This is a genomic window from Mesorhizobium sp. BE184, assembly GCF_031457045.1.
Classification (GTDB): Bacteria; Pseudomonadota; Alphaproteobacteria; order Rhizobiales; family Rhizobiaceae; genus Mesorhizobium.
This window is the reverse complement of record NZ_JAVDVU010000002.1, coordinates 1,088,208-1,133,144: the sequence shown is the minus strand read 5'-3', so window position 1 is coordinate 1,133,144 and position 44,937 is coordinate 1,088,208. Positions and strand designations below refer to the sequence as shown.

General features: G+C 63.1%; 44 protein-coding genes (1 of these 44 cut by a window edge). 24 read left to right on the top strand and 20 right to left on the bottom strand.

Annotation, left to right across the window (positions count from 1 at the left end):
• The coding region (locus J2X35_RS13585) for a hypothetical protein (protein ID WP_310186067.1) at positions 1-753 on the top strand (753 nt) is incomplete at its 5' end.
• A 123-nt stretch (positions 754-876) separates the two neighbouring features.
• Here J2X35_RS13585 and J2X35_RS13580 read toward each other — a convergent pair.
• Positions 877-1,758 (bottom strand): LysR family transcriptional regulator, encoded by an 882-nt coding sequence (locus tag J2X35_RS13580; protein WP_310186066.1) that lies wholly within the window; start codon positions 1,756-1,758, stop codon positions 877-879.
• A gap of 175 nt (positions 1,759-1,933) precedes the next feature.
• On the opposite strand from J2X35_RS13580, the gene J2X35_RS13575 reads away from it, so the two are divergent.
• Positions 1,934-3,430, top strand: a complete 1,497-nt coding sequence (locus J2X35_RS13575; protein ID WP_310186064.1) for a CoA-acylating methylmalonate-semialdehyde dehydrogenase — start codon at positions 1,934-1,936, stop codon at positions 3,428-3,430.
• Between the two features lie 62 nt (positions 3,431-3,492).
• On the opposite strand, the gene J2X35_RS13570 is transcribed toward J2X35_RS13575, so the two are convergent.
• The 3 genes from J2X35_RS13570 to J2X35_RS13560 form a co-directional block, all read right to left on the bottom strand.
• Positions 3,493-3,900: a DoxX family protein gene (locus J2X35_RS13570; protein WP_310186062.1), complete on the bottom strand. Its 408-nt coding sequence runs from the start codon at positions 3,898-3,900 to the stop codon at positions 3,493-3,495.
• Positions 3,901-3,926: 26 nt separating this feature from the next.
• Positions 3,927-4,316: a DoxX family protein gene (locus tag J2X35_RS13565; RefSeq protein WP_310186060.1), complete on the bottom strand. Its 390-nt coding sequence runs from the start codon at positions 4,314-4,316 to the stop codon at positions 3,927-3,929.
• 113 nt (positions 4,317-4,429) lie between these two features.
• Positions 4,430-5,089 carry a GntR family transcriptional regulator gene (locus tag J2X35_RS13560; RefSeq protein ID WP_310186172.1) on the bottom strand — a complete coding sequence of 220 codons (660 nt, stop codon included), beginning with the start codon at positions 5,087-5,089 and terminating at the stop codon, positions 4,430-4,432.
• Positions 5,090-5,193: 104 nt separating this feature from the next.
• On the opposite strand from J2X35_RS13560, the gene J2X35_RS13555 reads away from it, so the two are divergent.
• From J2X35_RS13555 to J2X35_RS13505, 11 genes are all read left to right on the top strand, one after another.
• Positions 5,194-6,105, top strand: coding sequence for a dihydrodipicolinate synthase family protein (locus tag J2X35_RS13555; protein WP_310186058.1), 912 nt, complete (start codon positions 5,194-5,196; stop codon positions 6,103-6,105).
• A gap of 66 nt (positions 6,106-6,171) precedes the next feature.
• Positions 6,172-7,500 (top strand): NAD(P)/FAD-dependent oxidoreductase, encoded by a 1,329-nt coding sequence (locus J2X35_RS13550; protein WP_405023214.1) that lies wholly within the window; start codon positions 6,172-6,174, stop codon positions 7,498-7,500.
• 10 nt (positions 7,501-7,510) lie between these two features.
• Positions 7,511-8,512 (top strand): 4-hydroxyproline epimerase, encoded by a 1,002-nt coding sequence (locus J2X35_RS13545; protein WP_310186057.1) that lies wholly within the window; start codon positions 7,511-7,513, stop codon positions 8,510-8,512.
• A 333-nt stretch (positions 8,513-8,845) separates the two neighbouring features.
• Positions 8,846-9,748, top strand: a complete 903-nt coding sequence (locus J2X35_RS13540) for a branched-chain amino acid ABC transporter permease (protein WP_056112760.1) — start codon at positions 8,846-8,848, stop codon at positions 9,746-9,748.
• A 3-nt stretch (positions 9,749-9,751) separates the two neighbouring features.
• Positions 9,752-11,143, top strand: coding sequence for a high-affinity branched-chain amino acid ABC transporter permease LivM (gene livM, locus J2X35_RS13535; RefSeq protein WP_056112763.1), 1,392 nt, complete (start codon positions 9,752-9,754; stop codon positions 11,141-11,143).
• Positions 11,143-12,993 carry an ATP-binding cassette domain-containing protein gene (locus tag J2X35_RS13530; protein ID WP_310186055.1) on the top strand — a complete coding sequence of 617 codons (1,851 nt, stop codon included), beginning with the start codon at positions 11,143-11,145 and terminating at the stop codon, positions 12,991-12,993. The genes livM and J2X35_RS13530 overlap by 1 nt, the downstream gene beginning before the upstream one ends.
• The gene (locus tag J2X35_RS13525) at positions 12,993-13,721 is read left to right on the top strand and encodes an ABC transporter ATP-binding protein (protein WP_056112765.1); all 729 of its coding nucleotides are present in this window, start codon (positions 12,993-12,995) and stop codon (positions 13,719-13,721) included. The genes J2X35_RS13530 and J2X35_RS13525 overlap by 1 nt, the downstream gene beginning before the upstream one ends.
• A 27-nt stretch (positions 13,722-13,748) precedes the next feature.
• Complete coding sequence (locus tag J2X35_RS13520; protein ID WP_310186053.1) at positions 13,749-14,096, top strand: DUF6867 family protein; 348 nt, start codon at positions 13,749-13,751, stop codon at positions 14,094-14,096.
• A 137-nt stretch (positions 14,097-14,233) separates the two neighbouring features.
• Positions 14,234-15,352, top strand: coding sequence for a branched-chain amino acid ABC transporter substrate-binding protein (locus tag J2X35_RS13515; protein WP_056112772.1), 1,119 nt, complete (start codon positions 14,234-14,236; stop codon positions 15,350-15,352).
• A gap of 334 nt (positions 15,353-15,686) precedes the next feature.
• A complete protein-coding gene (pyc, locus tag J2X35_RS13510; RefSeq protein ID WP_310186052.1) occupies positions 15,687-19,145 on the top strand; it encodes a pyruvate carboxylase in 3,459 nt (1,152 codons plus the stop codon).
• Positions 19,146-19,267: 122 nt separating this feature from the next.
• Complete coding sequence (locus J2X35_RS13505) at positions 19,268-19,528, top strand: DUF2312 domain-containing protein (protein WP_056116153.1); 261 nt, start codon at positions 19,268-19,270, stop codon at positions 19,526-19,528.
• Positions 19,529-19,602: 74 nt separating this feature from the next.
• Here the strand turns inward: J2X35_RS13505 and araD1 are convergent, their stop codons facing one another.
• From araD1 to chvE, 4 genes are all read right to left on the bottom strand, one after another.
• On the bottom strand, positions 19,603-20,595 hold the full coding sequence (gene araD1 / locus J2X35_RS13500) for an AraD1 family protein (RefSeq protein WP_310186050.1): 993 nt from the start codon (positions 20,593-20,595) through the stop codon (positions 19,603-19,605).
• Positions 20,596-20,771: 176 nt separating this feature from the next.
• Positions 20,772-22,061, bottom strand: a complete 1,290-nt coding sequence (gene mmsB / locus J2X35_RS13495) for a multiple monosaccharide ABC transporter permease (RefSeq protein ID WP_056112783.1) — start codon at positions 22,059-22,061, stop codon at positions 20,772-20,774.
• Complete coding sequence (gene mmsA, locus J2X35_RS13490) at positions 22,058-23,590, bottom strand: multiple monosaccharide ABC transporter ATP-binding protein (protein WP_056112785.1); 1,533 nt, start codon at positions 23,588-23,590, stop codon at positions 22,058-22,060. Before mmsA ends, mmsB begins: the two co-directional genes overlap by 4 nt.
• A 195-nt stretch (positions 23,591-23,785) precedes the next feature.
• The gene (gene chvE, locus J2X35_RS13485; protein ID WP_056112789.1) at positions 23,786-24,856 is read right to left on the bottom strand and encodes a multiple monosaccharide ABC transporter substrate-binding protein; all 1,071 of its coding nucleotides are present in this window, start codon (positions 24,854-24,856) and stop codon (positions 23,786-23,788) included.
• Between the two features lie 275 nt (positions 24,857-25,131).
• Here chvE and J2X35_RS13480 point away from each other — a divergent pair, with 275 nt between their 5' ends.
• Together J2X35_RS13480 and J2X35_RS13475 are read left to right on the top strand one after the other, a co-directional pair.
• Entirely contained in the window at positions 25,132-26,106 is a 975-nt protein-coding gene (locus J2X35_RS13480; protein ID WP_310186047.1) for a LysR family transcriptional regulator, read from the top strand.
• 87 nt (positions 26,107-26,193) lie between these two features.
• Complete coding sequence (locus J2X35_RS13475) at positions 26,194-27,600, top strand: amidase (RefSeq protein WP_310186046.1); 1,407 nt, start codon at positions 26,194-26,196, stop codon at positions 27,598-27,600.
• A gap of 27 nt (positions 27,601-27,627) precedes the next feature.
• Here J2X35_RS13475 and J2X35_RS13470 read toward each other — a convergent pair whose 3' ends face one another.
• The 3 genes from J2X35_RS13470 to J2X35_RS13460 are packed head-to-tail and all read right to left on the bottom strand — an operon-like array spanning position 27,628 to position 30,378.
• Positions 27,628-28,851 (bottom strand): MFS transporter, encoded by a 1,224-nt coding sequence (locus J2X35_RS13470; protein ID WP_310186044.1) that lies wholly within the window; start codon positions 28,849-28,851, stop codon positions 27,628-27,630.
• Positions 28,852-28,899: 48 nt separating this feature from the next.
• On the bottom strand, positions 28,900-29,619 hold the full coding sequence (locus tag J2X35_RS13465) for a DUF6065 family protein (RefSeq protein ID WP_310186042.1): 720 nt from the start codon (positions 29,617-29,619) through the stop codon (positions 28,900-28,902).
• 27 nt (positions 29,620-29,646) lie between these two features.
• Positions 29,647-30,378 carry a hypothetical protein gene (locus tag J2X35_RS13460; RefSeq protein WP_310186040.1) on the bottom strand — a complete coding sequence of 244 codons (732 nt, stop codon included), beginning with the start codon at positions 30,376-30,378 and terminating at the stop codon, positions 29,647-29,649.
• On the opposite strand from J2X35_RS13460, the gene J2X35_RS13455 reads away from it, so the two are divergent.
• On the top strand, positions 30,340-30,636 hold the full coding sequence (locus J2X35_RS13455; protein ID WP_310186038.1) for a hypothetical protein: 297 nt from the start codon (positions 30,340-30,342) through the stop codon (positions 30,634-30,636). The two genes, J2X35_RS13460 and J2X35_RS13455, sit on opposite strands and share 39 nt — an antisense overlap.
• A gap of 63 nt (positions 30,637-30,699) precedes the next feature.
• Here the strand turns inward: J2X35_RS13455 and J2X35_RS13450 are convergent, their stop codons facing one another.
• Positions 30,700-30,867 carry a hypothetical protein gene (locus J2X35_RS13450; RefSeq protein ID WP_156459849.1) on the bottom strand — a complete coding sequence of 56 codons (168 nt, stop codon included), beginning with the start codon at positions 30,865-30,867 and terminating at the stop codon, positions 30,700-30,702.
• Positions 30,868-31,305: 438 nt separating this feature from the next.
• On the opposite strand from J2X35_RS13450, the gene J2X35_RS13445 reads away from it, so the two are divergent.
• Positions 31,306-32,547: an MFS transporter gene (locus J2X35_RS13445; RefSeq protein WP_310186036.1), complete on the top strand. Its 1,242-nt coding sequence runs from the start codon at positions 31,306-31,308 to the stop codon at positions 32,545-32,547.
• 11 nt (positions 32,548-32,558) lie between these two features.
• Here J2X35_RS13445 and J2X35_RS13440 read toward each other — a convergent pair whose 3' ends face one another.
• The 6 genes from J2X35_RS13440 to hemC all read right to left on the bottom strand — a co-directional run bounded on the left by J2X35_RS13440 (position 32,559) and on the right by hemC (position 38,592).
• The gene (locus J2X35_RS13440) at positions 32,559-33,278 is read right to left on the bottom strand and encodes a glutamine amidotransferase (RefSeq protein WP_310186034.1); all 720 of its coding nucleotides are present in this window, start codon (positions 33,276-33,278) and stop codon (positions 32,559-32,561) included.
• 19 nt (positions 33,279-33,297) lie between these two features.
• Positions 33,298-33,768: a TerB family tellurite resistance protein gene (locus J2X35_RS13435; protein ID WP_056112808.1), complete on the bottom strand. Its 471-nt coding sequence runs from the start codon at positions 33,766-33,768 to the stop codon at positions 33,298-33,300.
• A 45-nt stretch (positions 33,769-33,813) separates the two neighbouring features.
• Positions 33,814-35,433, bottom strand: coding sequence for a heme biosynthesis protein HemY (locus J2X35_RS13430; protein WP_056112811.1), 1,620 nt, complete (start codon positions 35,431-35,433; stop codon positions 33,814-33,816).
• Positions 35,434-35,438: 5 nt separating this feature from the next.
• A complete protein-coding gene (locus tag J2X35_RS13425; RefSeq protein ID WP_310186031.1) occupies positions 35,439-36,848 on the bottom strand; it encodes a phage tail protein in 1,410 nt (469 codons plus the stop codon).
• Positions 36,849-36,915: 67 nt separating this feature from the next.
• A complete protein-coding gene (locus J2X35_RS13420; RefSeq protein WP_310186029.1) occupies positions 36,916-37,665 on the bottom strand; it encodes a uroporphyrinogen-III synthase in 750 nt (249 codons plus the stop codon).
• Positions 37,666-38,592, bottom strand: coding sequence for a hydroxymethylbilane synthase (gene hemC, locus J2X35_RS13415; protein ID WP_310186028.1), 927 nt, complete (start codon positions 38,590-38,592; stop codon positions 37,666-37,668).
• A gap of 99 nt (positions 38,593-38,691) precedes the next feature.
• On the opposite strand from hemC, the gene tsaD reads away from it, so the two are divergent.
• From tsaD to J2X35_RS13390, 5 genes are read left to right on the top strand one after another with little or no spacing between them, the layout of a single operon-like run.
• Positions 38,692-39,777: a tRNA (adenosine(37)-N6)-threonylcarbamoyltransferase complex transferase subunit TsaD gene (gene tsaD, locus J2X35_RS13410; protein WP_310186167.1), complete on the top strand. Its 1,086-nt coding sequence runs from the start codon at positions 38,692-38,694 to the stop codon at positions 39,775-39,777.
• On the top strand, positions 39,774-40,775 hold the full coding sequence (locus tag J2X35_RS13405) for an NAD(P)H-dependent glycerol-3-phosphate dehydrogenase (protein WP_310186026.1): 1,002 nt from the start codon (positions 39,774-39,776) through the stop codon (positions 40,773-40,775). Before tsaD ends, J2X35_RS13405 begins: the two co-directional genes overlap by 4 nt.
• A 10-nt stretch (positions 40,776-40,785) precedes the next feature.
• On the top strand, positions 40,786-41,082 hold the full coding sequence (locus J2X35_RS13400; RefSeq protein ID WP_056112827.1) for a YciI-like protein: 297 nt from the start codon (positions 40,786-40,788) through the stop codon (positions 41,080-41,082).
• A gap of 21 nt (positions 41,083-41,103) precedes the next feature.
• Positions 41,104-41,529 (top strand): EVE domain-containing protein, encoded by a 426-nt coding sequence (locus J2X35_RS13395; protein ID WP_056112830.1) that lies wholly within the window; start codon positions 41,104-41,106, stop codon positions 41,527-41,529.
• A gap of 6 nt (positions 41,530-41,535) precedes the next feature.
• A complete protein-coding gene (locus J2X35_RS13390; protein ID WP_310186024.1) occupies positions 41,536-42,192 on the top strand; it encodes a methyltransferase in 657 nt (218 codons plus the stop codon).
• A 9-nt stretch (positions 42,193-42,201) separates the two neighbouring features.
• Here the strand turns inward: J2X35_RS13390 and J2X35_RS13385 are convergent, their stop codons facing one another.
• On the bottom strand, positions 42,202-42,732 hold the full coding sequence (locus J2X35_RS13385; protein WP_310186022.1) for a L,D-transpeptidase: 531 nt from the start codon (positions 42,730-42,732) through the stop codon (positions 42,202-42,204).
• A gap of 146 nt (positions 42,733-42,878) precedes the next feature.
• On the opposite strand from J2X35_RS13385, the gene J2X35_RS13380 reads away from it, so the two are divergent.
• Both J2X35_RS13380 and J2X35_RS13375 read left to right on the top strand, forming a co-directional pair.
• Complete coding sequence (locus tag J2X35_RS13380) at positions 42,879-43,562, top strand: response regulator transcription factor (protein ID WP_056112839.1); 684 nt, start codon at positions 42,879-42,881, stop codon at positions 43,560-43,562.
• Positions 43,563-43,687: 125 nt separating this feature from the next.
• On the top strand, positions 43,688-44,143 hold the full coding sequence (locus tag J2X35_RS13375; protein ID WP_056112843.1) for a cyclic nucleotide-binding domain-containing protein: 456 nt from the start codon (positions 43,688-43,690) through the stop codon (positions 44,141-44,143).
• 96 nt (positions 44,144-44,239) lie between these two features.
• Here the strand turns inward: J2X35_RS13375 and J2X35_RS13370 are convergent, their stop codons facing one another.
• Positions 44,240-44,937: the 3' portion of an exodeoxyribonuclease III gene (locus J2X35_RS13370; protein WP_056112846.1), read on the bottom strand. 109 nt of this gene lie beyond the right edge of the window; only the last 698 of its 807 coding nucleotides appear in the window; the start codon falls outside the window, past its right edge — the gene reads right to left on this strand; its stop codon occupies positions 44,240-44,242.

The window sequence follows — 44,937 nt, the reverse complement described above, 5'->3', positions numbered from 1 at the left end:
GACGACGACGCAAAGGGCCTGAGCATGGCCGAGTGCAGCGCCAAGTATCAGGCGGCCAAGGACGCCGGCTCGCTCGGCGACACCAAGTGGAACGACTTCCGCAAGACCGAATGCGCCGCCGGCGCCACCACGGCTGCTGAGACGAAGCCCGCCAAGAAGGCGGCCAAGGCAGCCGCCAACGACGACGACGCAAAGGGCCTGAGCATGGCCGAGTGCAGCGCCAAGTATCAGGCGGCCAAGGACGCCGGCTCGCTCGGCGACACCAAGTGGAACGATTTCCGCAAGACCGAATGCGCCGCCGGCGCAACCACGGCCGCGGAGACGAAGCCCGCCAAGAAGACAACCAAGGCAGCCGCCAACGACGACGCAAAGGGCCTGAGCATGGCCGAGTGCAGCGCCAGGTATCAGAGCGCCAAGGCCGGCGGTTCGCTGAACGGCATGAAGTGGAATGACTTCCGCAAAGCCCAGTGCGGCGCCGGAGCATCCGACGACGACACCGTGCCGAGCGCCGACGAGGCCAGCTACAGCGGCGAACCTGAAACGCCAACCGTGCGGGCGCCGCGCGGCGTCAAGTTCCCGGCCACGATCGCTCGCAAGTTCGCCGACGAAACGCCCGGCAAGGGACGCATGCACACCTGCCTCGAGCAATACTACGCCAACAAGGACGCCGACGCGCTCGGCGGCCTGCGCTGGATCCAGAAGGGCGGCGGCTACTACAGCCTCTGCAATTCCAGGCTCAAGGGCAATGTCTGATCATTGCCTTCCGGCGCATTGTCGCCAGCGTGAAAATGCAAAACCCGCGGATCGCTCCGCGGGTTTTTGTTAGATAGCCTTCCGTTTCAGGCCTCGTCGAACCCGGCTGGCGAACCGGCATGGTCATGCAAACAGACTGCGTTCCTTCTCCACTGTCCGGCTTATAAAGCTCGCCACCGCTTGGACCCGGCGCAGCGGCCGAACCGATTCATGATAGACCAGCCAGTAGGCACGGCGGATAGGCGCGGCGATCTCGACCGGCACAAGGTCCGGCATCGAGCGGGCGACGAAGGTGTGCAATATGCCGATGCCAGCCCCCGAACGCACGGCTTCCGCCTGCCCCAGCGCCGAGGATATGGCGAAGGACGAGCGCCATTCCGGGCTGAACTCGGCAGCGTAATCGAGTGAACGGCTGACAATGAGATCGGGCACGTAGCCGATCAGCGTATGGTTCGCCAGCTCCGCCGCCGATGCAGGCAGACCGTGCGCCTCGACATAGCCGCGCGAGGCGAACAGGCTGAGCGTATAGTCCACCAGCTTGCCCGCCACCAGACGGCCCTCGGTCGGCCGCTCCACCGTGATGGCGATATCGGCCTCGCGACGCGACAGCGAGAAGGACTGCGGCACCGGCACCAGATGGATGGTGAGATCGCGGTGCAGGGAGGTCAGCGCACCAAGCCGCCGCGCCAGATAGGCGACGCCGAATCCGTCCGGCGCGCCGATCCGCACGATGCCGGATACATCCTCGCCCTCGCCCGCCACGGTGGAGCGGGCCGCGATCATGTCGGCTTCCATACGCTCGGCGATGTCGAGGAAGCGCTCACCGGCCGGCGTCAATTCGCTGCCGGTGGTGAGGCGGCGGAAAAGCTTGGCCTTCAGCGCCTCCTCCAGCGCGGCGATGCGGCGTGAAACGGTGGCGTGGTTCAGTTCCAGCCGTTTGGCCGCGCCGAGGATTTGCCCGGCTCGCGCCACGGCAAGGAAGATGCGCACGTCATCCCAGTTCATCCTGCCCTCCCATTCTCCCCATTCGCGCAAGAGGATCACCGCGCAATCTGCGAAAAACCATGCACGCTTTCTCTTGTCTATCAATTTCTGCACATCGGTTGCGTTTGCGCTCGCGTTGCCTTCCGCCCGCCAAAGGTCGAGAGTGGCCCATGCTAGAATTCCAGGGAGTGGAACAATGATCGAATATGGGCACTTCATCGGCGGCAAGCGCGTCGCCGGCAAGAGCGGCCGCAAGCAGGACGTCATGCAGCCGATGGACGGTTCCGTCCGCGGCACGGTGGCGCTCGCCTCGACCGAAGAACTGCGCGCGGCGGTGGAGAACGCCAAGGCCGCGCAGCCGGCCTGGGCCGCCACCAACCCGCAGCGCCGCGTGCGCGTGCTGATGAAATTCCTCGAACTGGCGAACCGCGAATACGATTCGCTGGCCGAGATCCTGGCGCGCGAACATGGCAAGACCATCGCCGACGCCAAGGGCGACATCCAGCGCGGCCTCGAAGTGGTCGAAGTCTGCATCGGCGCACCGCACATGATGAAGGGCGAGTTCACCGACGGCGCCGGACCGGGCATCGATGTGTATTCCATGCGCCAGCCGCTCGGCGTCGTCGCCGGCATCACGCCGTTCAACTTCCCGGCCATGATCCCGCTGTGGAAGATCGCTCCGGCCATCGCCTGCGGCAACGCCTTCATCCTCAAGCCGTCCGAGCGCGACCCCGGCGTGCCGCTGCGCATCGCCGAACTGTTCGTCGAAGCCGGCCTGCCGGCCGGCATCCTCAACGTCGTCAACGGCGACAAGGAAGTCGTCGACGCCATCCTCGACGACCAGGACGTCAAGGCCATCGGCTTCGTGGGTTCGACGCCGATTGCGCAGTACATCTATTCGCGCGGCTGCGCCAACGGCAAGCGCGTGCAGTGCTTCGGCGGCGCCAAGAACCATATGATCATCATGCCCGACGCCGACATGGACCAGACGGTCGATGCCCTGATCGGCGCCGGCTACGGTTCGGCCGGCGAGCGCTGCATGGCGATCTCGGTCGCGGTGCCGGTGGGCAAGGAAACGGCGGACCGCCTCCTCGAGCGGCTCATCCCGCGTGTCGAGAGCCTCAAGGTCGGCCCATCGACCGATTCCTCAGCCGATTTCGGCCCGCTGGTCACCCAGCAGGCGCTGGAGCGGGTCAAGGGATATGTCGACATCGGCGTCAAGGAAGGCGCCAAGCTGGTGGTCGATGGCCGCGGTTTCACCATGCAGGGCTACGAGAATGGCTACTACATGGGCGGCTGCCTGTTCGACGATGTGACCCCCGACATGCGCATCTACAAGGAAGAAATCTTCGGCCCCGTGCTCTCGGTCGTGCGCGCGCCAACCTACAATGACGCGATCAAGCTCGCCAACGAGCATGAGTTCGGCAACGGTGTCGCCATCTACACCCGCGACGGTGATGCGGCGCGTGACTTCGCATCCAAGGTCCAGGTCGGCATGGTCGGCGTCAACGTGCCGATCCCGGTGCCGATCGCCTACTACACGTTCGGCGGCTGGAAGGCGTCGGGCTTCGGCGATCTGAACCAGCATGGTTCGGATGCGTTCCGCTTCTACACCAAGACCAAGACGGTCACCTCGCGCTGGCCGTCCGGCATCAAGGACGGCGCCGAATTCGTCATCCCGACGATGAACTGATCTATCGGGCGTCGGCTCTGCCGCATCGCAAAAAAGGCCGCGGATGTCCGCGGCCTTTTTCTTTAGGCCCGCTTCCAGATAAAGCCGGAATGCAACGCCAGCCTGTCGCCCGAACCGTGAACCGCGGCGAACAGCAGGCCGGCCAGGAAGGTGAAGTGATCGACGAAAAAGCCGAACTCCATCTGATTTCCGGCCCAGCGCGACGGTCCGTGGAAGGCGAAGGCCAGAAAGATCACATAGACGGCTGCAAGCAGGGCGGTTTCGGTAAAGAACGCTCCGGTCAGGAAACCCAACACCAGCGCCACCTCGAAAAACGCGGCCAGCCAGGCCAGAACCAGCGGTATCGGGAACCCGGCCGCCGCGATGAAATCGGCGGTCATCTGCATGCCGGCGAACTTGAAGGCGGCCGCCATGGCGAAGGCCGCTGCGAAAATCAGTCTCGCGACGAGAATGGCGATTGTCTTACCCATTGTGTCCTCCCTTGAAATGTTGGCGTTCAGTGGCGGCGCCACGGAAACAGCGCCCGCAGCGCCGGATCGCGCAGCCACAGCCCACCCCAAAGGAACAGGCCGAGATAGACGCTGAACAGGATGTGGCTGAAAAGCGGATTGCCGACGCGGATCTGCGTCGCCATGGCGCCGCCGAGCAGACCCATGAACAGCACCGCGGCGAGTATATTGGTGCGCGGATAGAGATAGAGCAGCGTCAGCACCAGTTCGAGAATCCCGATCGGCAGCGTGTAGCCGGTCGGCCAGCCGAGCGCCGTCATCGTCTCGTCAGCGACCGGCAGGCCGAGCAGCTTCGGTGTCACGGATGCTCCGAGCATGAACAGCACAAACAGTCCCGACAGCACATAACCCATCCGTGTCATCGTCTTCTCGTTCATGGCCATCTCCTTGACGATCAGTGTCGAAGTGAAGACGGGCGAGACACGACTGCGCCGACATCGGCCAATAAAAAAATGCCGGACAAAGGCCGAAGCCAGCCTGATCGGTCGCGTTAGCGCCTTGCCGCCGTTTCGGCATGGCTCCGCAGCAGCCCCATCAACCGCTTGGCATCCTTGCCGGCGGCATCCTCGTCTCCGGAAAGGATCGAGCGGATCAGCCCCACATGATGCTCGGCGGATTCGGCAAGCCCCGTATCGGCCTTGTAGCGGAACCAGAATCGCCGGCTGTGCGTCTGCAGCGGCGCGGCCAGCCTTGCCGCGAAAGGATTGTCGGCCGCGAAGGCCAGCGCCTCGTCCATCGTCTTGTCCGCTTCCAGGAAGGCGAACACATTGCCGGAGACGACAGCCTTCTGCATGGCAAGCGCAGCGTCGTGGAAGCGCTCGGCGCCCTCGTCGGTGACGAAGCGGGCAGCCGAGCGGGCAAGCACCACTTCCACACCGCGCCTCGCGTCGATGACGCGCAGCCAGTCCGACGCGTGCAGCGGCGCCACCGCGATTCCGGCGCGCGGGCGTATCTCCAGCAGCCCTTCCCAGGCGAGCCGCTGGATGGCCTCGCGGACCGGGGTGCGGCCGAGCCGTAGTTTGTCGATGAGGATACCTTCGGTCAGGAAGCCGCCGGGCGCCAGTTCCAGCGTGACGATCATCCGTTCAAGGGCGCGGTAGGCTTTCGCCGCAACGGGTTCAAAGGAAAGGCTTTCTTCGGCAAACGTCACGACGGTCTCCTCGACGATGGAGGAAAGATATATCAAAAGCGGATTCCCATTGACAGACCGTGCATCTTAAAATATATTACTGATATATCAGATGGAGCACGATCATGTGGACCGGAGTTTTCCCTGCCGTAACGACCAAATTCACCGACGACGACCGCCTCGACCATGCCGAGATGGAGCGCTGCTTCGGGCTGCAGATGGAGGCCGGCTGCGACGGCATCATCGTCGCCGGTTCGCTCGGTGAGGGGCCGATGCTGTCGGTGGAGGAAAAGCTCGCCGTGCTGAAAACGGCGCAGGGCGTCGCCGGCAAAAAGCCGGTACTGCTCACCATCAACGAGCCCGGCACCCGCGAAGGCGCCGCGCTGGCCAAAAGCGCCGCCAAGGCCGGCGCCGACGGGCTGATGATCGTGCCCTCGCCCATCTACCACACCAATCCGCAGGAAACCGCCGCGACGCTGAGCGCCATGGCGGCCGCTGGCGGGCTGCCGGTGATGATCTACTCCAACCGCGTCGCCTACCGCGTCGACGTCACCGTCGAGGTCATGGAGCAGCTTGCCGACGATTCTCTGTTCGTCGCGGTCAAGGAATCCTCCGACGACATCCGCCGTTCCACCGAGATCATCAACCGCTTCGGCAACCGCTTCGACCTGTTCACCGGCGTCGATAACCTCGCTTTCGAAGCGCTTTCGGTCGGCGCGATCGGCTGGGTTGCCGGGCTGGTCACCGCCTTCCCGAAGGAAACCGTCGCCATCTACCATCTGATGAAGCAGGGAAAGCGCGAAGAGGCGCTCGCCATTTATCGCTGGTTCCGGCCGCTGCTCGACCTCGACGTCTCGACCTATCTGGTCCAGAATATCAAGCTGGCCGAGGCGCTGGCCATCGGCACCAACGAGCGGGTGCGCATGCCGCGCCAGCCCCTGTCGGGCGAACGGCGCACGGCCGTCGAAAAGATTGTCCGCGATGCCTTGGCTGTGCGGCCGGAGCTGCCGAAGCTGAGCGTGGCCAAGGCGGCCTGAAAGAAGCCTTTCTTCGCCCCGTTCACGGGGAGAAGATGGCGGCAGCCAGATGAGGGCAGCGCCGACGTGTCTGACAGTTCCGATTTCCGCGGAAGTCCAAACCATCCGTCCTCCGCGCTCCGGGCACCTTCTCCGCGTGAAGGAGGAGAAGGAAACCGCATCGCCATTGTCGGCGGCGGCATCATCGGCATCTGCTGCGCGGCCTATTTGACCGAAGCCGGCCACGCCGTCACTGTCTACGACCGCACCGGCATCTGCGAGGAGACGAGTTCGGGCAACGCCGCCGCCTTCGCCTTCTCCGACGTGCTGCCGCTGGCGCACAAGGGGATGATGCGGAACCTTCCGCGCTGGCTGACGGACCCGCTCGGCCCGCTCTCCATTTCACCCGCTTATCTGCCAAGGCTGCTGCCCTGGCTTTGGCGTTTCTGGCGTGCCGGCAACGCCGACCGCTATGAAGCGGCGCTTGCGGCACAGGCGTCGATGATGGCCTTGGCCGAAAGCGAATGGGCCGATCTCATGGAGAGCTCCGGCACCAGATCCATGCTGCGCGAGGACGGCTCGCTCGAACTTTACGAAAGCGAGGCGGAGTTCCGCTCCTCCCTGCCCGGCTGGGCCGCCCGCGACCGCTTCGGCATCGGCTACCGCCACGTCGATGGCGAAGACCTTGCAGCCTTGCAGCCGGGCCTCTCGCCGCGCTTCACAAAAGGCACCTTCATTCCTGGCTGGAAGACGGTGTCCGACCCGAAGCTTTTGGGCAAGGCAATCTGGGCCCATGCCGAGGCGAGGGGCGCCCGCTTCGAGCGGGTCAGGATCGACGGCATCGAGGCTGCCGGCGACGGCCAGCCGGGCGGCGTGCTAAGCTTCGCCAATGGTGGCAGCGCGGGCGCGGACCGCGTCGTTATCGCCGCTGGCGCCTGGTCGCATCTGCTGGCGCGCCAGCTCGGCGACCCGATCCCGCTCGAAACCGAACGCGGCTACAACACCACCCTGCCACCAACGGCCTTCGACCTGAGGCGGCAGCTCATTTTCTCCGGCCATGGTTTCGTCGTCACGCCACTGGAAACCGGTTTGCGGGTCGGCGGAGCGGTTGAATTTGCCGGCCTCGAGCGCGCGCCCAACTTCAACCGGTCGAAGGCGATGCTGGAAAAGGCGAAAGCCTTCCTGCCCGGCCTCGATCCTACCGGCGGCCGCGAATGGATGGGCTTTCGGCCATCGCTGCCGGATACGCTCCCCGTCATCGGCGCGGCCCGCAATGCACCCGGCATCGTTTACGCTTTCGGCCACGGCCATCTGGGGTTGACGCAGGCCGCCGCCACGGGCCGCTTGATCCGCGATATACTGCTGGGGCACTCTCCCGCACTCGACCTCGCTCCGTTTTCACCGCAGCGTTTCTGAGGAAGATCGAATGTCGCGTCACACCTTCACCTGCCTCGACGGTCATACCTGTGGCAATCCGGTGCGGCTGGTCGCCGGCGGCGGGCCATTGCTCGCAGGCAAGACCATGATCGAGCGGCGGGCGCATTTCATTGCCGAGTATGATTGGATCCGTACCGGCCTGATGTTCGAGCCGCGCGGCCATGACGTGATGTCTGGATCGATCCTTTATCCGCCAACCCGCGAAGATTGCGACATCGCCATCCTGTTCATCGAAACGTCGGGTTGCCTGCCCATGTGCGGGCACGGCACCATCGGCACGGTGACGATGGCCGTCGAGAACGGTCTGGTGAAGCCGAAGACGCCGGGTACGCTCAGGCTCGATACGCCGGCAGGCCTGGTCGTCGCCGAATACAAGCAGGTCGGCAATTATGTCGAAGAGGTGCGCATCACCAATGTGCCGTCCTTCCTTTACGCTGAGGACCTTCCGGTCGAGTGCCCCGATCTCGGCGAACTGCGCGTCGATATCGCCTATGGCGGCAACTTCTACGCCATCATCGACCCGCAGAAGAACTATCGCGACCTGGCCGACTATTCGGCCGGCGACCTCATAGCGTGGAGCCCCGTGCTGCGGCAGCGCCTCAACGACCTCTATTCCTTTGTCCATCCGGAAAATCCGGACATCAACGGGCTGCGGCACATCCAGTGGACCGGCGCGCCCGTGCATCGGGAGGCGCATGGCCGCAACGCCGTCTTCTATGGCGAAAAGGCCATCGACCGCTCGCCTTGCGGCACCGGCACGTCAGCGCGCATGGCGCAGCTCGCCGCCAAGGGCGCGCTCAGGCCGGGAGACGAATTCATCCATGAATCGATCATCGGCTCGCTGTTCAAGGGCAGGGTGGAAAAAACAGTCGAGGTGGGTGGCAAACCTGCCATCGTGCCCTCCATCGGCGGCTGGGCGCGGCAGACCGGCCTGAACACCATCTTCATCGACGATCGCGATCCCTTCGCCCATGGCTTCGTTGTCCGGTGATCTTCGACTCGGCCTCTTCCATTCCGCGATGCCGGAGATTTTTGCCTTGAAACCAGCGCAACGATCCGTCTCAGCAGCCCTTCTCAGCGCGATATCTTTCGAAGAAAGGCAGAAAATCGGTTCGGAATCGTCAAAGACATTGCGTTGTGCCAATGTTACGGTCCACGATAGTCCAGGGGCAGAAGCCGAAAAACAGGCACCCGGATGGCGTGCTTCACTTCGAGCTGATCGGCCGAAGAATCACGTTGCAATCCGGGATCAGAACCTTACGACTAGGAACAATATGAAAAGGGATGCGTCCTTGCGGCGAAATCTCAGGGGAGCCTTGTGAATATGCAGTATTTCGTTCAGCAATTGATCAACGGGCTGACGCTGGGATCTATCTATGGATTGATCGCCATCGGTTATACGATGGTCTACGGCATTATCGGCATGATCAATTTCGCCCATGGCGATCTTTTCATGGTCGGTGCTTTCATCGCTCTCATCGTCTTTCTGATCCTCGGCGCGCTGTTCTATTCGGTGCCCGTCGTGGTGGCGTTGCTGATCATGATGATCGTGGCGATGCTCCTGACCGGCCTCTACAACTGGGTCATCGAGAAGGTGGCCTACCGGCCGCTGCGCGGCTCGTTCCGGCTGGCGCCGCTCATTACCGCCATCGGCATGTCGATCGCGCTTTCCAATTTCGTCCAGGTCACCCAGGGTCCGCGCAACAAGCCGATCCCGCCCATGGTCAGCCAGGTCTACAACATCGGCGGCATCTCGGTTTCGCTGAAGCAGATCATCATCATCGTCGTGACCGCCATCCTGCTCGCCGTGTTCTGGTATCTGGTCAACCGCACCTCGCTCGGCCGTGCGCAAAGGGCCTGCGAACAGGATCGCAAGATGGCGGCGCTGCTCGGCGTCGATGTCGACCGCACCATTTCCATCACCTTCATCATGGGCGCAGCCCTGGCTGCCGTCGCCGGCACACTGTTCCTGATGTACTACGGCGTCGTATCCTTCTCCGATGGCTTCGTTCCGGGCGTTAAAGCCTTCACAGCCGCTGTGCTCGGCGGCATCGGCTCGCTGCCGGGCGCCGTACTCGGCGGCCTGATGATCGGATTCATCGAGAGCATGTGGTCGGCGTACTTCTCCATCGACTACAAGGATGTCGCCGCCTTCTCGATCCTGGCCATCGTGCTGATCTTCCTGCCTTCCGGCATCCTTGGCCGGCCCGAAGTCGAAAAGGTCTGATCCATGGCCGTTACCGTCTCCCCTTCGAGCGGCGCGGCCGCCAGGCCGATCACGCGCGCCATCCGTGAATCGCTGTTCGCCGGCGTCATCTCATTCGGGCTGTTCTTTCTCCTGATCGGCCTCAAGACCGACCAGAACATCCGCAATGAACTGGTACTGGTGCAGCGCTGGGGTCTGCTGGCGGCGGTGGTGCTCATCACCATGGCCGGCCGCTTTCTTTATGTCGCCTTTGGCCAGCCGGCGCTGGAGCGCCGCAAGGCCGCGCAGGCGAACGCGCCGGCGTCGACCGCTGAACCCGGCTTTATCCGGCGGAATTTCAATGCCATCGGCATCGCTGCCCTGTTCCTGTTCCCGATCCTTGTCGTTTCCACAGCCGGCCTGCAGGGCTCGCTGAAGTGGGTGGACAATTTCGGCATCCAGATCCTCATCTATGTGATGCTCGCCTGGGGCCTGAACATCGTGGTCGGCCTCGCCGGCCTGCTCGACCTGGGTTACGTCGCCTTCTATGCCGTCGGCGCCTATGCCTACGCGCTGCTCGGCTCGCATTTCGGCCTGTCGTTCTGGATATTGCTGCCCTGCGCCGGCCTCATGGCGGCATTCTGGGGCGTCATCCTCGGCTTCCCGGTGCTGCGGCTGCGCGGCGACTATCTTGCCATCGTTACCCTTGCCTTCGGCGAGATCATCCGGCTGGTGCTGATCAACTGGCGTGAGGTCACCAACGGTTCCGCCGGCATTTCGGGCATCCCGAAAGTCTCATTCTTCGGTTTGATGTCGTTCAACATTTCCGACGACAACTACATCGGCAAGGTGCTGGAGATCGCGCCCTCCGGAGCCTATTACAAGATCTTCCTCTACTACCTCATCCTGCTTCTGTGCCTGCTCACCGCCTTCGTCACCATCCGCCTGCGCCGCATGCCGGTCGGCCGTGCCTGGGAAGCCCTGCGCGAGGATGAGATCGCCTGCCGTTCGCTCGGCATCAACACCACCACCACCAAGCTGACGGCCTTCGCCACCGGCGCCATGTTCGGCGGCTTCGCCGGCTCCTTCTTCGCCGCCCGCCAGGGCTTCGTCAGCCCCGAATCCTTTGTCTTCATCGAATCCGCCATCATCCTGGCCATCGTCGTGCTCGGCGGCATGGGTTCGCTGGGCGGCATCGCCGTCGCCGCGGCGGTGATGATCGGCGGCACCGAAATCCTGCGTGAGCTGGATTTCCTGAAGGCGATCTTCGGACGGGATTTCACCCCTGAACTTTACCGGATGCTTTTGTTCGGCATCGCCATGGTGGTCGTCATGCTGTGGAAACCGCGCGGCTTTGTCGGCAGTCGAGAACCGACCGCCTTCCTGAAGGAGCGCCGGGCCGTCTCCGGTTCCTTCACCAAGGAAGGGCACGGCTGATGGACGCGAGCAGCATGAACGACACCATCCTCGACGTCGAACACATGTCGATGAAATTCGGCGGCCTGGTCGCCATCGGCGATCTGTCCTTCCAGGCCAGGCGTGGCGAGATCACGGCGCTGATCGGGCCGAACGGCGCCGGCAAGACCACGGTCTTCAACTGCATCACCGGCTTCTACAAGCCGTCTGAAGGCATGATCACTCTCAACCGGCGCGACGGCTCCTCCTATCTGCTGGAGCGGCTGCCGAACCATGAGATTCCGGCGCGCGCCAAGGTGGCCCGCACCTTCCAGAACATCCGTCTGTTTTCCGGCATGACCGTGCTCGAGAACCTGCTCGTCGCCCAGCACAACAAGCTGATGAAGGCTTCGGGCTATACCATCCTCGGCCTGCTCGGCTTCCGCGGCTACAAGCAGGCGTCTGCCGAATCCATCGAGCTTGCCAAGCATTGGCTGGAAAAGGCCGACCTGGTCGACCGCGCCGACGATCCCGCAGGCGACTTGCCCTACGGCGCCCAGCGCCGGCTGGAGATCGCCCGCGCCATGTGCACCGGACCGGAGCTTCTGTGCCTCGACGAACCCGCGGCCGGTCTCAATCCGAAGGAGTCACTTGCCCTCAACACCTTGCTGATGGGCATCAAGAACGACACCGGCACCTCGATCCTGCTGATCGAACACGACATGTCGGTGGTCATGCAGATTTCCGATCACGTCGTGGTGCTGGAGTACGGTCGCAAGATCTCCGACGGCGACCCGCAATCCGTACGCTCCGACCCCCGCGTCATCGCCGCCTATCTCGGCGTCGACGACGAGGAGGTCACCGAGGTGCTTGCCGAAGTCGGCGACGAGGATGTCATCGAACAGCTCGACGCCGGCCCCGACGCCGCGCATGGTCCCGGCGCGTCATCCTCCATGATGGCCGGGTCGTTCGATGACACGATTGGACACCGTGACGGCGAGCGCGTCACTGTCGCCAAGGGCGCCTCGAAAGCGGATCGGGTGAAGGCGGCGCCGGCAACGGCCGCTTCCACCGCCACCACCCCCGCAAAGACGGTCAGACCTGCGGCGAAAAAAGCATCAGCCAGGACCGCCAAGCAGCCGATGGCAACCGCGGTCGCCGCAAAGCCGGTCAAATCCGCGTCTGTAAAACCCGCGGCTACAAAGTCTGCGTCGAAATCCGCGCCGGTTAAATCCGCTCCGGCGACGGGGCTATTGTCTCCGGCTAAAACCGCCAAGCCCGCACCCACAACAGCCGGGAAATCAGCGCGGCCGACGCCGGCGAAAACAACCGGGATGGCACCCGTACCTGCCAAGGCGGCGTCCACCAAAAGCGCAACAGCGAAAGCACCGGCGTCGAAGGCGGCTTCCGGAAAGACAGCATCTGCGAAGCAGGCCGCGACCAAACCGGCCGCCGCCAAATCTGCTGCCGCAAAACCCGCCGCCAAGGCCATTGCGTCCAAGCCAACCGCCTCCAAACCTGTCTCAGCCAAAACACCGGCTGCGAAGCCCGTCGGCATTTCGAACCGCCTCAGCAAGCCGCGCGGCGGCAAGGCCGACAATCTTACCCGCATCAAGGGCATCGGCTCGGTCAACGAGAAGAAGCTGAACGATCACGGCATCTTCCATTTCGACCAGATCGCCGCCTGGAAGAAGCCTGATATCGTCGCAGCCGAAGCTTACCTCGCCTTCGACGGGCGCATTGCCCGCGAGGGCTGGGTCGCCCAGGCGAAGACGCTAGCCAGCGGCAAGGAGACGGAATTCTCGCGCCGCGTCGATGCCGGCAAGGTCGAGACCAGCCATCCGTCGAAGACGGCCGCACCGGCCGGCGGCAAGCGTGGAGGACGTAAGTGATGGCCGGCGAAAACCTTCTCGATATTCGCGGCGTCGAAACCTTCTACGGCAACATCCGGGCGCTTAACGGCGTCGATGTCAGCGTCAAGGAAGGCGAGATCGTCGCGCTGATCGGCGCCAACGGCGCCGGCAAGTCGACGCTGATGATGACTATCTTCGGTGCGCCCCGGGCGCGCTCAGGCACCATCACCTTCGCCGGCACCGACATCACGCGTATGCCGACGCACGAAATCGCCCGCATGCGCATTGCGCAGTCGCCGGAAGGCCGCCGTATTTTTCCGCGCATGACGGTGATGGAAAATCTGCAGATGGGGGCAAGCCTCGACAACCTCAAATATTACAATGAGGACGTCGAGAAGGTGTTCACGCTGTTTCCCCGGCTGAAGGAGCGTATCGGCCAGCGCGGCGGCACGCTTTCGGGCGGCGAGCAGCAGATGCTGTCGATTGGACGCGCGCTCATGGCGCGGCCAAAGCTGTTGTTGCTCGACGAGCCTTCGCTGGGTCTGGCTCCGCTGATCGTCAGGCAGATATTCGACGCCATCCGCGAACTCAACCGCACCGAGGGTCTGACCGTCTTCCTGGTCGAGCAGAACGCCTTCGGCGCGCTCAAGCTCGCCGCCCGCGGCTACGTCATGGTCAACGGCAACGTCACCATGAGCGGCAGCGGCAAGGAGCTTCTCGCCAATCCGGAAGTGCGGGCGGCCTATCTCGAAGGCGGCCATCACTAGGTTTGCGACCTGATCTGAGGAAAAATTATGCAAGGCATTCTCTACGAGGAAAGCTCGATCTGGCAATTCTTCTTCGTCACCTGCCTTCTCGGCGGCTGGGCCGCATGGATGACCGGCCGGGCGAGCGCGCAGACCTGGCGCACCTACCTCATGCTTTTCCTGTATTTGCTCGGCCTCGGCATCGCCGTGCGCTTCATCCACCACGCCCTGTTCGACGGCACCATGTTCTCGCTTCAGTACTATGTCGTCGACACGCTTGTAGTCATGCTTCTGGGCTTCATCGGCTACCAGTACACGCGCACCAACCAGATGGTGACGCAGTACAGCTGGCTTTACGAAAGGGCTTCTCCGCTGAGCTGGAAATCGAAAGGTTGACGTTCATCATTAACGCCGGCTCGCGTTTGAATCGGCGTGACAAGCCTTTGAAAATGGGCAAACTAAGCTTTCTGCGATAAGGGTGGGCATCGCATGGAAGTTTCATCCACGCCCACTCCGTGAATGGGAGCGTATCTATGAAAAAGTCACTCTTGTCCGCCGTGGCACTGACCGCGCTTGTCGCGTTCAGCGGCAACGCGTGGGCTGATATATTGATTGGCGTCGCCGGCCCGATCACCGGTGCGAACGCCGCTTTCGGCGCGCAGTTGCAGAAGGGCGCCGAACAGGCGGTTGCCGACATCAACGCCGCCGGTGGCATCAATGGCGAAAAGCTGAAGCTCGAAGTGGGCGACGACGCCGCCGACCCGAAGCAGGCTGTTTCGGTGGCAAACAAGCTCGCGGCCGATGGCGTCAAATTTGTCGACGGCCATTTCAACTCCGGCGCATCGATCCCCGCCTCGGACGTCTATCTCGAGAACGGCATGCTGCAAATCTCGCCGGCTTCGACCAACCCGACCTTCACCGACCGCAAAATGTGGAACACCTTCCGCACCTGCGGCCGTGACGACCAGCAGGGCAAGGTTGCCGGGGACTACATCGCCGCCAACTTCAAGGACGCCAAGGTCGCCGTCATCCATGACAAGACGCCTTACGGCCAGGGCCTAGCCGACGAAACGAAGAAGGCGCTCAACGCCGCTGGCGTGACGGAAGCCATGTACGAAGGCGTGAATGTCGGCGACAAGGACTTCTCGGCCCTCATCGCCAAGATGAAGGAAGCCGGCGTCACGCTGATCTACTGGGGCGGCCTTCACACCGAAGCCGGCCTGATCATCCGGCAGACGGCCGACCAGGGCCTCAAGGCTCCGCTGTTCTCGGGCGACGGCATCGTCTCCGACGAGCTGGCCTCGATCGCCGGCGACGCCGTCATCGGCACGCTGAATACCTTCGCGCCGGATCCGCGCAAGAACCCGGCCGCAAAGGAGGTCGTCGAAAAGTTCCGTGCCGGCGGCTTCGAGCCGGAAGCCTACACGCTCTACTCCTATGCAACGGTCCAGGTCATCGCCCAGGCGATTGCGAAGACCGGTTCGGCAGACGACGCGCAGAAGGTCGCCGAGACGATCAAGTCGGGCGGTCCCTGGAAGACCGTGCTTGGTGACCTCGGCTTCGACGAAAAGGGCGACATTACCGCAGCCGCCTACGTCGTCTACGAGTGGAAGAAGGGCGACGACGGCAAGATCAGCTATTTCGAAAGATAAGCTCAAGCCTTTCCTTTTCTGATTTCGGAAATGCCCGGCGCTTGCGTCGGGCATTTTTTGTATCGAGCCTCGGCCCACCGACAAGCGCGAGAGCTCTTGCATCGCGGTTATGTTTTTTTGGCATTCCCCTCCCCGTTTTTGAGCTTTTCCGTATCAACATTGAGAATGAGCCGGTCCCTTTCCCAATAGTGAGACGCTTCGGGTGGATTTCACCAAAATCAACGTGAATCGGCGATTTCAATCGATTCAATTGCCTTGCGATTTTGGTTGCACTGCAGCAATTTCCCGTTATTCATGAGCCGCTTTCTCTACCCACGCTGCCTGGAGCACACCCTTGGCTATCAGCAAGATCCTTGTCGCCAACCGGTCCGAGATCGCCATCCGCGTCTTCCGCGCGGCAAGCGAGCTTGGCCTGAAAACGGTTGCGATCTGGGCTGAGGAAGACAAATATTCGCTGCATCGCTTCAAGGCCGACGAAAGCTATCAGGTCGGCCGCGGCCCGCATCTCGCCAGGGAGATGGGACCGATCGAAAGCTACCTGTCGATCGCCGAGATCATTCGGGTCGCCCGGCTTTCCGGCGCCGACGCCATCCACCCCGGCTACGGCCTTCTGTCCGAAAGTCCCGAATTTGCCGAGGCCTGTGCCGAAGCCGGCATCATTTTCATCGGACCGAAGCCCGAAACGATGCGCCGGCTGGGCAACAAGGTCGCCGCCCGTAATCTGGCGATCGAGGTCGGGGTCCCGGTCATACCGGCCACGGAGCCGCTTCCGGACGATATGGGGGCGGTCAAGAAACTGGCGGCGGAGATCGGCTACCCGCTGATGCTGAAGGCCTCCTGGGGCGGCGGCGGACGCGGCATGCGCGCCATTCGCACCGAAGCCGATCTTGACCGCGAGGTCATGGAAGGCAAGCGCGAAGCCAAGGCCGCCTTCGGCAAGGATGAGGTCTATCTCGAAAAGCTCATCGAGCGCGCCCGGCACGTCGAGGTACAGGTGCTGGGCGACACGCTTGGCAACGCCGTGCATCTGTTCGAGCGCGACTGTTCGATCCAGCGCCGCAACCAGAAGGTCGTCGAGCGTGCGCCGGCCCCTTATTTGTCGCAGGAACTGCGCGACGAACTCTGCGGCTATGCGCTGAAGCTTGCCAGGGACACCGCCTATATCGGCGCCGGTACGGTCGAGTTCCTGCAGGATGCCGACACCGGCAAGTTCTACTTCATCGAGGTCAATCCGCGCATCCAGGTCGAGCACACCGTCACCGAGCAGGTGACCGGCATCGACATCGTGAAGGCGCAAATCCACATCCTCGACGGCTTCGCCATCGGCACGCCCGAGTCCGGCGTTCCGGCGCAGAAGGACATCCGGCTGAACGGCCACGCCCTACAGTGCCGCATCACCACCGAGGACCCCGAGCAGAACTTCATTCCGGATTACGGCCGCATCACTGCCTATCGCGGCGCCACCGGCTTCGGCATCCGCCTCGATGGCGGCACCGCCTATTCCGGCGCCGTCATCACCCGCTACTACGACCCTCTGCTGGAAAAGGTTACCGCCTGGGCGCCGACGCCGGCCGAGGCGATCGCACGGATGACGCGGGCGCTGCGCGAATTCCGCATCCGCGGCGTCGCCACCAACCTCACCTTCCTCGAAGCGATCATCAACCACCCGAGCTTCGCCGACAATTCCTATACGACGAAGTTCATCGACACGACCCCGGAACTGTTCAGCCAGGTGAAGCGGCAGGACCGCGCCACCAAGCTGTTGAACTATCTCGCCGACGTTTCGGTCAACGGCCATCCGGAAACGCGCGGCCGCCCTGCCCCCAACCCGGAGGCAGCCGCGCCCATCGTTCCTTACCTCAATGGCAAGGCACCGGATGGAACAAGGCAAAGGCTGGATACGCTCGGTCCCGAAAAATTCGCGCAATGGATGCGCCAGCAAGGTCAGGTCCTGGTCACCGATACGACGATGCGCGACGGTCATCAGTCACTGCTGGCGACGCGCATGCGCACCCATGACATCGCAGCCATCGCAGGCACCTACGCCCGCGCCTTGCCGCAGCTCCTGTCGCTGGAATGCTGGGGCGGCGCGACCTTCGACGTCGCCATGCGTTTCCTCACCGAGGACCCGTGGGAGCGGCTGAGCAAGGTGCGGGAAGCTGCTCCGAATCTTTTGCTGCAGATGCTGCTGCGCGGCGCCAACGGCGTCGGCTACACCAATTATCCCGACAATGTCGTGCAGCATTTCGTCAGGCAGGCCGCCAGCGCCGGCATCGACCTGTTTCGCGTCTTCGACTGCCTGAACTGGGTCGAGAACATGCGTGTCGCCATGGATGCCGTTGGCACTGAGGGCAAGCTTATCGAAGCAGCCATGTGCTACACAGGCGACATTCTCGACCCGCAACGCGCCAAATACGATCTCAAATACTATGTTGGACTGGCCCGGGAACTGGAGAAGGCCGGCGCGCATATCCTCGCCGTCAAGGACATGTCAGGCCTGCTGAAGCCCAGCGCTGCGCGGGTGCTGTTCAAGGCCTTGCGCGAAGCGACCGACCTGCCGATCCATTTCCACACGCACGACACGTCGGGCCTCTCTGCCGCGACCGTTCTGGCCGCCGTCGAAACCGGGGTCGACGCAATCGACGCGGCGATGGATTCGTTCTCCGGCAACACCTCGCAGCCCTGCCTCGGCTCCATCGCCGAGGCGCTGAAAGGCACGGACCGCGACCCCGGCCTCGACACCGAATGGATCCGGAAAATCTCGTTCTACTGGGAGGCGGTGCGTAACCAGTACGCCGCCTTCGAGAGCGATCTGAAGGGTCCGGCTTCCGAAGTCTATCTGCACGAAATGCCCGGTGGACAGTTCACCAACCTCAAGGAACAGGCCCGGTCGCTCGGTCTGGAGACGCGCTGGCACGAGGTGGCGCAGGCCTACCATGACGTCAACCTGATGTTCGGCGACATCGTCAAGGTGACGCCATCCTCCAAGGTCGTCGGCGATATGGCCCTGATGATGGTCAGCCAGGATTTGACCGTCGCCGATGTCGAGAATCCGGCCAAGGACATCGCCTTCCCTGATTCAGTCGTCTCCATGCTGCGCGGCGATCTCGGCCAGTCGCCAGGGGGCTGGCCGCAAGCGCTGCAGAAAAAGGCGCTGAAGGGCGACAAGCCGATCACCGTGCGGCCGGGGTCGCTGCTCAAGCCGGCCGATTTGAAAGCCAACCGCAAGGACGCCGAGGAAAAGATCGGCCGTCCGATCACCGAATACGAGTTCGCGTCCTGGCTGATGTATCCGAAGGTGTTTTCCGATTTCGCCGCCGCGCAGGAAAATTACGGCCCCGTCAGCGTGCTGCCGACCCCCACCTACTTCTACGGTATGAAGCCGCACGACGAGATTTTCGTCGACATCGAGAAAGGCAAGACGCTGGTTGTGCGATGCTTCGCCATTGGCGAGGTCGACGAGAAGGGCATGGTCACCGTGTTCTTCGAACTGAACGGCCAGCCGCGCCGCATCAAGGTGCCGGACCGCGTGCATGGGGCATCCGCCGCCAAGGCACGGCAAAAGGCGGAGGCCGGCAACGACGCCCATCTCGGCGCGCCGATGCCCGGCGTCGTCTCGGCCGTGACGGTGTCTGCCGGCCAGACGGTGAAGGCCGGCGACGTGCTGCTTTCCATTGAAGCCATGAAGATGGAAACCGCCCTTCACGCCGAGCGCGACGGCGCCATATCGGAAGTTCTGGTCCGCGCCGGTGATCAGATCGACGCCAAGGATCTGCTGATCGTTTTCGGCTGAACGGACCACTGGCGGGAGAGCCGGCGATAGCGCTTGACCCCGACGCCGGGGTCGGGCATCGAACCCGCTGAAAAAGCGCCGGCATGAATTGCGAGTCGGCGCGGGAACATGCGGAGACAATCATGGCCGACGACATCACCGAAACCAGCCAGACCGTGGCCGCCGGCCAGTTGCGTGCCCTCATCGAGCGCATCGAGCGCCTCGAAGAGGAGAAGAAGACCATTTCCGACGACATCAAGGAGGTGTTCGCCGAGGCCAAGGGCACCGGTTTCGACACCAAGGCCATTCGCACCATCGTCCGCCTACGCAAGAAGGATCAGGCGGAGCGGCAGGAGGAGGAATCGATCCTCGATCTCTACAAGGCCGCTCTCGGCATGGAGTGAGCGCAGCGCGCCAATGCATGTCGCCCCAAAAGTGCGCAGCGGTTTTGGGAAAACGCCATGCATACAACAAGGACTTAAAGCGCGCGTACCGCCACAGCGACCGGCTGCTCCATCCTCAACCCGTTTCGCAGCGGCAGACCGAATGCCGGCGCCTCAATCTCGAATACATCGCCATCTCGCGCCGCGACGCCGTCGGCAAACGACAGCGTCGCCGTGCCGAACATGTGGACGTGCACATCGCCCGGCTGGCGAAAGGCCGCATATTTGAAATGATGGTATTCGAGATTGGTGATGCTGTGCGACATGTTTGCCTCGCCGGACAGGAAGGGCTTTTCCCACAGCGTCGCTCCATCGCGCAGGATGCGCGACATGCCTTCAATATCCTCGGGCAGGTCGCCGAGCAGGATTTCAGGACCGAAGGCGGCATTGCGCAGCTTGGAATGCGCCAGATAGAGATAGTTGACGCGCTCGGTCACGTGGTCCGAGAACTCGTTTGACAGCGTGAAGCCGACGCGGAACGGCTGGCCGTCGTCGCCAATGACGTAGATGCCGGCGATTTCAGGCTCCTCCCCCGCATCTCCGGCAAAGGCCGGCGACACCAGCGTGCCGCCCGGCGCCACCGCCATCGTGCCGTTGCCCTTGTAGAACCATTCTGGCTGGACGCCGATTTTCCCGCCTGCAGGCTTGCCGCCCTCAAGTCCCATGCGGAACATCCTCATCGAATCGCTCGCCTGCTCATCGCCCTCGGCGGCAAGCTTGCGGTGCATCGAATCGCGCGCCGATGCCGACCCCAGATGCGTCAGCCCGGTGCCCGTGAGATGGAGGTGGGCAGGGTCGGCATGATTGATCGGCAGCATCAGCAGGCCTTTTCGATAGGCCGACTCGAGATCAACCCCTTCACCGAACCCTTTGCGCTCGATAAGCGCCTTGAGCCCGGTGCCGGTACGCGCCGCTTCCAGCGCCAGCGAATAGACGCTGCGGGCGCCGTTGACGATGCGCGGCTTGCCGCCATTCCTGGCGACCACCCGGATCGTCTGCGAATCGTCCAACACCTGCGATACCAGCATCGCCCTTCCTTCTCGTGCGTCCGGCCTGCCGATCGGCAAACGGTATGCCGGCGCGGCGCGAAACCGCGCCACGATCGAAACTCCAATCTGTCTTGTGCTCGCAGCTGTCTCCGGTTCGCTGCGTGCCGGCAGGCCCGTGATCCCGCCGGAGTAGTCTCCGGACAGTCTCTCCCGGTTCAGGCCTTGTTCTTGTTGTAGACGTCGAAGATCACTGCGCCGAGCAACACCAGGCCCTTGACCACCTGCTGGTAATCGACATTGACCCCCATGATCGACATGCCGTTGTTCATGACGCCCATGATGAAGCCACCGACCACCGCGCCAACGACCTGGCCGACGCCGCCCATCGCCGAAGCGCCGCCGATGAACACGGCGGCGATGACGTCAAGCTCGCTGCCCAGTCCGGCCGCCGGCACCGCCTGACCGAGACGGGCGGCGATGATCAGGCCGCCAAGCGCCGACAGCACGCCCATATTGACGAACACAAGCAGGGTCAGCCGCTCGGTCTTGATGCCCGAAAGCTGCGCCGCCTTGGCGTTGCCGCCCATGGCGTAGATGCGCCGGCCGATCGTCATTCGCTTGGTCACGAAAACGAACAGCCCGATCAGCAGGCCCATGACCACGAGCACGACCGGCAGGCCCCTGTATGTTGCGAATTGATAAACAAGGAACAGGACGAGGGCGCTCATGATCACGGTCTTGATCAGGAACAGGCTGAAGGGCTCGGCTTCGTAGCCGTGACGCTCGCGCGTGCGGCGCGATCGGATGCCGAAAAAGGCCGAGGCCAGAACGCAGATGATGCCGATAATGACTGTCGTCATCTGTAGCGAAAGGCCGCTTCCAAAGATGGTCTTTCCGGCTGCGTTCACCGTTGGCGGCACCAGCGTCCATGTCCCGATGAGTTCGGGAATGAAGCCGGAGCTGAGCGCCTTGAACCCGGGGGGGAGCGGCCCCACAGAAGAGCCACCGCCCAGCAGCGCCTGGCACAGGCCGCGGAATATCAGCATGCCCGCCAGGGTGACGATGAAGCTCGGTATTCGATGGTACGCGATCCAGTAGCCCTGAGCTGCGCCGATGAGGCCGCCGATGATCAAGCAGACGATCGACACAACCAGGGGATTGCTGAATATCCCCAGCGGCCAGATCACCATCATCATCGCCGCCAGTGCGCCTATGAACCCGGCCACGGAGCCGACGCTGAGGTCGATATGACCCGATACGATCACCAGCAGCATGCCCAGCGCCATGACGATGATGAAGCTGTTCTGCTGGACGAGGTTGGACAGGTTGACCGGTTTGAACAGCGTTCCGGACGTCGTGTACTGGAAAAACAGCATGATCGCGATCAGCGCCAGAACCAGCCCGTATTCGCGCAGGTTGGTGACGAGCGCCGAAACGGCCATGCGCGGTTTCTGCTGGACGTCTTCGGCGACGCCCGTCGGCGTCGGAACGCTTTCGGTGCTCATGATGCTTTTCCTTCTCCCCGGACGATAGCGCGCATGATTTTTTCCTGACTGGCTTCGGTCGACGCCATTTCGCCGACCATGCGCCCTTCATTCATGACGTAGATGCGGTCGGTTATGCCGAGCAATTCCGGCATCTCGGATGAGATGACGATGACCGCCCTGCCTTCGGCGGCCAGACGCGCAATGATTGTGTAGATTTCATACTTGGCGCCGACATCGATACCGCGTGTCGGCTCGTCGAGGATCAGAACCTTTGGGTTGGCGAACAGCCACTTCGACAGCACGACCTTCTGCTGGTTGCCGCCCGAAAGATTGCCCGTCAGCTGATAGACGCTTGAAGCGCGGATGTTGGTCTTTTTGCGATAATCGTTGGCGACATCGAGTTCCCGCAAATCGTCGATCACGTTGTGCCGCGACACGCCGTCGAGATTGGCCAGCGTGACGTTGTGCTTGATATGATCGATCAGGTTGAGGCCGTACATCTTGCGGTCTTCGGTAACGTAGGCGACGCCTTGCTCGACCGCCCTGCTCACCGAGGATATATCGATCGGCTTGCCGTCGAGGAACACTTCGCCCGTGATCCGGCGCCCGTAGGAGCGGCCGAAGAGGCTCATCGCGAATTCGGTGCGCCCCGCGCCCATCAGGCCGGCAATGCCGACCACCTCGCCTTTGCGGACGTGGATATCTATGCCCTTGATCACTTGCCGCTCGGCATGCAGCGGGTGATAGACCGACCAGTCCTTCACCTCGAACACCGTTTCGCCGATGCTGGGCTCGCGTGGCGGATATCGGTCGTCGAGCGAACGGCCGACCATGGAGGTGATGATGCGGTCCTCGCTGATGTCCTTCTTGCCAAGCGTTTCGATGGTCTGCCCGTCGCGGATGATCGTTACGTGATCGGCGACCCGGTGTATCTCGTTGAGCTTGTGCGAGATGAGGATCGACGTGATGCCTTCCCGCTTGAACTCCAGCAGAAGATTGAGCAGAGCCTGGCTATCCTTTTCGGACAGGCTCGCTGTCGGCTCGTCGAGGATCAGGAGCCTCACTTCCTTGCTGAGCGCCTTGGCGATCTCGACCAGCTGTTGCTTGCCAACGCCGATATTGGTGATCAGTGTCTTGGGGTCCTCGTTGAGACCCACCTTTTTCAAGAGAGCCCTGGTCCGCTTCTCGTTGGCGTTCCAGTCGATGATGCCGTACCTGGCATGCTCGTTGCCGAGAAAGATGTTTTCGGCAATCGAAAGCATCGGCACGAGCGCCAGTTCCTGATGGATGATGACGATGCCGAGATGCTCGCTGTCACGGATGCCCTTGAACTGGCATTCCTGCCCCCGATAGATGATTTTTCCATCGTAGGAACCGGCCGGATACACGCCCGACAGCACTTTCATCAGCGTCGATTTGCCGGCGCCGTTTTCCCCGACAATCGCGTGGATTTCGCCCTCTTCGACACTGAGGTTGACGTTCGACAGCGCTTTCACGCCAGGAAACGTCTTGGTGATGTTGCGCATTTCCAGAATTGTCGAAGCCATTTGGAATGCCGCTCCTGCGAGCATCGGATTGAAGAATCCGGGTTTCGGAAGCTCCGATGCCCAATCAAGTTACCTGATCGTCACTGCATGCTCCGGTGAGCGTACAATGATCCATGCCAGTCGGGAAATAAAACCGTTGATCGTGAGCAAAGGGGCTCCGCCTGGAAAGGCGGAGCCCGAAATTGCCGCTTGCGGCTACTTCAGCTCGTCGGCCTTGATGTAGCCGGAGTCGACCACCAGCGCCTGATAGTTCGACTTGTCGACTTCATGAGGCGTCAGCAGGATCGACGGAACGACCTTGACGTCGTTGTTGTAGGTCTTCTCGTCGAGGCCTTCGGGCTTGCCGCCCGACAGCACCTTGTCGACGAGCTCGACAGTGGCCTTGGCGAGTTCGCGCGTATCCTTGAACACGGTCGAATACTGTTCGCCCGAGATGATCAGCTTGACCGAGGCGGTTTCGGCGTCCTGACCGGTGACGATCGGCCAGGGCTGGGCGTCCGTTCCGTAACCCACGGCGCGCAGCGATGCGGTGATGCCGCGCGACAGGCCGTCATACGGCGACAGCACGCCATCGACGCGGCTGCCGTCCGCATAGTTGGCCGACAGCAAATTATCCATGCGCGCCTGGGCGGTGGCCGCCAGCCAGCGCAACGTGCCGACCTTGTCCATGCCCATCTGGCCGGACTTCACCTTGATGGAACCGTCATCGATCAGTGGCTGCAGCACCGACATGGCGCCGTCGTAGAAGAAGAAGGCGTTGTTGTCGTCGGGAGAGCCACCGAACAGTTCGACGTTCCACGGCTTGGTGTTCGGGAAGCGTTCCTTGAGCCCTTTCACAAGCGAAGTGGCCTGGATCACGCCGACGCCAAAATTGTCGAAGGTGGTGTAATAGTCGACGTTTGCCGTCTTCTTGATCAGGCGATCATAGGCGATGACGACAGTGCCGGCGTCAGCCGCCTTCTGCAGCGCGTCAGACAATGTAGTGCCATCGATCGAAGCGATAATCAGCGCTTTCGGACCCTTGGTGATTTCGTTTTCCAGCTGGCTGAGCTGGTTCGGAATATCGTCCTGCGCATATTGCAGATCGACCGAGTAGCCCAGAGCCTCGAGCTGGGACTTGACGGCGTCGCCGTCATTGATCCAGCGCTGCGAGGTCTTGGTGGGCATCAGAACGCCGACCAGGCCCTTGTCGGCGGCATGCGCCGAATAGGTCATGGCGGCGAGGCTTACCGCCAAGGCGGCGCCTAGTGTCTTGATGATTTTCACGTGCTCTCTCCCTTGTTGTTGGACACGATTCCGCAGCGCGGAGTCGCACAATCGGTCAGAAGCGCCAAAGCGCGGCGGCGTGCCGTTCAGTCTCCGGTATCCTCCCAATTGCCTGCCGAATTGATCGCCATTGAGGCCAGGCAGCCTCATTCGCGGCCCGGCGGCAGCGCACATCAAACCTCTTTCTCTTTGACATAACTGTCAAATGCGATTTTGGATGTTTGATATATCGATTATGGTATGGAAAACGGCACCCGACAAGCATGAGGCTGGCAATGTCGACATCTGCGATCAGGCATGAGCGGTTCTCGACCGAAGGTGTAATGCTCCAGCGCAGCGGCCTGAGTATCAGGCATATGCGCATGATCGTGGCACTGGAAGAACACGCTCGCATCAGCGCTGCGGCGCAGGTCATGAACATCTCGCAACCGGCCGCCTCGCGGATGATTTCGGAAATGGAAGCCATCGTTGACGCCAAGCTCTGCGAGAGGCTGCCGCGCGGCATAACGCTCACCGCCTATGGCAGGACGCTCGCCCGGCGCGCCCGCAGCATCCTCCTGGAAATGCACGAAGCCGACCGTGAGATCGCGGAACTGAAAACCGGCAAGGGCGGGTCCGTTTTTCTCGGAGCCGTTACAGCCCCGGCGGTGGAACTGGCGGTGCCGGCGATCCGCGAGATCAGGCGCCTGCACCCCCATGTCGAGATTTCGGTCCAGGTGGAGACCAGCAGCGTGCTGGCGCGCGAACTCGTCGCGTCGCGGCACGACTTCATCATCGCCCGCATCCCCGACGACCTGAACCCCCGGCTTTTCGTCAATCGCGTCATCGGCGTCGAGAAGGCCTGCCTGATGGTCCGGCGCGGCCATCCCCTGCTTCAGGGCGCCACGCCGGTCCAGTTGGAGGACACGGTCGGTTTCGACTGGGTTCTGCAATCCGGCGCATCGCCGCTGCGTCAGGCGCTGGAAGCCAACTTCCTCACCCGCAACATCCCGTTGCCCGAGCGGTTCCTCAACACCAGCTCGCTGCTGTTGACGCTGGTGATGGTGGCGCAGTCCGACGCCATCGCACCCGTGTCGGTGCAGGTTGCCCGCTTCATCCAGAATCCCGAAGGCCTCGGCGGCGCAATCGACGTCATCCCCATCGGCTTCGAGATCGAGGTACGACCCTATAGCCTGATCACGGTAAAGAACCGCACCCTCTCGCCTGCCGCCAAGATGCTGTACGATTTCATTCTCGGCCAGGTCGCCTGACGAAACCGTGCCACGACCACCCGGAGAGCGAGCCGGCTTTCCGCGCGGCTGCGTTCATGCTTTGCTTGGCGGAATGCGAGGACTGCCATGGACGACCCGAGACATGTGCTTTCGCCTTTTTCCTCCGCCGCCGAACAGGGCCGGGCGCTAGAGCGAGGAACCGCGACATCAAGCGTCATCATTCGCGGCGCGCTGGACCGCATCGCCGCCCATGACGCGACCCTGCACGCCTTCATAAGCGTGTTCGGCGAAACCGCCATGCAATCGGCCGGGGAGTCCGACAGGAGGCGCGCCAACGGCAGCTCCCTCGGACCGCTGGATGGCATCCCCTTCGCGGTCAAGGACCTCTTCCATGTCGAGGGCTATCCCACTCGCGCCGGTTCGCTTGCCTTGCCGGATACGCCGGCGGCGACGACCGCCTCCGCGGTAAAAAGACTGGTCGCGGCAGGCATGATCCCGCTCGGCAAGGTCCATACCGTTGAGTTCGCCTTCGGCGGCTGGGGCACCAATCCCATAACAGGCACGCCCTTGAACCCGCGCGACCTCGCAGTGCCGCGCGCGCCGGGCGGATCTTCCAGCGGCTCGGGCGTCGCCGTCGCCGCCGGGCTGGTGCCTGCCGCCCTTGGCACCGACACCGGAGGCTCCGTGCGCAACCCGGCGGCGATGTGCGGCGTCGTCGGGCTCAAGACCTCGCACGGCCTCGTCGGCCGCGGCGGCCTGTTGCCGCTGGCGGCGTCGCTCGACACCATCGGTCCGCTCGCCCGCTCGGTCGAGGATGCCGCCCTGCTCCTCGCCATTCTTGCCGGACGTGATGCCGGTGATCCGGGCACGTTCGGCGCCCCGGCCATGAATCCGCTCGCAATGCTGGAGAACGGCGTCGCCGGCATGCATCTGCGCACGCCTTCGCCGCGAGACCTGGAAAGCGTCCAGCCGGCGGTGCTCGACTGTTTTCATGCGGCCGTATCCGAGCTGCGCAGCCTCGGTGCGGAAATCGAGGAAAAGGAAATGCCGCGGCCGCCCGAAGGCTATAAGGCCATCGCCGGAGACATCATGGCGGCCGAGGCATGGCACCATCTCGGCCACCATGTGGAAGACGACGCCAGCGTCGTGCATCAGGTCATCCGCGACCGTGTACTGAAGGGCCGCGGCCTTGCCGATAGCTATCTGCAGCTGATGGCGGACCGACGTGCCGCGCAGGTGGAATTCGACGCCTACCTCGCCGGTGCCGACGCGTTCCTCACACCCACCTCGCCGATCGTGGCTCCGCCACTGACCGAAGTCGATGAAGCGCAGATGCCGCTCGGCACTTTTACCCGCTTCGTCAACATGCTGGACATGGCCGCGCTCAGCGTTCCGGTCGGCCTGGTCGATGGCCTGCCGGCTGCGCTGCAGATCATGGTGCGCCGATTCGAGGATGCGACGGCGCTGCGGATCGGCAGGGCGCTGGAGACGAAGCGCGGCACATTGTTCGAGCCGCCGCCGGGCTTCGACTGAGCGGCGCATGAACGGTGAAGAGCCTGATCACACCGAGTTGCTGAGATGGCGGTTGAAGATCGCATAAATGCCGACAACGACGGAAAGCACGCCGCACAGCAAAAGCACCAGCGGCGCGCCGAACATCCCGGAGGCCAAGCCGCCAAGACCCAGCGCAACCGGCATCGCGACCTTGAACGCCGCGCCGGTAATGCCGGTCACACGCCCCACCATGTCGGCCGGCGTCAGCTCCTGCCGCAATGTCCATACGCATACGGACAGGACAGACGAAGCGAACTGGCTGACGACCATGGCCACGAACATTGGCGTCACGCCGTAGAGGAAGCCCACCGCCTGGGCCACCCCCATCGCGACCAGCGAACCCGACAGCAGGCCGCCCATGCCGAACCGTCGCCGCAGCGCCGGCGTCACCACGCTCCCGGCGAATCCGCCAGCGCTGGCGCAGGCGACCAGCGCGCCCACCTCCGCTTCATTCAAATGCAGCCCATCGCGCGCCCAGAACAACGCGGTGAGTGCAAAAACGCCTTCCGTGGCATTGGCCAGCGCCGCCACGATGGACAGGTGCACCAGGCCTTTGTTATGCCAGAAAGCCTGCCAGCCCTGCTTGAGCGATTGCGAAAGAGGCTCGCGCATACGCGGCGGCGGCTCGACAGGATGCAGCGCCAGCAACGCAACCAACGCCGCCAGCACCAGCGCCGCCGGCACCAGGATCGCCGCCTCGAAGCTGGCGAAATAGATCAGGAAGCCGGTCATCAGCGCGCTGAGCATTTCGAATGTTCGCGCCGCCGCGCCGATGCTGGCATTGGCGCTGGTCAAAAGCGATTGCGGCAGACTGGTCTTGATCACCACGTTCTGTGCGTTGATGAACCAGTAATTGCTGGCGAAGAAAACCATGACGACCGCATAGCTCAACCAGTTCATGCCGCCCATGCGCGCCAGCAGAACGTAAAGCAGCGCTAGCGCCAGCGCCTGCACCGCCACGGCCGCCAGCATCGGTAGCCGTTTCGGCAACCGGTCGATGAGCGCCCCGATCAGGAAAGCGAGAACGATGGTGGGAATGAACTGCAACGACCTGATGGCCGCCATATCCAGCGCGGAATTCGTCAGTTGATAGATGACCAGCGGCAGGCCGAGGCTGGTCATCTGAAACGCCAGGCTTATCAAGATGCTGGCCAGGTAAAGTCGTACGAAGCTGCCGTTACGCCACAACGAACTGGATTCGCCGCCCTGCGGCGTCCTCGCCTGCGTCATATTCGATCGGCCTGTACCAAATTCTCCGCCGGGTTCGGGCGAAGCCGCTTACCCGCGGTGCTTCTTTGCCTCATGTATATACGAACCCACTTTTGAACTCAGCAAGCGATCAACGCCTACCCGCCACAAATTCCAGTCTTCGTCCGTCAGAGCTTCCAGACCGTTGTGCTGTTCGAAAGGCTGGTTACGGCTTTGGTCGAAGAAAGCACGCGGCAGCGAAAAGACCTGCCCAATCGGCCGATGCCGTTTGAACGATACGGGCGCGTCCGTCTTGTGGAACCGAAGATTGACGATGATCGGCCCGCGCCACCAGTCTGTGTCGATTACTCCGTCGAACACGTCATACTCCAGCGAGCCCGGCATGTTGATCGGTGCGCGCACCCATATGGAATCCTGAGGGTCGGTCACCAGCATATAGCCGGTCCAGACCTGGATCACGCCCAGCTCCGGGAATACGTCGAGAAAAGGCGGAACACCATGGATGCCCCGCGCTTCGGCGATGGCTTCGAATTTCTCGGCATAGTTCGGGAAGGTAATCTGGTCGACAAGCATCCAGTCTTCCGAATCATCGAACATGATGAAGAAGTTTCGGCCGTCCCAGTTCAGATGGAAATTAAGCGGTGGATAGACGTACCAACCGATCGAGGACGCAACATTGAGCGGCGCACAGAATTTCCGGCCGCGCAGCGGAGCGTGATCTTTGGCATCCGCAGAAGCCGACTCGATGTCGGGTGCGGGGTCATACACCTTGATGAAACGGACCGTCATTTGAACGTTTCCTGCTTTGCGTTGTGTTCAGTTCAGATTTTGGGACTCTAGAGCCGCCGTGCCGAATATATCAACTACGCCGGGCGGCAGCGATGAGAGATCTTGCGGCATCTCGGCATTCGGGTCGATCAGCGCATTCACATAACGGATCAGCACGGCGCCGGCCGGCAGATCGAACACACGTGACAGGTGATCGATCTTCTCCCAGTCGGTCTTCTCATACGCCAGCATGGCCGCGATTTCGCACAGCATCTTCGGCTTGAATCCACGCTGGCCAACCCGAATGACGCGCAGGAAACGCAGGGCCGAAATCATCATCCCCGCCGGCTGGTCGGGTATGTTTCCTTCCGGGCTCGGAACCGTGTGCGGATTGATCGCCTCGAAATCGACAACCGGCGAGTAACTGAGCGTCGGCTCGATGTTGATGATGAGAAGAACGTCCCCACCCTTCTTGACCAGGGGATAGAAATGATCGGGAAGCACTTCCTGTGTATCGGCGTCGACATCGAACTTCACATTGCGCGCCAGCGCATAGACCTTCTCGAATGAGGTACGCCGCAGCGCCTCCTTCTTGGCCTGTTCGGTGACAGGTGCGAATTCAATATCCATGGTGACGGTCTGCTCGGCAAAGCCGTGCCTTTCGCAGATTTCCCGGAACGTTGCGACGGTGCCGCGCGGCAGAACGATATCGAGATCGGCGCGCCGTCCGAAGCAATGACCGTGAAAGAGATGCCGCTTGCCCAGGCCCTGCGTCAGCAAGGCTGGTCCGCTATCGGCAAATTCACGCAAGACAGGACCGGCAAATCGAAGCTGCTCATCCTGGATGCGATCGTAAAGGAGCTGAAATTCCTGAAATTCTTCAAGCGCCATGAAAGCGAGCGATTCGAGCTTGAATTTCTGCAGCTCTGCGACACGCTCTCGAAAAAACAGACCCACTTTGGGGTCGAGCGGCCGATTGTTCTGGATATCGGCGGTTGCAATCAGACAGTGGCGAAGAAGACGTTGCTCATCTTCTGACACACTGACCATATCGACTCCCGAAAATGCCCGGGGACAGCAAGCTGCCCCCGGAACACCTAATTAACGCCGAACCGAACCGAGACCCGGGATGAACTTCGAACCCTGGACAGCGCCACGGGTATCGGCAACGAGAACGTTGCGACGAACCGAGCCGTTGCCGGGGATGAACTTCGAACCCAGGACAGCACCACGGGTATCGGCGACAAGTACCTTAGCAAGTTTCTTCATGGTTTTACTCCTTTGAGAAACACGAAAAAGTTATCAGCCGACGAAATTGGAGTCAATCTCAAATTCGAGACGAATTGCGGTTTTTGAAGTCGTTTTCCAAATCCGATACTTCTCTTCGATCACAATTTCTTACAACGGGACCGAGCCGCCTCGTCGACCAACTTTCAACCACCAAACTACCGATTCGTTCCGAAATAAAGCAGTTTATTAAGCGGAGATGTACTCCGTTTAACTGCTGGCGCAGAAATTATAACCTACTAAATCTATCGTATTTGATCATTCTTGCCTGTCGGCTTTGGCCCTGTGATGCAACCAAAACATTGTGCCAAAAGGCCTTTCTCTAGCCACGCCCTGCCGAATCCGGCTATGGCTTTCCTGCTGGACCAGCGCCCCCGTGGAAGTTGCCCCGCCGGCTGAACAAGCACCGGGGCTATGCATATGACGCCTGACCTCACATCTTCCGACAATCGCTCTGCCGCCTTCAGCCACGCGCCGTTCGTGCGCTATTGGTCAGCGCGCTTCCTCACCACCTTCGCTGCACAGATCGTTTCGGTCGCCGTCGGCTGGCAGATGTACGATCTGACTGGCGATCCTTTCGATCTCGGGCTGGTCGGGATCGTGCAGTTCGTGCCGGCGCTTCTTCTCGTCGTCGTCACCGGCGTGGTGTCCGACCGATTCGGCCGCCGCATGGTGATGGGACTGGCCGTGCTGCTCGAAGTGCTGTGCACGCTTGCCCTGCTGGCTCTGGCATTGCATGGCGATCTGGTCACGCCGCTGCCGATTTTTCTCGTTCTGGCGGTGTTCGGCACGGCGCGCGCGTTCTTCAGCCCGGCATCCGCCTCCCTCGTCGCCAATCTCGTGCCGGCCGAGGATTTCAGCAATGCCGTCGCCTGGAACTCCTCGGCCTGGCAGATGGCGACGATTGTCGGGCCGGTGGCGGGCGGTCTGCTTTACGGCGTCTCCGCCGAAGCCGCTTACGGCACTGCAGCCGCGCTGATGATTGCCGCCGCCGCGATGATCTTTTCCATCCCGAAACCCATGCAGCACAGTGAGACCGACAAGCCGACGCTAACGACGTTGTTTGCCGGCTTCCGCTACATCTGGGGCGAGAGGATCGTTCTTGGCGCGATATCGCTGGATCTGTTCGCCGTCCTGCTTTCGGGCGCTTCGGCGCTGCTGCCCATCTACGCGCGCGATATACTTGATCTCGGCCCCTGGGGCCTCGGACTGCTGCGTTCAGCACCTGGCGTCGGCGCCATATGCGTCGCCGTCTGGCTCGCCGGGCACCCGATCCGCGATCACGCCGGTGCGGTCATGCTCATCTTTGTCGGTCTGTTCGGCGTTTTCACCGTGGTGTTCGGCCTTTCCACCATCACCTGGGTCTCGATTATGGCGCTCGCCATGCTCGGCGCAACCGACATGATCAGCGTCTATGTGCGCGAGACCCTGATCCAGCTGTGGACGCCCGACCAGGTCCGTGGCCGGGTCAACGCCGTCAACCAGGTGTTTGTCGGCGCCTCGAACGAGCTGGGCGAATTTCGCGCCGGCACCATGGCGGCGCTGGTCGGCGCCGTGCCCGCCGTCGTTGCCGGCGGCATCGGCGCGGTGATCGTCGCCGGCCTTTGGGGCATGCTGTTCCCGCAACTGCGCAAGGTGCGTCATCTCAATGGCAGGCTGTAGGCAATCGATTCCTATGGCCGACCGCCAACCGCCGGCTTGCCAAAAATCGTTTCGAGGAATTCGCCAAGCCAGCGCCTGAGATGCATGTCCCAGATCAGCCGGCCGCCGAGATGGTCCCGGCCGGGTTGCGCCCCCGGCAGCTCGAAGCGTTGTTCGGCCCGCACCACCCAACGGTGCATCATGATGCGTGTCAGCTCCGCATGGAACTGCACGCCCCATGCGTTCTTGCCGTAGCGAAACGCCTGGTTCGGATAGGTGTCGGCCGTCGCCAGCAGAGTCGCGTCCTTCGGCAGCGAAAACCCCTCGCGGTGGAACTGGTAGACCATTTCCGGCCAGTGCATCAGATCGCGGCCGGCCTCCGTCGCCCGGATCGGATACCAGCCGATCTCCACCAGTCCCTCGCCATGACCCTCGACCTTGCCGCCCAGATGGTTGCACAGCATCTGGGCACCCAGGCAGATCCCGAGCAGCGGCCGGTTCTCCTTCAGCGGCACCGCCAGCCAGTCCGTTTCGCGTTTGACGAATTCCTCACCGTCATTGGCGCTCATCGGCCCGCCGAACACCACCGCGCCGGCGTGACCGTCCAGCGTTTCGGGCAGCGCATCGCCCAGCGGCGGACGGCGGACGTCAAGGTCGAAACCGCCTTCGATCAGCATGTGGCCGACACGGCCCGGGCTTGAACTTTCCTGATGCAGGACGATCAGGATTTTGGGCCGTGGTCTTGCTGGCATCGAAAGGCTGACCCTGCGATTATTCGTCTTTAGGAGCACCCGGAACATGCGCCGAAGCGCGGCGTCGCGCCTCGATGCGGTCGGCACGCTCGACGCCGATCAGTTCGGCGACGCGCCACACAATATTGTCTTCGAGCTCGTGCAAGTCGCCATCGGCATAGACCACTTCCCACATCAGGCCGATGAAGACCCGGCGCGCGTCCATGTCGAGGTGTCGCTTGAGCACGCTGGTGAAGGCATAGAGATCGATGGCTTCATTATCGGCCTTTTCCCCAGCCGCCGCCAGCGCCTCGAGCGCATTGCCGGTCACGCCATAAGCCTGCGACAGCACATGCTTGAAGCGCTCCCATTCGGCATCCTGACGAACACCGTCGGCATTCATGACGTGGTAAAGCAGCGCTGCCGCCGCGACCTGCAATTCATCGCCGGTATCACGACGATCGCCACCGCCCGGCAAATCCTTCAGGAAAGACAATACGCGTTCGAACATACCACCGCCCATGACCTGGAGATTACCGTGGAAGCATCACAAAAATCAAAACAAACGGAAGCGGCGCGACGACTTTTCTTCCTCTTGCTCAAGAGGCTCGACACCGGGATCGTCGGGCAAACGCACCGTCTCGTCGTCCTTCTCCGGGATCGGCGGCTCGGCATCGAGTATCACGGCATCGGCGAAGGGCTCGATCCTGCCTGAATCGACATTTGCAGCCTTCTCCGTGGCCACCTTATTGTCGCCATCCGCGATCCCGGCGGCCTGTATCGGCGAAGACGCCGCGGCAGGCGCTGTCCGTACCGGTTCGGGTGGCGCCACAAGCACGGGCGGCGGCACTCCAGCCTCGTCGTCCTGTCCTTCGATCAGCCGGCCCAGCCGTTCCGGCGGCGAACGCCATTCGAAGGCATCGAGCCTGCCTGTGACCGGCGAGATCGGCGCCCAGCGTTCGGAGACGACGCCATCGGCGATCCAGGCCGGATCGCCTGGCGCCCGCACCGCACGTCCGAGATACTGCCGGACCTTGCCCTGGTTGCCGGTTTCGGCCTCCTCGATGTCGGCCAGCAGAAGATAGCCGCCCTCGCTCTGCTGCATCCGCAGCGCCGCCTCGGCTTCGTGCCGGGCGGTGGCGAAATCCTGCGCATCGAGCGCCGCTCGCGCCACAGCCAGCGACGACTGCGGATTGTTCTTCTTCATCTCCTGCAGTTTCCTTGCCCGGCCAAGCCGGTCGAGGACCGCATCGCCCGGACGCGCATGGGTATAGAGGTCGGCGATATCGGGGTGCGGTTCGGCCCGCCACGCCGTTTCCAGGATTTTCGAACCCTTGCGAACATCGTTGCCCCGGAACAGCGCCTTGGCTGCAACGACCGCCGCTGGTGCGAAATTCGGCTGCAGCCGGTTGGCTTCCACCGCTGCTGTCTTCGCGGCAGCCGGATCGCTATCGAGCAGCGCCTCGGCCTTGGCGGTCAACAGCACGGCGCGGCGACGGTTGGCGGCATCGCGGTCGATCTGCCTGGTCGATTTCTGGGCGTCGATCAGCTTCAGCGCACCATCCCAGTCGCCACGCTGGACGAGATCTTCGATGGTCGATTCCGCTGCCCAGGCAAGCTGCGGCGCCGAAGCGGCGGCGCGCCCGGCATAGTGCCGCGCGGCGTTGCGGTCGCCTAGCCTTTCAGCTTCGAGATACAACCCGCGCAGCCCCAGCAGGCGCATTTCCGGATCGTCCAGCATCGCCTCGAACTTGGCGCGTGCGCCCTCGTGGTCACCCTCCAGCAGGGAAGCCTGCGCGTCGAGTAGCTGGATCAGCGGTTCCTGGTCGGAGCGGATAAGCTTGGCGGCTTCCTTGTTCTTCTTGCGCGCCAGCGCGCCGTCGCCGGCTCCCGCCGCGATCATCCCGGTCGACAGAGCCTGGTAGCCGCGATCGCGCTGCCGCACGCGAAAGTGCCGCGCGATGGCGTAAGGACTATTCCAGATCGATTTCACCAGCCACCAGGCGATCATCACCGCCGCGACGATGGCGACCACCGCCACCGCCGCCACCATCAGGCTGACCTGATACTGGTAGCCGTTGAAGGTGACGACCATGTCGCCCGGCCGGTCGGCCAGCCAGGCAAAGCCGAGGCCGAGCGCGAAGACGACGAGAAGGAAGATGAGGATACGGATCATCTAGGTCACGCCTTCATCGCGCTGGAAACCAGAGCGTCGATCTGCTTTTCGACTTCGATCCGCGCTTTGAGCTTGGCGGCGAATTCCGCGCCAGCTGTCTTGGCGGCTTCCGGCAGCGTGTCATATTCGGCCAGTGCCTTGGCATAGTCGCCCTGCGCGACCGCAACCTCCATACGCGCGACGGTTTCCGGTACGCCCTCTCCTGCAACCGCGCCGACCGGACGCACCTTGACCAGCGACTCGGCGCTTGTCATCAGCCGGGCGAAAACCCCGGCGTCCTCGCTGACCGGCACATCGGCGGCGACCATCGCGGTCGCGGCGGCGTCGGCTTGCGTGGCGATTTCGGCGCGCGTCGGCACGCCCTTTTCCGCAAAAGCGCGCAACGGGGCGATCTCCGGCGCATTCGGCAGGATCGCCGCGAACGTATCCAGCTCTGCGGCGAAGGGAGCGCCCCGATCGAGCGCCGCCTTCAGCGCCGATGCGGCTATGGCGAGTGCGACCTTCGGCTGCGACGCCTGCGCATCGACCTTGGACGAAAGCTGCGAGACGGATTGTTCAAGCGCCGCGAGCCGTCCCTCCTGGGTGGTCGCCGCTTCGCCGGCCGACTTCACCAGCGCGTCGAGTGCAGCGATCTTCTCGTTGACCGGGCCGAGATCAACCGGAGCCGCATTGCCCTGCTGCCGAAGTGCCGCCACCGCCGCTTCGACCTCTGCGACCTTGCCACCAAGTGCAGAAAGGCCGGTTTCGCCGCCGCCTTGGCCAACTTTCGTTTTCAAAGTCGCCAGATCGGCCTTCACCTGATCGAGCGCAGAGGCAAGGCTGCTCACCTGTGCCGTGCCATCGTCGTTGGCGGACGCCGCGCGCAAATCGGCCACCTGGCTCTTCAGCGATGATATCTCGCCGTTGACACCCTCGAGCGACACGCCATTGCCCGGCGCTCCCAGAACGCCGGCAAACTGCAGCGCACCCGCGCCCGCCAGTGCAATCACGGCGCCGATCAACCCGGCTCCAATTCTACCCATGCCGCTACGCTTCGGTTCGACGTTGGTCATGGAGTCTCCTGCCGGATGGTCCTGACTCCGCTCATCTTCCGCCAGCCGATCTTCGTCTGCCGGCTTTTCGCCTTTGCCGGACTCGGGCTCTTCCTTGAGCCCATAGTCGACGTTTTGGCCGCTTTCGCTGCCGGGTGCCTCATCGACGCCGTCCCAGGGTTCGAACCCGGTCACGCCGGGCTGTTCCGGAGCCTTGTCGGCTGGCCGCGAGGCATTCGCTGCCTGTTCCGCTTCTGCCTCGGGATTGGGCTGGACCTCCGGCGCGGGATCGTCCTGGACCCGCGAAACCTGTCCGGGATCGAGATCGATCGTCACTGGCTCCCGATGGCTCTTCGAGTGCCGCACCTTCGGTGTCTTGACCATGCTTCGGCTCCGCAATTCGTTTCGTTGACCGCCGAACGGCGCTGAGTCTCCTTGGGTCTACCACACCTCAAAGCCGTGAAAAGGGGCGGTGTGATGACGCGGCTCCGTCTCTTCGCTCCAGCAGCGCCAGCAAATCCTCCTCACGCGGCGTCCCGGCGACACGAACTCCATCGCCGGAGGGCCTATATGCCAAGGCGATGCGGGCCGAAAGCGCCAAAACCTCCGCTGCCGCGAACAGCCGGTTCAGCGCAGGTCTCGCGGTCAATTCACCCGCCGCAGCTGCCGCTGTGGCGGAATAGAGCAGGACGGCCTCGACCTTTTCGCCACTCAAGGCCGCAGCCACCTCTTCGCTGGAATAATCCACCGCCATTGTGTCATAGGTTTCAATCGGCTGGACATGAACGCCGGCCCTGTCGAGACGTTCCTCGAGCCCGGCAAACCGGACGCGGCCGCACAGATAGGCGACTGATTTGCCGGCCAATGTCGTGGCAAGCTGATCTGCCAGCGCCCCGGCATCGCCCGGACCTTCCGTCACCGACAGGAATCCCGCCTTGCGCGTCGCTTCCGCCGTCCGGCGCCCGACCGCATGGCAGGGGACGTATTTCAGCAACTCCAGCAGAGCAGCCGATGCGTGGCGGATTGCATTGGCGCTGGTGACGACAACCGCATCGGCATGATTGGCTATTATTTCCGGATCAACGGCCAGCGGCGCCGTCTTCGAAAGCGGCAGTGAAACCGGCTCAAGGCCCATGTCCCGCAGCCGCGCAGCGGTCCGGCTTGCGCCCGGCTCCGGCCGCGTCACCAGCACGCGCCGCATTCAGCTCCAGCCCTCGAAGAAATGCTTTCCGGCCTGGCTTCTGACGTCCAGTCCCGCCTGCGTGCCGATATTCGCGGCCTCGCTGGCCGGACCTTCCAGTCTCACATCGTGTGCTTCGGTGCTGTCGGGCAGGATAACGAGGCCGTTGAAAACCAGACGCCCGCCCTCCACCGCTGCATAGCCGGCGATCGGCGTACGGCAGGAACCGTCGAGCGTCGCCAGAAAGGCCCGCTCACAGGCCAGCGCCTGCCCTGTCGGAATATCGTGGATCGGGACAAGCATTCGCGCCGCCTTCATGTCGCCGATACGGCTTTCGATGCCGATGGCGCCCTGCCCAGGCGCCGGCGGAAAAGCGTCGAGCGGCATCAAGTCGGTGGCAACATGCTCCAGCCCGAGCCGCTTCAGCCCCGCCAGCGCCAGAATGGTGCCGCCGGCGACACCCTCTTCCAGCTTGCGCAGGCGTGTCTGCACGTTGCCGCGGAACATCACCACATCGAGGTCGGGGCGCATACGGCGGATCAGCGCCTGCCGCCGCAGCGACGACGAGCCCACCTTGGCGCCGAGCGGCATATCCGCGATGGTCGCAGCCTGGCTGCCGACGAAGGCGTCGCGCGCATCCTCGCGCGGCAGGAAGGCCGAAAGCTCCAGCCCATCGGGCAGCACTGTCGGCATGTCCTTTGACGAATGCACCGCAATATCGATACGGCCGGCGATCAGCGCCTCCTCGATCTCCTTGGTGAACAGCCCCTTGCCGCCGGCATCCGAAAGCGGCCGGTCCTGGATACGGTCGCCGCTGGTGGAGATGACGGCGATTTCGAAAACGTCTTCGGGAAGGTCGTGCGCAGCCATCAGGCGGGCTCGCGTCTCCCGCGCCTGCGCCAGCGCCAGCGGGCTGCCTCGCGTTCCGATTTTCAAGATAGTTTGCATGGCGCGCGGTCCGTGATAACCCCCGGGCAGGCAGTGCTGCCGGCCTTCTCCTAGCGGGGAAAGCGCGGGCCGGCAACGTTCGAGGCAGGCGACGAATTGATCCGGGTGCTCGGCATAGAAACCAGTTGCGACGAGACGGCGGCCAGCGTCGTCGCGCTGGAGGCCGGCCACGCGCCTGAAATCCTCTCCAACATCGTGCTCAGCCAGATCGAGGAACACGCGGCCTTCGGCGGCGTCGTGCCGGAAATCGCCGCGCGTGCCCATGTCGAGGCGCTGGATGGCATCGTCGAGGCCGCGCTGGCCGATTCCTGCGCCTCGCTCGCCGAGATAGACGCCATCGCCGCCACAGCGGGGCCGGGTCTCGTCGGCGGACTGATCGTCGGGCTGATGACCGCCAAGGCAATTGCCGCAGCCGCAGGCAAACCGCTCATCGCCATCAATCATCTGGAAGGCCACGCCCTGACGGCGCGACTGACCGACGGGCTCGAATTTCCCTATCTCCTGCTGCTGGTTTCCGGCGGCCACACCCAGATCGTTGCCGTGCGCGGCGTCGGTGACTACCAGCGCTGGGCCACCACCATCGACGATGCGCTCGGCGAAGCCTTCGACAAGACCGCCAAGATGCTCGGCCTGCCCTATCCGGGCGGCCCCAATGTCGAGAAGGCAGCGCTGAACGGCAATGCAAGCCGCTTCGATTTCCCACGCCCGATGAAGGGCTCGGCGCAACCGGATTTCTCCTTTTCCGGTCTGAAGACCGCCGTGCGCCAGGCTGCCACCGCCATCGCCCCGTTGAGCGAGCAGGATGTCGCCGACATCTGCGCCTCGTTCCAGGCCACCGTGGCCGATGCGCTCGGCAACCGCGTATCGCGCGCGCAGGAGCGGTTCCGGCGCGAGTTTCCGGACATCGGCGCGCCGGTGCTTGTCGTTGCTGGCGGCGTCGCCGCCAATCTGGAGATCAAGACAAAGCTCGACGATCTGTGCCGGCGTTCCGGCTTCCGCTTTCTCGCGCCGCCGATGAAACTTTGCACCGACAACGCCGCCATGATCGCCTGGGCCGGCATAGAGCGGCTTCGCGCCGGCTTTGAGCAGGAGGACGCGTTCAGCTTCGTACCGCGCTCGCGCTGGCCGCTGGACAGCGTCTCGGCGCCGGTCGTCGGTTCGGGCCGGCGGGGGGCCAAGGCATGAGCGGCGAAGAGAGCCGGAAATGGCGCGTGGCCGTGCTCGGCGGCGGCGCCTGGGGCACGGCGCTGGCGCTGGCAATGCTACGCGCCGGCCAATCCGTCGCCCTCTGGGCGCGCGATGCCGAGACCGTCACGGCGATCCAGCGCGGCGAGAACCCGCGCTACCTGCCCGGCATAGCCATCGAGCCCGGCATTGAAGCCACGTCTGACATGGATGAGGCGCTGGCCGGCGCCGACTGCGTGCTGGCAGTAACGCCGGCGCAGTCGCTGCGCGCCGTGCTGATGCAGGCGAAGCCGTATATGCAGGCCGGCGCGCCACTGGTGCTGTGCGCCAAGGGCATTGAGCGCGACACCGGTGCGCTTTTGTCGGCCATTGTCGGCGAAACCCTGCCGGAAAGCCCGGTCGCGGCGCTGTCGGGACCAAGCTTCGCCGCCGATGTCGCCCGTGGCCTGCCGACCGCGGTTGTTGTCGCCGCCCGCGACGAACAGCTTGCGGCGGAACTGGCCGGCCGGTTCTCGGCACAGAACCTGCGTTGTTATTCGAGCGACGATCTGACCGGCGTCGAGATCGGCGGCGCTTTGAAGAACGTCTTCGCCATCGCCGCCGGGGCGGTCACCGGCGCTGGGCTCGGCGCCAGCGCCCAGGCAGCCATGGTGACGCGCGGCTTCGTCGAGCTGCGGCGCATCGGCGCCGCCTTCGGCGCGAAACCGGAAACGCTGATGGGCCTGTCCGGCCTCGGCGACCTGCTGCTGACTTGCTCCTCGGTGCAATCACGCAATTTCGCCTACGGGTTGGCATTGGGTCGCGGCGAATCGCTTGCCGGACGGCCCTTGGCGGAAGGCGTGCCCACTACCGCGATCGCCGCGCGCATCGCTGCCGAGCGCGCCATCGACGCGCCGATCATCGCCGCGGTCGCCGCCATACTCGACGGCGCCATCACCATCCGCGAAGCGGTCGGCGCGCTGATGACACGCCCGCTGAAGAACGAAGCCGACCTTTAACGGAGAGACCATGCTTTTTGCATTCATTTGCCAGGACAAGCCCGGAGCGCTGCAGGTGCGCATGGATACGCGGCCCGATCACGTCGCCTTCCTGAACGGGTTGAACGAAAACGGCAAGCTGGCCTTCGCAGGTCCCTTTCTTGACGCCGACGGCAAGCCGAATGGCACCCTCGCCGTGATCGAGGCGCCGGACCGGGCGGCGGCCGAGGCGCTGGCCGCGCAGGACCCTTACGCCAAGGCCGGCCTGTTCCAGAGCGTCGAGATCCGGCCGTGGAGCTGGGTCTTCAACAAGCCGGCCGAAGCCTAATTCTACGCCCGAGGGAAACACATGAACTACTGGCTCTTCAAATCCGAACCGTCCGTCTTCTCCTTCGACGCGCTGAAAGCCAAGGGCAAGGACGGCACACAATGGGACGGTGTGCGCAACTACGCGGCGCGCAACAATATGAAGGCGATGGCCGTCGGCGATCTCGGCTTCTTCTACCACTCCAATGAGGGCCTCGACATCGTCGGCATCGCCGAGGTCTGTGCGCCGGCTCACCAGGACACCACGACGGAAGACCCGCGCTGGGAGTGCGTCGATATCCGCGCCGTGCGCGAGGTGCCAAATCCCCCCACGCTGGAAGAAGTCAAGGCCAATCCGAAGTTGAAAGAGATGGCGCTGGTTCGCCTCGGCAGGCTTTCAGTTCAGCCGGTGACGCCGGCGGAGTGGAAGGAAGTCTGCCGCATGGGCGGCCTCGATCCGGCCCCGTAACGCCGGATGGGGACGCTGACGCCAGCAACCGCCGAACGCTTCATTCTCGACAACACCGCGCTTATCGCTCCGCCGCATGTGCCAGAAATCGTTCTGCATCTGGCCGACGAGGCGCATGATCTGTGGCAGCGGACGGAAGAGGAACTCGCCGAAATCGGCCTGCCGCCGCCCTTTTGGGCCTTCGCCTGGGCGGGTGGTCAGGGGCTTGCCCGCTATATCCTCGACCATCCGGAAACGGTTCGCGGCAGACGTGTGCTGGATTTCGCGTCCGGTTCCGGGTTGGTCGCCATCGCCGCCGCCAAGGCCGGCGCGGCCCATATGGTCGCGGCCGACATCGATCCGTTCTGCGAAACGGCGGTCCGGCTGAACAGCCGCGCCAACGGTGTGGATATCCTGTTCGAAGCCGCCGATTGCGTTGGCATAGATAAGGGCTGGGACGTCGTCCTTGCTGGCGACGTCTTCTACGAACAACCATTCGCCGAGCGTCTGATGCCGTGGTTAGTAGCCCTGCGCCGTCGTGGCGCGCTGGTTCTGGTCGGCGATCCGGGCCGCGCCTATCTTCCCAAACAGGGGCTGGAGAAGCTCGCCGCCTATGAGGTGCCGGTCACTCGGGCGCTCGAGGACGCCGAGGTCAAGCGCACGACCGTCTGGCGGATTGACTAGCCGGTCGCCTCAGCGCACCACCTTCAGCACCGTGCGGCTGGAAAGCAGTGGCAAGAGCCGCCGCATCGTCTGCGCCGTCACCGCCACGCAGCCCTGCGTTGGCGTGAAGCCCTCGCGGGCCAGATGGAAGAAGATGGCGCTGCCGCAGCCGCGTCGCCTTGGCCTGATGTTCCAGTCGAGCACCAGGCAGGCATCGTAGAGCCGATCGTCGCGCCGCATCCGCTCATGGCTTGCGCCATAAGGTATCTCGACCGGCCGGTTGTAGTTGCGGTCGTCCGGCACCTCGCACCAGCCGAGCTTCGGTCCTATCAACGCCATGCGAAGCCTTGTGCGCCGTGCGCCGGCGAAATGATCGTCGCGGAAATAGCCCGACACCAGCCGCATCGCCGCCAGCGGCGTCGCCCCGTCGCCCTCCCGCTTGTTGGCCGAAATGCCGCCGCGCCCCAGCGCACAGCGGAAAATGAGGCTGCCGGCCTGCAGAAGCCCTTGGCTCTGGTTGCCGGGACGGGCGCGTACGACGAGACAGGACAGGCCGCGCAAATTGTCTCCGTTGCGCTGCGCTTTTTTCGGATATGATCGTCTCAAAGGAACAAATCGCCGCAATTGTCTGTTGTTGCGATCAGCTTCCGCATAAACGGACGGCGGTCAACAGATTCGATATCGATTTCAGAACAATGGATTGATCAATGACTTCACGCACCATCCTGATCGTTGACGACGACGACGACCTGCGAAACATCCTCGTTGAGCAATTGTCGCTCTGCGAGGAATTCGACGTGCTCCAGGAAGCCACCGCCGGAAAAGGCATCACCGCCGCGAGATCTGGCATGATTGACCTGCTCATCATGGATGTCGGCCTGCCGGACCTCGACGGTCGCGAAGCGGTCAAGATGCTGCGCAAGGGCGGCTACAAGGCCCCCATCATCATGCTGACCGGCCACGACACCGATTCCGACACCATCCTCGGACTGGAGGCCGGCGCCAATGACTACGTCACCAAGCCGTTCCGTTTCGCCGTGCTCCTGGCCCGCATCCGCGCCCAGCTACGCCAGCACGAGCAGAGCGAGGACGCCACCTTCTCGGTCGGTCCCTACACATTCAAGCCGAGCCAGAAGCTGCTGATCGATGCACGCGGCGGCAAGGTGCGGCTGACCGAAAAGGAAGCCTCCATCATCAAATATCTCTATCGCGCCGAACAGAAGGTGGTGACGCGCGACGTGCTGCTGGAAGAGGTGTGGGGCTACAATTCCGGCGTAACCACTCACACATTGGAAACCCATGTCTATCGTCTCCGCCAGAAGATCGAGCGCGATCCCTCCAACGCAGAGATCCTGGTGACCGAAAGTGGCGGTTACAAACTGGTTCCTTAGTGGCCTAACGGGATCGTGGCGATTCTGTTAAATGGCCTGCATTGTTAATAAATTTGCTGTCCAATTGCGATTCGGGGCGCGGGATCGCAAGGAGGGTTCGACCTGAGGGTCCGGGGACGTAACTGATGGCGCTGGATGACGACATTCGCATCCTGTCGACCGTGGGACTTTTCGAGGGTTTCGCGGACGAACAGTTGCGCCTGCTTGCCTTCGGCGCCGAAAACACGCGCCTGCCCGCCGACCGTAAACTCTATCGAGAGGACGACGAGGCCGATTCGGCCTATGTCGTCGTCAGCGGCCGCATCGTGCTGTATCGCGAGACAGATGGCGAACGCATCGTCATCGGCAACGCCGAACCCGGCGCCATCCTCGGCGAACTGGCGCTAATCGCCGACACCAGGCGCCTGACAAGCGCCTCGGCCGAGACGGATTCGGAAGTGCTGCGGCTGAATCGCAAGATGTTTCGCCGCATCCTCGAGGAATATCCCGACCTCGCCATCCAGCTTCACCACCGCATCGCCGAAGAATTGCATGCCCTTGTCGCCCGCATCGAGGAACTGGCGCCGCGCTTCGCTGGGTGAGAGCCCGGTTTGCCAAAGGCAAATTGAAAGCTGCGGTGGAGCTTTCAAGGGCTGGAACGCCCGAGGTTCCCCGAGGGCCGGGCGGTCGACCGAGCCTCAATCCAGATCGAACGATGCGATTACCGGCACATGGTCCGAGGGGCGGTCCCAGCCACGCGCATCCCGCAGGATCTCGTAGCCGCGGAACGCCGGCACCAGGCTGCCTGACGACCAGACATGATCGAGCCGACGGCCCCTGTTCGAGGCCTGCCAGTCCTGGGCGCGGTAGCTCCACCAGGTGTAAAGCTTCCGGTCGTCGGGCACATTGTGACGCATCAAATCCACCCACCTGCCAGCCTTGCGCATCGCCTCGAAATTCTCCGTCTCGACCGGCGTATGGCTCACGACGTTCAAAAGCTGCTTGTGCGACCAGACATCATGCTCGAGCGGCGCGATGTTCAGGTCACCGACGAGGATCGAACCCGAATTCTCGTCGGGCTCGGCAGGCACCGCGTTCATCTCGGCGACGAAGTCGAGCTTGTGTTTGAATTTCCAGTTGATGGCCGGGTTGGGCTCGTCACCGCCGGCCGGGACATAGAAATTATGCAGCAGGATCGACCGGCCGCCGGCCTGGAAGCGCACCGAGACGTGTCGGCTGTCCTCGATCTCGCAGAAGCGGCGCTTCTCGACCATCTCGATCGGCCGCCGCGCCACAGTGGCGACGCCGTGGTAGCCCTTCTGCCCGTGGATGGCGATGTGCTCGTAGCCCAACCGGCGAAAAGCCTCGGCCGGAAACAGATCGTCCGGGCACTTCG

Coding starts and splice junctions, on each gene's coding strand:
- J2X35_RS13580 (WP_310186066.1), bottom strand. CDS start 1,758: ATGAACTGGGATGACGTGCGCATCTTCCTTGCCGTGGCGCGAGCCGGG.
- J2X35_RS13575 (WP_310186064.1), top strand. CDS start 1,934: ATGATCGAATATGGGCACTTCATCGGCGGCAAGCGCGTCGCCGGCAAG.
- J2X35_RS13570 (WP_310186062.1), bottom strand. CDS start 3,900: ATGGGTAAGACAATCGCCATTCTCGTCGCGAGACTGATTTTCGCAGCG.
- J2X35_RS13565 (WP_310186060.1), bottom strand. CDS start 4,316: ATGAACGAGAAGACGATGACACGGATGGGTTATGTGCTGTCGGGACTG.
- J2X35_RS13555 (WP_310186058.1), top strand. CDS start 5,194: ATGTGGACCGGAGTTTTCCCTGCCGTAACGACCAAATTCACCGACGAC.
- J2X35_RS13545 (WP_310186057.1), top strand. CDS start 7,511: ATGTCGCGTCACACCTTCACCTGCCTCGACGGTCATACCTGTGGCAAT.
- J2X35_RS13540 (WP_056112760.1), top strand. CDS start 8,846: ATGCAGTATTTCGTTCAGCAATTGATCAACGGGCTGACGCTGGGATCT.
- livM (WP_056112763.1), top strand. CDS start 9,752: ATGGCCGTTACCGTCTCCCCTTCGAGCGGCGCGGCCGCCAGGCCGATC.
- J2X35_RS13530 (WP_310186055.1), top strand. CDS start 11,143: ATGGACGCGAGCAGCATGAACGACACCATCCTCGACGTCGAACACATG.
- J2X35_RS13525 (WP_056112765.1), top strand. CDS start 12,993: ATGGCCGGCGAAAACCTTCTCGATATTCGCGGCGTCGAAACCTTCTAC.
- J2X35_RS13520 (WP_310186053.1), top strand. CDS start 13,749: ATGCAAGGCATTCTCTACGAGGAAAGCTCGATCTGGCAATTCTTCTTC.
- J2X35_RS13515 (WP_056112772.1), top strand. CDS start 14,234: ATGAAAAAGTCACTCTTGTCCGCCGTGGCACTGACCGCGCTTGTCGCG.
- J2X35_RS13505 (WP_056116153.1), top strand. CDS start 19,268: ATGGCCGACGACATCACCGAAACCAGCCAGACCGTGGCCGCCGGCCAG.
- araD1 (WP_310186050.1), bottom strand. CDS start 20,595: ATGCTGGTATCGCAGGTGTTGGACGATTCGCAGACGATCCGGGTGGTC.
- mmsB (WP_056112783.1), bottom strand. CDS start 22,061: ATGAGCACCGAAAGCGTTCCGACGCCGACGGGCGTCGCCGAAGACGTC.
- mmsA (WP_056112785.1), bottom strand. CDS start 23,590: ATGGCTTCGACAATTCTGGAAATGCGCAACATCACCAAGACGTTTCCT.
- J2X35_RS13480 (WP_310186047.1), top strand. CDS start 25,132: ATGTCGACATCTGCGATCAGGCATGAGCGGTTCTCGACCGAAGGTGTA.
- J2X35_RS13475 (WP_310186046.1), top strand. CDS start 26,194: ATGGACGACCCGAGACATGTGCTTTCGCCTTTTTCCTCCGCCGCCGAA.
- J2X35_RS13470 (WP_310186044.1), bottom strand. CDS start 28,851: ATGACGCAGGCGAGGACGCCGCAGGGCGGCGAATCCAGTTCGTTGTGG.
- J2X35_RS13465 (WP_310186042.1), bottom strand. CDS start 29,619: ATGACGGTCCGTTTCATCAAGGTGTATGACCCCGCACCCGACATCGAG.
- J2X35_RS13450 (WP_156459849.1), bottom strand. CDS start 30,867: ATGAAGAAACTTGCTAAGGTACTTGTCGCCGATACCCGTGGTGCTGTC.
- J2X35_RS13445 (WP_310186036.1), top strand. CDS start 31,306: ATGACGCCTGACCTCACATCTTCCGACAATCGCTCTGCCGCCTTCAGC.
- J2X35_RS13440 (WP_310186034.1), bottom strand. CDS start 33,278: ATGCCAGCAAGACCACGGCCCAAAATCCTGATCGTCCTGCATCAGGAA.
- J2X35_RS13435 (WP_056112808.1), bottom strand. CDS start 33,768: ATGTTCGAACGCGTATTGTCTTTCCTGAAGGATTTGCCGGGCGGTGGC.
- J2X35_RS13430 (WP_056112811.1), bottom strand. CDS start 35,433: ATGATCCGTATCCTCATCTTCCTTCTCGTCGTCTTCGCGCTCGGCCTC.
- J2X35_RS13425 (WP_310186031.1), bottom strand. CDS start 36,848: ATGGTCAAGACACCGAAGGTGCGGCACTCGAAGAGCCATCGGGAGCCA.
- J2X35_RS13420 (WP_310186029.1), bottom strand. CDS start 37,665: ATGCGGCGCGTGCTGGTGACGCGGCCGGAGCCGGGCGCAAGCCGGACC.
- hemC (WP_310186028.1), bottom strand. CDS start 38,592: ATGCAAACTATCTTGAAAATCGGAACGCGAGGCAGCCCGCTGGCGCTG.
- J2X35_RS13405 (WP_310186026.1), top strand. CDS start 39,774: ATGAGCGGCGAAGAGAGCCGGAAATGGCGCGTGGCCGTGCTCGGCGGC.
- J2X35_RS13400 (WP_056112827.1), top strand. CDS start 40,786: ATGCTTTTTGCATTCATTTGCCAGGACAAGCCCGGAGCGCTGCAGGTG.
- J2X35_RS13395 (WP_056112830.1), top strand. CDS start 41,104: ATGAACTACTGGCTCTTCAAATCCGAACCGTCCGTCTTCTCCTTCGAC.
- J2X35_RS13390 (WP_310186024.1), top strand. CDS start 41,536: ATGGGGACGCTGACGCCAGCAACCGCCGAACGCTTCATTCTCGACAAC.
- J2X35_RS13380 (WP_056112839.1), top strand. CDS start 42,879: ATGACTTCACGCACCATCCTGATCGTTGACGACGACGACGACCTGCGA.
- J2X35_RS13375 (WP_056112843.1), top strand. CDS start 43,688: ATGGCGCTGGATGACGACATTCGCATCCTGTCGACCGTGGGACTTTTC.